A 53,476-nucleotide genomic window follows, 5' to 3' on the forward strand; every position below is an offset into this window, starting at 1 on the left:
GCTGCGGGTCGCGGAGCCGAAGCGGGACAAGCAGGAGATCTTCAACGAGGCGCTGGCCGAGGCCCACGGCTCGCTGAAGACCGAGGCCGTCACCGCCAAGAAGTCGGCCAAGAAGGCCGAGAAGAAGGACGACGCCGCGGACGCCAAGTCCGACGCGAAGGCCGACACCAAGGCTGACGCGAAGGCTGACGCGAAGGCTGACGCGAAGGCTGACGCGAAGGCTGACGCGAAGGCTGACGACGCCCCCAAGGCCGACGCCCCCAAGGCTGACGCCCCCAAGGCTGAGGCTCCGAAGGCTGACGAGGCCAAGGCCGACGAGGCTGCGGCCGAGACCACCGAGGCCTGACGATGATGGAGACCGAGGCGCTCGAGCACCTGGTCCGAGGCATCGTGGACAACCCTGACGACGTCAGCGTCCGCTCCCGGAACCTGCGGCGTGGCCGCACCCTCGAGGTGCACGTCCACGCCGACGACATCGGCAAGGTGATCGGCCGCAACGGCCGGACCGCCACCGCCATCCGGACCGTCGTCGGCGCCCTCAGCTCCGAGTCCTCGCTGCGCATCGACTTCGTCGACGAGTTCAACAAGCGCCCCCGGCGCTGACCTGACTCACCCGAAGGCCGCGTTCCCCGCAAGGGAACGCGGCCTTCGCGCTTTCTGGGGACCGTCAGATGGTCCACCGGCGAGCTACTTTCGGCCCCATGCCAACGATTCGGGTCGCCACCGCCGCCGATGTGGACCAACTGGTCGAGTCGGTCACCAACCTCTTCCGGGACGATGCAGGCCGGCACGACCGGTTCACCGACATCACCTGGCCACAGCGCGAAGGCGTCGCGAGATACGGCGCGCTGGTCGGCGATCCCGCCTGGCTGCAACTCGTGGCGTACGACGACGAGGACCGGGGCGTCGGCCATCTGGTCGGCCGGCTGAGTGAACCCACCCCGACTCGCGCCAGTCTCGCCGCCGTGCTCGAGAGCATTTACGTCTTCGAGGACGTCCGTGGTCAGGGCATCGGTGGACTCCTCACCGAGCAGTTCCTGACGTGGGCCCGTGGGCAGCGGGCGGCCTTCGTCACGGTCAGCGCGTACGCGGCGAACGAGGCCGCGCAAAGGTTCTACCGCCGCCATGGCTTCGTCCCTCAGAGCATCACCCTGCAAACAGCGCTCTAGACTGTGCCGTTGTTGTCGGGGCTTTTGGAGAGGAACTGCGGTGCTGGTGAATGTCGGCCAGATCGGCCGGGCGCATGGGATCAAGGGCGAGATCGGGATGATAGTCCGTACTGACGACCCTGATCTGCGCTTCGCGGACGGTGCGAAGCTCGTCACGACGACCAACCCGCCGCGGACCCTCACCGTGCAATCCACCCGCTGGCACAGTGGCCGGCTGCTGGTGAAGTTCGCCGAGGCGCCGGACCGGACCGCCGCGGAGCAGTTGCGCAACCTGGTCGTCCAGTCCGAGGTCGATGCCGACGAGCGTCCCGAGGACCCGGAGGAGTACTACGACCGTGAGCTGATCGGTCTCGCGGTCCGCACCACCGACGGCGCCGATGTCGGCGAGGTGATCGACGTGGTCCACCTCCCGTCCCAGGACCTCCTCGAGATCCGCCGTACTGCGGGCAACGCCGTACTCGTCCCATTGGTCGAGGAGCTCGTCCCGGAGATCAACGTCGACAAGCAGTACGTCGTCGTGGCCGACCGCCCCGGCCTGCTCGACCCCGACGGCGCCGACGTGGTGGAGACCTCGGAAGCCGACGGATGAGACTCGACGTCGTCACGATCTTCCCTGAGTACCTGGCCGCACTCGACGTATCCCTCGTCGGCAAGGCGGCCAAGAGCGGCCTCCTGGACGTCCACCTACACGATCTGCGCGATTGGACCCACGACCGGCACCGGACCGTCGACGACACCCCGTACGGCGGCGGAGCGGGCATGGTGATGAAGCCGGAGCCGTGGGGCCAGGCGCTGGACGCGCTCGCGCCTCCGGACGGTCCCGCGCAGCCCCGGCTGATCGTCCCGACGCCGGCTGGGCGCCCGTTCACCCAGTCGCTGGCGTACGAGCTGGCCAACGAGCCGTGGCTGGCCTTCGCCTGCGGCCGGTACGAGGGCATCGACGCGCGTGTGGCGGCGTACGCGTCCGAGCGGATGCGCGTCGACGAGGTGTCCATCGGCGACTACGTACTGAACGGCGGTGAGGTCGCCGTACTCGTGATGGTCGAGGCCGTGGCGCGCCTGCTGCCTGGTGTGATCGGCAACCCGGAGTCCCTCGCGGAGGAGTCCCACTCCGGCGACGGCCTGCTCGAGTACCCGGTGTACACGAAGCCGCCGTCCTGGCGCGGGCACGACGTACCCGAGGTCCTGCTGTCCGGGAACCACGGCCTGATCGCCGACTGGCACCATGACGAGTCAGTACGTCGTACGGCTGAACGCCGGCCCGACCTGCTGGCGGCCTGGGGAGACGTACTCGCGGGGAAGAGCGAGTCGACCGAGGGCGTCCGCATCCTCCCGGCCACGGCGGCTGACGCCGGGGAGATCCACGTGCTGCAGCTCGCCGCGTTCCTGTCCGAGGCGCGGCTGTACGACGACTACACGATCCCGCCGCTGACGGACGACCCTGCGGCCACGGCGGCCCGCCTGGAGCGTGGAAACGTCCTGAAGGCCGTCGCAGGTACCCGCATCGTCGGCTCGGTCCAGCTGGTCGTGGACGACGGGGTGGGGCATGTCGAGCGGCTGATCGTCGCCCCGGACTGGCAGGGCCGTGGGCTCGGTATCAGGCTGCTGCGCGCCGCTGAGCAGCTCGCGCCGGCCGACGTCGCGTCGTACGCCCTGGACACCGGTGCGCTGAGCGACCGGAACTTGGCGCTGTACCGGAAGGCGGGCTACCGGGAGATCAGCCGGGAGGCACAGACGCCGAAGGTCGACCTGGTCCACCTGGCGAAGCGCCGTCGCCGTAAGTAGTCCAACACGGCTGATTTCGTCACCGTGTGGGGCGTATGGCAAGATTGCCTGTTGCTGCCCTTCGGTGCTCCTGCCACAGGGGGTGACCACCGACCGGCAGCCTTCTGATGACTTCATCACCACCGAGATTCGTGGGTGACCTGTGGCACGCGCGAGGAAGAGACACCTGAAGATGAGCAACATCCTGAACGAGCTCGACAACGCGAGCAAGCGCGACGACCTCCCGGCCTTCCGCGCCGGTGACACCGTGAACGTGCACGTGAAGGTCGTCGAAGGCAACCGGTCCCGCGTCCAGGTGTTCAAGGGTGTCGTGATCCGGCGCCAGGGTGGTGGCCTGCAGGAGACCTTCACGGTCCGCAAGGTCAGCTTCGGCGTCGGTGTCGAGCGGACCTTCCCGCTGCACACCCCGATCGTCGAGAAGGTCGAGGTCGTCACCCGCGGCGACGTCCGCCGCGCCAAGCTGTACTACCTGCGCGAGCTGCGCGGCAAGGCGGCGAAGATCAAGGAGAAGCGCGAAGTTCCGGCCTCCTGACGCCGCGTAACGACGACGGTCACCGATGGCGCCGAGCACCGCGACTCGCGCTCGCCCGCGCCCGGTTTCCAAAAGGGCGGGTCGTAGCAAGGGACGTCACCGCAGGCTGAAGCAGCGGAATCCGCTGCTCAGCCTGCTGGTCGAGATGAGCACCGTCACGGTGCTCGCGCTCGTCATCACGGTCGTCCTGCGGCTGCTGGTCGCGGAGGCGTTCTACGTCCCGTCGGAGTCGATGTACGACACCCTGACCAAGGACGACCGGATCCTCGCCGAGAAGGTCAGCTACATGCACCGCGACGTCGATCGCGGCGACATCGTCGTCTTCAGGGATCCGGCCAACTGGCTGCAGGAGGCCGAGCCGCAGCCCGGCACGCTGCGCCGGATCGGCGAGTTCGTCGGCATCCTGCCGCGCAGCGGCGAGGGTCACCTGGTGAAGCGGGTGATCGGCATCGGCGGCGACCGGGTGATCTGCTGCGACAAGCAGGGCCAGATCACAGTGAACGGCATCCCGCTCGACGAGCGGGAGTACCTGCTCAAGGACGCCAAACCCTCCGAGGTGCCCTTCAACGTGCTGGTCCCGGCCGGCCATCTGTGGGTGATGGGCGACAACCGGGCCGAGTCGGCCGATTCGCGCGCCCATATGGGCGGGCCCGGCGGCGGCTTCGTCCCGGTCGAGAACGTGGTGGGCCGGGCCTGTTGCATAATCTGGCCGTCTGACCGGATGACGATGCTGCGTCCTCCGGATACCTTCAAGAAGCCGGGGCTGAAGAAGTGACAGATACACCGACCAAGACGGACGCCAAACCCGCCCACCGCTCAGGGTTCGCCGCAGCAGCTCGCGAGTTCGTCCTGATCGTGGTCGGCGCCCTGATCGTTTCGTCGATCCTGCGGGCGTTCGTCGGGCAGATGTTCATCATCCCGAGCGAGTCGATGGAGAACACGCTGCTGGTCGGTGACCGGGTCGTGGTCGAGAAGCTCACCGACGTCAAGCGCGGTGACGTGGTCGTCTTCGAGGATCCGGGCGGCTGGCTCGGCCAGGAGGAGAGCGGCCAGAAGCGCGGCTCGGTCGGCCGGTTCTTCGAGATCGTCGGCCTGCTGCCGGACTCCAGCCACGGCCACCTGATCAAGCGCCTGATCGGCATGCCGGGCGACAAGGTCGCGTGCTGCGACTCCAAGGGCCGCCTGCTGGTGAACGGTCAGCCCCTCGACGAGACCAGCTACCTGTATCCGGGCGACGCCCCGTCCCAGATGGACTTCCAGGTCACCGTCCCGGCCGGCCGGATCTTCGTGATGGGCGACCACCGCTCCGCGTCCGGCGACTCTCGCGTCCATCTGCAGGACCTCGACGCGAACGGCGGCAACCAGGGCGACGCGGCCTTCGTGCCGCTGGACAAGGTCACCGGACGGGCAATCGCCATCGTCTGGCCGGCGGGCCGCTGGAGCAAACTCGGCGTCCCCGACACGTTCAAGGGCGTCCCGGCCGCGGGCCCGGCGCCCGACAAACCCTCGATCTCTCTCACTCCACCACCCAAGACCTCAGGCTGAACTTGTCGCCGGTCGTGTCTAGTGTGAGTGGTGTGATGCGGAGGGCTGGATGAGCGCGCTGCCGCGCGGGAGCACGGTACGGCGAGACGCCGGGTTGTACGGGTACGAGCGGGCCCTGCGACGGGTCGGCCTGGATCCGATCGCCGGCGTCGACGAGGCCGGCCGCGGGCCGTGCGCGGGTCCGCTCGTCGCCGCCGCGGTGATCCTGCCGGACGGCAAGCGCGGTCAGGTCCCCGGGCTGGCGGACTCGAAGCTGCTCACCGCCAAGGCACGGGAGCGCTGCTACGAGGAGGTCCGCAACCGCGCCCTGGCTTGGTCCGTGGTCTCGATCGAGGCGGCCGAGTGTGACCGCCTCGGCATGCATGTCGCGAACGTGGAGGCGCTCCGCCGGGCCTTGTTCCGGCTCGACGTCCGCCCGTCGTACGTACTCACCGACGGGTTCGGCGTCGACGGTCTGGACGTACCGGGGCTGGCGATCTGGAAGGGTGACCGCGTGGCGGCTTGCATCGCGGCGGCATCCGTGATTGCCAAGGTGACCCGTGATCGCGTGATGGAGCACTGGGACAAGGAGTACCCGCAGTACGGGTTCGGGATCCACAAGGGTTACTGCACCCCGGAACACCAGGCGGCACTGGACGAATACGGCCCGTGCCCACAACATCGACGGCGGTTCGAGAATGTCCGCCGCAGTCTGCGGCCTGTTATGGGACAGAATGTCACCAGTCCCACCGGAGTGGAGAACCTGTGAGCGAGCGTAGCGAGGTGGAGGTATGAGCGAGCGTAGCGAGCGAACAAAGAGCAGAGCCGCCCTCAGCGCTCATACCGGAACTGAGCGTAGCGAGGTGGAGGTATGAGCGCCGACGACCTTGAGAAGTACGAGACCGATATGGAGCTGCAGCTCTATCGGGAGTACAAGGACGTCGTCGGGATCTTCAAGTACGTCGTCGAGACCGAGCGGCGCTTCTACCTGTGCAACGCGGTCGACCTGAAGGTCCGCACCGAGGGCGGTGACGTGTACTTCGAGGTGACGATGGCCGATGCCTGGGTCTGGGACGTCTACCGTTCCGCCCGCTTCGTGAAGAACGCGAAGGTCGTCACCTTCCGCGACGTCAACATCGAAGAACTGGCGAAGTCCGACCTCGAGGTCCCCAAAGACTCCGACTTCGGCCGCTGACCGCTCAAGCGGAACCGAGCCCGGTCTGGGGCACGGACTGAGTGACGGGGGTGGCTAGCCGCCAGCCGGTTCCGTCGTACTCGACCATGGCGAGCTCGGCGAGGGCCTCCAGACAGTCCTGGGTCGTCTGGAGGTCCAGCCCCGCCTCGCTGGCGACGCGGCTCGCGGGACGGGCGGACCGGACAGGTACGGCATCCAGCGTGCGGCGGATGTCGTGGTCCAGCTGATCGAACGGTTTGCTCGGCCCCGTGGGACGTGCCGCCAGGTGCGTACCGATCGGGGAGATTGCTTCGAGGACCTCCGCAACGCTCGTGACGAGGACTGCGCCGCGCTCCCGCACCAGAAGGTGACTGCCTTCAGACATCCGGGACGTGATGGGCCCAGGGACGGCGAGAACCGCGCGACCGCACTGCTCGGCCCAGCCGGCACTGTTCAGCGCGCCACTGCGGGTGGCAGCCTCGACGACCACGACGCCGAGCGTCGACGCGGCGATCAGCCGGTTGCGCGCCAGGAAGCGGAGCCGGGTCGGAGTGCAACCCGGCGGCAGCTCGCTGACCAGCATGCCCTGCTCGGCGATGCGGCTGAGCAGCGCTGAATTCTGCCGCGGGTAGAACTTGTCCACACCGCACGCCAGCACGGCAATCGTCGCTCCGGAGGCGGCGAGAACGGCACGATGAGCTGCCGCGTCGATCCCGAAGGCTCCACCGGACACGACCGTGAGGCCCTTGTCCGCGATCCCGGATGAAAGCTCCGCCGCGACATACTCCCCGTACGACGAGCTTGCCCGAGAGCCGACGACTGCGACGGACTGCTCGAGTGCGGCGCGCAGCTTCAGCGGGCCTCTGACCCAGAGCCCGAACGGCACGCCCGCCCGGCGCCCGAGCTGCCCGGCCTCGGCCAGCACCTCGATCTGCTCCGGCCACTCCTCGTCGCCGGGGATCACGAACCGCGCTCCGATCTCGGTTGCCCGCTCCAGATCGCGCTCCGGCTCGGCCTCCGCCAGGCGCGACGACCAGCGCTCGGTTCCTGGGGTCTTGCGGCGCAACAGCTCCCAGATCTCCGATGCTTCCATCCCGTCGAACGACTCCAGCGCTTTCACATCCCCCGGCTCAACCACCCGAGACAACCCCGCCCGCGCCAATCGCTCCTTGTCATCACCCCCGGCCCCACCATTCGCAGCTCTCACCCCGTCCCCAGACCCCCCACACCCCACAGGCCCACCATCCATACGCGCGGAGTCGGCCGAGCTGGCAGGACTGACGGAGGAGCGGGGCGAGGAGCTGCTGAGGGTGAGGGTGGGCGCGGAACTGATGACAGCGAGGGTGGGAGGGAGAGTGACGAGGGAGAGGGCGGGAGCTCGATTGCGTACGGCCGGGACGGAGACGAGGTTGGGGGAGGGGATGGTCATCGGGTGAGTCCTTTGAGGGGGCGTTGGTCGGCGAGGTCTGTGAGGGGTTCGCCGGTGCGGAGTTGGAAGGCTTGGTGGGTGTGCTCGACGGTCGGTTGGTCTGTGTCTTCGAGGTCGGCCAGCGTCCAGGCGAGTCGGACGACTCGATCGAGGCCGCGCGCGGTGATCCGGCCGGCGGAGTACAGCTCCTCGAGCAGCTTCTGGCCGGCGGAGTCGAGCGGATGCTCGCGGCGCAGAACCGGACCGGGGACCTCGCTGTTGAGGACCCAGCTCGTCTCTCGGTACCGGAATGCCTGCCGGTCACGGGCACTCGTCACGCGGGCGGCGACGACAGCGGTCGACTCGGACGTCGAGCTGTCGCCGAGCGTGCGAGCCGCTGGAAGGATCTGCCGCTGGATGTCCAGCCGGTCCTTGATCGGGCCGCTGATGCGTTGCCGATAGCGCATCAGCGACTGCGGCGTGCAGGTGCAGGACGTCCCTTGATCCGTCCCGGACAACCCACACGGGCACGGATTCGCCGCCATCACGAGCATGAACCTCGCCGGGAACTTGGCGACCGCGGCAGCCCGGTGCAGCTCGATGTATCCCGACTCGAGCGGCTGCCGCAGCGTGTCGATGGTCAGCGGGTGCATCTCGGCTGCCTCGTCGATGAAGAGGACGCCGCGATGGGCACAGCTGATCGCTCCAGGCCGAGGCACTCCTGACCCACCACCGACAAGGCTCGCGAGCGACGCGGTGTGATGTGGAGCGATGAAGGGCGGGCGGGTGACCAGCTCGGCATCGCTGGTGAGCATGCCGGCCAGCGAGTGCACGGCTGAGACCTCCAGCGAATCCTCCATCGACAGGTCCGGCAGCAGCCCACCGAGTCGCTCGGCGAGCATCGTCTTCCCGGACCCGGGTGGGCCGTGCAGGAAGAGGTTGTGGCCACCGGCCGCGGCGACCTCGATCGCGCGCCGCCCGTCGCGGTGGCCGATGATGTCGTCGAGGTCGACGTCGGGCACCCGCGCGAGTGACTCGGACAGCAACCGTGGCTCGGCGCGGGACGGCGCCTCGTCAGGGACCTCGGTGCCGCGCAGCAGCGCAAGCACCTGCCGGAGCGAGCGAACGCCGTACACCTCGATGCCCGGAACCAGGCGAGCCTCGTTGGCGTTCAGGTCTGGGACGACGATGCGCTCGAAGCTGGCTCGGGATGCCGCGAGCGTCATCGCCAGCGCGCCACGAACCTCCCGGACCCGCCCGTCGAGGCCGAGCTCGCCGATCACCGCCGTCTGCCGGAGCGCGCTGCGGTCGACGACACCGGCCGCGGTGAGAAGGCTGAGCGCGATCGCGACGTCGTAATGCGAGCCGGTCTTGGGCAGGGTCGCCGGTGAGAGACCGATGGTGATCTTGCGATCGGGGAACCGCTCGCCACTGTTCACGACAGCGGCGCGGACGCGATCCCGAGCCTCGGTCAGAGAGGCGTCCGGCAGGCCGATGAGAGTCGTCTTCGGCAGGCCCTGGGAGATGTCGGTCTCGACCTCGACCAGGTGCCCTTCCAACCCGACCAGCGCGACGGACCAGGTGTGGGCCAGCGCCATCAGGCCGCGCCCCGGAGGTGATCCACCTGGGGCGAAGTGGTGTTGTCGAAGACGATCGCGACGACGTCGATCCGGATCGATGCCGCCCGGACCTGATGCGTCTGCAGCCAGCGCCCGGCCAGCCTGCGGAGGGTGGTCAGCTTCTTGTAGGTGATCGCCTCCAGCGGGGTGCCGTAGTTCAGCCCGCGGCGGGTCTTCACCTCGCAGATGACCAGCGTGTCGCCCTCGCGCGCCACGATGTCGATCTCGCCCAGTTCGCAACGCCAGTTGCGCTCCAGCACGGCGAAGCCGTTGCTGGTGAGATACCTCGCGGCGAGATCTTCGCCGTACTGCCCGACTGCGGTCTTGGTGTGCATTGATGACCACCTCCGGCAGAGAAGATGCCGGTTTCGGGCCAGAATTCACCCGCCATTTTTCAGCTGTGGACAACCGTCGCTGCCGACAGCGAAATGACGCACCCTAGTTGCGCATGTGTTTGCCGCGGGTGGATTTCGAGGGTTGCTGGTCGGGTGGCGTGCGAATCGCGCGCAGCTCGTTGGGGCGTTCGTGGTCGTGGCGGATCGCCTGCAGGCCGCCCGTGCCGGGATCGGTGTCCCCGAGGTCGAAGTCCCAGCTGTCCTCGTTGGCGAGGCGGCTGTGCCAGCGGCCGTAGAGGCCGTAGATCGCGATCCCGATCAGCATCCAGACGAAGAACTTGATCCAGGTGCCGGTCTTCAGGTTGAGCATCAGCCACACGGTCGCGGCCAGCGACAGCAGCGGGATCAGCGGCACCAGCGGGACCCGGAAACCACGCTCCAGGTTCGGCTCTGTACGCCGCAGCCTCAGCACACCGACAGCGCAGAACGCGAAGCAGAAGAGCGCACCGATGACCAGAAGCTCCTCGAGCTCCAGCACCTTCGGATAGAGGGTCAGCACGAGCGCGGCGACACCTGCGGCGGCTGCGGCGCGGGCCGGCGACGAGTACACGCGGCTGACGCGGCCGAGGCTCTTCGGCAGGAGGCCGTCACGGCCCATGTTGAACAGCACTCGGCTCTGCGCAATCAGGACAACCATGATCACCGTCATCAGCGCGAGCAGAGCCCCGACATTGACGACCTTCGCCGCCCAGCCGACGCCGACCGCGGACAGTGCCTCGGAGACCGGTGCGGACCCGCCGAGCTTCGCGTACGGCCGCATGCCGATCAGGACGACCGCCATCGCGATGTAGAGGATCGTCACCGCGCCGACGCCGAGCAGCATGCCCTGCGGCACGGTCTTGCGCGGGCTCCGGGCGTCCTCGGACGCGGTCGCGATCAGGTCGAAGCCGATGTAGGCGAACACGATCGTGCTCGCGGCCGTGAAGATGCCCATCGTCCCGAACGTCCCGAACGCGGAGTCCAGCACCCAGCCGAGCACCGTGGGGTCGGCCGTCGCTGGCGCGGCCCGGGACGGCGGCACGAACGGGTGGTAGTTCGCCATCTTGATGTGGGTCGCGCCGACAATCACCACGAGCAGGATCACCGCGACCTTGGCGATCACGACGATGGTCAGCACGCGGGAGGAGAGCTTGGTGCCGGTGACGATCAGCGCGGTCAGGATCAGCAGCAGCAGCGGGGCGACGAGGTTCACCTTCGCCTCGGGGCCGAAGAACTGCGCGATCCCGCTCGGGAGCGTGACGCCGAACCCGTCCAGGGTGGCGATGAAGTACGCCGACCAGACACGCGAGACGATCGCGGCGGCAGTGACGAGCTCGAGCACGAGTGCCCAGCCGACCAGCCAGGCCCACATCTCGCCGAAGGTCACATAACTGAAGGTGTACGCGCTACCTGACACCGGGATCGTGGACGACAGTTCGGCGTAACAGGCCGCGGCCAGCAGACAGACGATCGCGGCAATCACGAACGACAAAATCACGGCCGGTCCGGCGACATTTGCCGCCTGGACACCGCTGATGCTGAAAATGCCTGAGCCGATCATCACGCCCAGGCCGAGTACAACCAGGTCGCGACGACCGAACAAACGCGGCAGACGGTGCCGCGCGTCCTCGACTCGAGTGAACGCCGACTCGACCGGCAGACGCCGGCCTACGGTCTGTCCGTTCGCTGAGGGGGCCATGGTCAGGGGTGCCTCCGTTGCTACTAGGGCAATCGGGCCGAACAGTAGTCGACCGTCGGGCTATCGACCAGTCCTCCTCTTCCTCGGCTCCGCGCGGCTGCTTGCAGTGCCGGGCCGCCTCACGCATCGTCGAGGTATGACGCCCGACGAAGTCAGCGGAAACCATTCCAGGCCGGAAGGTTTCACTGTGTTACTGGCTGACTACGAAAGGCATCTAACGGCGGAAAGAGACCTCAGCACTCACTCCGTGAGAGCCTACATCGGAGACGTCGCGGATTTACTCGAACATTTGATTCGGCTTGGTCACGATGATCTCGGGAGCCTCGATATCCGGGGGCTGCGGTCCTGGCTGGCCAAGCAGCAAAGTCTGGGGAAATCCCGCAGCACGATGGCCCGCCGGGCGGCGGCCGCAAGGGTTTTCACGGCCTGGGCCCAGCGAACCGGACGGATCGGTACGGATCCCGGAGCGTTGCTCGCCAGTCCGAAGGCGCACAAGACGCTGCCGGGTGTGCTCGGCCAGGCCGACACCCGCACCGTGCTCGACGCAGCGGCCGTTGCCGCGGACGACGGCAGCCCGGTCGGCCTCCGCGACCTCGCGATCATGGAACTGCTCTATGCGACGGGCATCCGGGTCGGCGAGTTGTGCGCCCTCGACGTCGACGACATCGACATGTCGCGCCGGGTCGTCCGGGTGTTCGGCAAGGGACGGAAGGAGCGGTCGGTGCCGTACGGCGTGCCGGCCGGGCGGGCGATCGATCGCTGGCTGGCCGAGTCGCGTCCGAAGTTGGCACGCGAAGGCAGTGGTCCGGCGGCGTTCCTCGGGGCGCGCGGTGGCCGGATCGATCAGCGCACGGTCCGGCGGCTGGTGCATGAGCGGATCGCTGTCGTCGACGCGGACATGGCTCCCCACGGCCTCCGCCACACGGCGGCCACGCATCTGCTCGAAGGCGGCGCGGATCTGCGCAGCGTGCAGGAGTTGCTCGGTCACGCATCGCTGGCGACCACGCAGGTCTACACGCACGTCTCCACCGAGAGGCTGCGGCAGGCCTATCAGCAGGCGCATCCCCGCGCCTGACCGCCATCGCGGCGCGGTCTGCGACAGGCCCGTACAGACCTGCGCCCGGACGGCACGGAACGCGGCAATGGCCGGGTTGTGCCTGGGGAATGCGGCGGCCGAGGACCGGAATACGGCAGACTGCGGGACATGCGGGTTTCGGCGAAGTCTGACTATGCGTTGCGAGCTCTGATCGAGATCACCCAGCGATGGGTGGCCAACGACCATTCGGTGGTGTCGGCCGAGGAGTTGAGCCGGGCGCAGGGCATTCCGCACGGATTCCTGCAGGGGATCCTCGCCGACCTGCGACGCGCCGGCGTCCTGTCGAGCCAGCGTGGGCAGTCCGGCGGGTGGCGACTGGCCGTCGACCCCAACGAGATCTCCGTCGCCGATGTGATGCGTGCTGTCGACGGGCCGATCGTGAGCATCTCGGGAGTCCGGCCGGAGAGCGTCTCGTACAACGAGCACGCCGTCGTCCTGCAGCGGGTCTGGATCGCTGCGCGCGCCAGCCTGCGCGACGTACTGGAGAACACCACGCTGACCGATCTCGCCAGAAACAAGCTCCCGGCCGGCGTCGAGCGCCGCTCGCGGGACGAGGATGCCTGGCAGGCGCGGGTGCCGGGGAGCTGAGCTGGTGCTACGGTCGTCACTTATATAAGCGACGACTTTAGGAGATGGATGATGGCCGAACAGCAGATCAAGACGTTCCTGATGTTCGAGGGCGGCGCGGAGCAGGCGATGAACTTCTACCTGTCGCTGTTCGAGGACGCGGAGATCGTGTCGATGGTCAAGCACGGGGCCGAAGGGCCGGGGCCCGAGGGTTCGGTGATGGTCGCCGTGTTCCGGCTGGCCGGGCAGCAGTTCATGTGCAGTGACAGCTACCAGCATCATGGATTCACCTTCACGCCTTCGATGTCGTTCTTCGTGGACTGTGCGGACGAGGCGGAGCTCGAGCGCCTGTACAACGCGCTGGTCGACGGTGGCGGCGCGCTGATGCCACTGGGGGACTACGGGTTCAGCAAGAAGTTCGGCTGGGTGAACGACCGGTTCGGGGTCTCGTGGCAGCTCAACCTCCCGCACGCCTGAGCACTCACCGGGGCAGGGCTGTTCGGGAACGGGACGGCCTGCTCACGGGCGCCTGAGCAGTAGGCCGGCGGTCAGGCTGAGGGCGGCCGCGGCGGCAATCACGAGCTTCGCCGCGCGGCGGTTGCGGTAGGCCGAGTCGCCGGGCGGGGCGGTGTGCGCGTTGTGGGGTGAGGCGGCGTGCTGGTCAGTAGGTGGGGCTGATCGTGGGTGCGCGGCTGGGAGGCGGAGGTCTTTCGCGCGGAGGTCTGTGAGGGGGAGAAGGCGGACCGGGCGCTTGGGGAGCAGGCTCAGAGGGTTGAGGTATTGCTTGGCCTGGAGGAGGCCCCAGTGGAGGCACGTGCTGGGGACGCAGTGGGAGCCGGCTGCGGACAGGCGGCCGATGACGGTGCCGGTCTGCACTGCCGCTCCGACCTTGACGTCGGGGACGACCGGTTCGTACGTCGTGCGGCGCGCACCGTACGTGATCGTGATGACGCCGCGGCCGGCCAGCGGTCCGGCGTACGTGATCGTGCCTGGAGTGGCGGCGAGGACGGGCTGGCCGGGGCGGCCGGCGAGGTCGACGCCGCGATGGCCGGGAAGCCACGGTTTCGCTGGCAGTTCGAACCCGTGCACGACCTCGGGCCGCGGCTGCAGCGGCCAGCCGGCGGCAGGCGGCGCGGCCGAGCGGGAGGGTGCGGCAGCGGGGATCGTGGGTGGGAGGGTCAGCGTGGTGAGGGTCAGAAGGGTTGTCGTCATGCCGGAGAAGATGCCGTTTTCGGCGCGATTTCCGGCCGGCCGTTTCGGGGCTGTGGACAACCAGGCCCGGTTCGCGTTGCAGGCTGCCGGTCACGTACACTTCCGGTGGCGCCCTGTGTGAACGGGGCGACTACGCATGCCCGCACAAGTGCGTCGTTTCCTTCGGTCCCGGAGTATTCCGGGTGGATCTGCGCGACGGGCATCAGGCGCTGCGGACCATCCGGTCCGGGGCGAGACAACCGAGAAGTGGCCCGGGAGACCCGGGTCCGTAGGAGGAACACCTCATGGCCGTCGTGACCATGAAGCAGCTGCTCGAGAGCGGCGTGCACTTCGGGCACCAGACCCGGCGCTGGAACCCGAAGATGAAGCGCTACATCCTGACCGAGCGCAACGGCATCTACATCATCGACCTGCAGCAGTCGCTGTCCTACATCGACCGTGCGTACGAGTTCGTTCGCAGCACGGTGGCGTCGGGCGGGGCGATCCTGTTCGTCGGTACCAAGAAGCAGGCCCAGGAAGCGATCGCCGAGCAGGCGACCCGCGTCGGGATGCCGTACGTGAACCAGCGCTGGCTGGGCGGCATGCTGACCAACTTCCAGACCGTGAACAAGCGGCTCCAGCGTCTGAAGGAGCTCGAGCTCATCGACTTCGACGACGTCGCCGCCTCCGGTGTCACCAAGAAGGAGCTGCTGCAGAAGCGTCGCGAGCACGACAAGCTGCTCAAGACCCTCGGCGGTATCCGCGACATGGCCCGGGTTCCGGCCGCCGTGTGGATCGTGGACACCAAGAAGGAGCACCTCGCGGTCGACGAGGCGCGCAAGCTGAAGCTGCCGATCATCGGCATCCTGGACACCAACTGCGACCCGGACGAGGTCGACTACCCGATTCCGGGGAACGACGACGCGATCCGCTCGGTCGGCCTGCTCACGCGGGTCGTCGCCGACGCCGTCGCGGACGGCCTGATGGGCCGCTCCGGCCAGGGCTCCACCGCCGCGGGCGAGGAGTTGGGTGCCGAGGAGCCGCTGGCTGCCTGGGAGCGCGAGCTGCTGGAGAGCCAGAACGGCAAGGCCGGCGACGCGAAGGCTGCCGACGCCAAGACCGCCGAGGCGCCGGCCGCTGAGGCTCCGGTTGCTGAAGCGACCACCGAGGCTGCTGAGGCCGCTCCGGCCGCTGAGGCCACCCCGGCCCCGGCTGCCGAGGCGACCACCGAGGCCGCTCCGGCTGCTGAGGCCACCCCGGCCCCGGCCGCCGAGGAGACCCCGGCCGCCGAGGCCCCGAAGGCCGACGAGGCCTGACAGCCGCGGGTGCCGCCCGGTTCATCGCCGGGCGGCACCACCGCTGCGGATGCCGTGCCGCGCCCGGTGACCGGCCGTCACAGGCCAGAACCGGGCCGCACGGCCCGCGGGAACCTGACAGCCCCGCCCATCCAGCCGCATCGACAAGACGAGAGAACGAGGAATGGCGAACTACACCGCCGCTGACGTGAAGAAGCTCCGCGACGCCACCGGCGCGGGCATGATGGACGCGAAGAAGGCGCTCGAGACCACCGACGGCGACTTCGAGAAGGCGATCGAGGAGCTGCGCATCCACGGCGCGGCCAAGGCCGCCAAGCGTGGCGCCGAGCGATCCGCCACCAACGGCCTGGTGGCCGCGGCGGAGAACGCGCTGGTCCAGCTGAACTGCGAGACCGACTTCGTCGCGAAGAACGAGCAGTTCCAGCAGTTGGCCGCCGACATCGTCGCGCACGCCTCGGCGAGCAAGGTCGGCGACGTCGAGGGCCTGCTCAACGAGAAGCTGACCGACGGCAAGTCGGTCGCCGAGAACATCGAGGCGCTGGCCGCGGTCATCGGCGAGAAGCTGGAGCTCGGCAAGGTTGCCGTCTTCGACGGCCAGGTCACGGCGTACATGCACAAGCGTGCCGCGGACCTGCCGGCCCAGGTCGGCGTACTGGTCGAGTTCGAGGGCGACGACGTCGAGGCCGCTCGTGGTGCCGCCATGCAGGCCGCCGCGATGCGCCCGCTGTACACCACCCGCGACGAGGTCCCGGCCGAGACGGTCGAGAACGAGAAGCGGATCGCCGAGGCGACCGCCCGCGAGGAGGGCAAGCCGGAAGGCGCCCTGCCGAAGATCGTCGAAGGCCGGGTGAACGGCTTCTTCAAGGACGTCGTGCTGCTCGAGCAGCCGTCGGTCACGGAGAACAAGAAGACTGTGAAGGCTGTGCTCGACGCGGCCGGTGTCACCGTGAAGCGGTTCGCCCGCTTCGAGGTCGGCGCCTGATCCGCGCCGGATCCGAGCGCACACGCAGCTAACGAGGAGGCCGGAATCGTGACGGAAACCATGGGGACCGAGACGAGTCCGGCCTCTTCGCCTGCCTATCACCGGGTGCTGCTGAAGCTGTCGGGTGAGGTGTTCGGCGGCGGCAAGCTCGGCGTCGACCCGGACGTGGTGAACTCGATCGCCAAGCAGATCGCCGATGTGGCCCGGGCCGGTGTCCAGGTCGCCGTGGTGGTCGGTGGCGGCAACTTCTTCCGCGGTGCCGAGCTCCAGCAGCGCGGCATGGAGCGGAACCGGGCCGACTACATGGGCATGCTCGGCACCGTGATGAACTGCCTGGCCCTGCAGGACTTCCTGGAGAAGCTCGGCATCGAGACCCGGGTGCAGACCGCGATCACCATGGGTCAGGTCGCCGAGCCGTACATTCCGCGCAAGGCCGAGCGGCACCTGGAGAAGGGCCGCGTCGTGATCTTCGGCGCCGGCTCCGGCATGCCGTACTTCTCCACCGACACCGTCGCCGCCCAGCGCGCCCTCGAGGTCGGCGCCGAGGCGCTGCTGATGGGCAAGCAGGGAGTGGACGGCGTCTACGACTCCGATCCGAAGAAGAACCCGGACGCGGTCAAGTTCGACCAGCTGTCCTACGACGACTTCCTGGCCCGCGGCCTGCGGGTCGCCGACGCCACGGCGATCAGCCTGGCCCGCGACAACGCGCTGCCGATCGTGATCTTCGGTCTCGAAGAGGGCAACATCGAGCGGGTCATCCACGGCGAGAAGATCGGAACGGTCGTCTCCCGGGGGCAGTAACCGGTTGTAGGCCCCGTACGACTAGGATCGGGAAGCACACGTGGCTGCGCCGAGGCGGCCCAGAGGAAGCGAGGAATGTCGTGATCGACGAAGCTCTCCGCGACGCCGACCAGAAGATGGCGAAGGCCGTGGAGGTTGCGAAGGACGACTTCGCCGCGATCCGCACCGGCCGCGCCCACCCGCAGATGTTCGCGGGCATCCTGGCGGACTACTACGGCAGTCCCACGCCGCTGCAGCAGCTGGCCGGGTTCCAGGTTCCGGAGCCCCGCACGGTGCTGATCTCGCCGTACGACAAGGGCGCGATGGCGGCCATCGAGAAGGCGATCCGCGACTCCGACCTCGGGGTGAACCCGGGCAACGACGGCGCGATCATCCGGGTCGTGCTGCCGGCCCTGACCGAGGAGCGCCGCAAGGAGTACATCAAGGTCGCGAAGACCAAGGCCGAGGACGCCAAGGTCTCGGTCCGCAACATCCGCCGGCACGCCATGGACCAGGTGCACAAGACGGTCAAGGACGGCGACGCCGGCGAGGACGAGGGCAAGAGTGCTGAGAAGCGGCTCGACGGGTTGACGAAGAAACACGTCGACTCCATCGACGACCTGCTCAAGCACAAGGAAGCCGAACTGCTCGAGGTGTGATGGGCGTCGAGAGTACGCCCGCGCCGAGTCCCAGCCCGAGTCGCGCCGGCCGCAACCTGCCTGCCGCGATCGCGGTGGGCGTCGGGCTCATCGCGCTGATCCTCGGCTCGCTGTACTGGCAGAAGGTCCTGTTCGTCGTTCTCGTGCTGGTGGTCGTGCTGGTCGCGGTCGACGAGATGATGAAGGCGCTGCGGACCGGCGGTGCGGTGATCCCGAGGGTCCCGCTGTTCGTCGGTACGGCAGCGATGCTGCTCGCGGCGTACTTCGGCGGCCCGATGGCGCTGCTCGTGGCGCTCGGCGTCACCGTTCTCGGGACGATCTTCTGGAGGATGCCGGGCGGTTCGGTCGGGTTCGTGCGCGACGTGAGCGCCGGCGTGTTCCTGATCGGGTACGTCCCGCTGCTGGCCGGCTTCGCGATCCTTCTCGTGCAGCCGGACGCGGACGGCCCGGGCCGGGTGGTGACGTTCTTCGCGGTCACGGTGGCCAGTGACGTCGGCGGCTACGTGGCCGGTGTCCTGTTCGGCAAGCACCCGATGGCGCCGACGATCAGCCCGAAGAAGTCCTGGGAGGGCTTCACCGGCTCGGCGCTGGTGTGCATCGGCGCCGGGATCGCCGCTGTCGTCTTCCTGCTGGACGGCGACTGGTGGGTCGGCGCGATCATCGGCGCGGTCGCGGTCCTGACCGCGACGGTCGGTGACCTCGGCGAATCGATGATCAAACGCGACCTGGGCATCAAGGACATGTCGAACCTGCTGCCCGGTCACGGCGGCGTGATGGACCGCCTCGACTCGCTGCTCGCCACCGCCCCGATCGTCTGGCTCCTCCTACATCTGCTGGTGAAATGATGACCGTTGTTCCGGATGGCCGCCCGCTCGTCGGCGACGTCGTGCGCCTCGATCGGCTGCAGGCATCGGATATCGACGAGCTCTACGCCGCGATCGGCAACGAGCAGGTGTATGCCGGCGGCTTCGGCGGCGGCCCTGCCGCGATGCCGGCGAGCGCGGAGGATATGCGCGCGAAGTGGATCCCGGCCGCGGCGCACCGGTTCGCGTACGCCGTCCGCCTGGTTGCCGACGGCACCGTTGTCGGTACGTCGAGCCTCGCCGACGTCGACGTACGCAACGAGCGGATCCACCTCGGCTACACCGGTTACACACCGGCCGTGTGGGGGACCGCGGTAAACCCGGCCGCCAAGCTCCTACTGCTCGAGCACGCCTTCGAGACGTGTGGATTCGGCCGCGTGAAAATCCAGACCGGCCTGAAGAACACTCGTTCGCAGGCCGCCATCGCGAAGCTCGGCGCGACCCGTGAGGGTGTCCTGCGTCGGCACATGGTGCAGGCGGACGGTTCGTTCCGCGACACCGTGGTGTTCTCGATCCTGGCCGACGAGTGGCCGGACGTGCGGAAGCGGCTCGAGGACCGGATCAGCCGGTGAGCTTCGCCAGCGCGGCGTAGTTCGCCAGCAGGGCCGCCCGGTCGAAGGTGTTCGTCGTGATGAGCAGTTCGTCGGCAGCGGTACGGCGGACCAGGTCGCTGAGCGTCTCATCGACCTCGGCGGGCGTTCCGTAGATCTGTCCGCGCAAGGCGTTCTCGAAGTACTCCCGTTCGCGGTCGGTCAGCTCAGTCGGCACGTCGGCCTGTAGCGGAGGGAACACGCCACGGGTCCGTGAGTACGCACTCGCCCACGCCTCGGGCAGCAACAGTTCCCGCGCACTCTCGGTCGAGTCGGCTACCCCGGCAGTGACCGCGAGAATGACGTACGGCTCCGATGCCCAGGCAGACGGGCGGAACGTAGTCCGATAATCCTCAAGCAACGAGACCGAGTCAGGACGCGCGGCCAGCACGACAGGCAGCCCGAGTGTCGCAGCGATCGTGGCGCCTTCGCCGACGGCGAGGACGAACGGCGGGATGTGCAGTCCTTCGCCTGGTCGGGCGTGGACGCTGTCGGGTGCCGTACCGGCGAGAAAGCCGAGCAGTTCCTGGACCTGAGTCGTGAAGTCGTCCGCCGCATCCTTGTCGACGCCGAGCGCCCGCCGGACGCCGTTCGTAAAGCCGACCGAGCGCCCGAGGCCCATGTCGATGCGGCCCGGGAACAGCGATTCGAGGACGCCGAACTGCTCCGCCACGACCAGCGGCCTGTGGTTCGGCAGCATCACACCGCCGGTGCCGACGCGGATCCGATCGGTCTGCGCGGCAACGGCCGCAGCAAGAACCGTCGGCGCCGAGCCGACCACACCAGGCACGCTGTGGTGCTCAGACACCCAGAAACGCTTGTAGCCAAGCTCTTCCACCTGCTGTGCCACCTGCACGGTCGCACGGAGTGTCTCCGCCTCCGTCTCGCCTACACGCGTCCGAGAGCGGTCCAGTACTGACAGCGGAACCGAGAGCATGCAAAGTCCAACCTGCCTGCCGGAGCCCTCATTCCCCGAGCAGCAGCCGGAGGTCCTCACGGAAACGGGCAGGGGAGTCCAGTGGAGCCAGGAACGATTCCTCGACATCCAGCCGGATCCGCTCGGCGGTCTCGAAGGTCGACTCGCCCAGCTCCGTCAGTACGACGACGTTCCGGCGCCGGTCCTCCGGACTACGCCGGCGTTCGACGAAGCCTCGTTCCTCGAGCCCGTCCAGCAGGTCGCCGATCGAGGTCCGGTCCACCCGCAGCCGGGCCGCGACCTCCAGTTGGGAGAGCGGCTCGCCGGAGACGATCGCGGACAGCACGGCCAGGTCGCGGCCGTTCAGGCCGTGCGGCGCGAGCGCCTTCGTCTGCGCCTCGGTGAGCTGCGCGAGGACGTGTTTGAGCAGGTACCCCAGCCGGTCGGACGCCATACCGCAAATCTACCGGGCAACTGATCGTCAGGAGTGCTGATCATCAGTTATCCTGATGATTATGCAACCCACCTTCGGTCTGAAGACCACCCCGATGCATGTTCCGTACGCCGACATCCAGCGCGTCTGGCTCGAGGCCGACGAGGTGCCCCAGATCCGGGACGCTTGGCTCTGGGACCACTTCCTTCCGCTGGCGGGCCCGAAGAACGGCGACGTCCTGGAGGGCTGGACGCTGCTGACCGCGCTCGCCGCCCAGACCACGCGGCTCCGCCTCGGCCTGCTCGTCACCAGCAACCGGATCCGCCCGCCGGCTGTCCTCGGCAAGATCGCCAGCACGCTCGACGTGATCTCCGGCGGCCGGCTGATCATGGGGCTCGGCGCCGGCGGCACGCATCAGCCGGCTGGGCTGAGCGGCATCCCGGGGCCGAATCCGGCGATCGAGGAGTACGCCGCGTACGGACTGACGCTCGTTCCGCCGGGGGAGGGGGTCGACCGGCTCCGCGAGACGATCGAGATCCTGCGCCGGATGTGGACCGAAGAGGAGTTCGACTTCCGCGGCCGCTACTACACGCTCGAAGGCAACCGGAACTCGCCCAAGCCCGTTCAGCCGGGCGGACCGCCGCTGCTGATCGGCGGCTGGGGCAATCGCATGCTGCGACTGGTCGCGCAGTACGCGGACCAGTGGAATATCGGCGGCCCGCCGCACACCGACTTCGACACCCTCGTAGACCGGATGCACAGGCTGGACGCCGAGTGCGAGCGGATCGGGCGCGACCCGTCGACGATCAGCCGCTCGTTGCAGCAGATCGTCTCCTACGACGACCCGGCCGGGACGCGGGCGATCGTGGCGAAGGCGGTCGGGCTCGGCTTCGACCACATCGTGCTGTCGCTCCCGCGGCCGTACCCGGAGCGGGCCGTGCGCTGGCTCGTGCGGGAGATCATCGACCCTTCCACCCAGATCGAATAGGTCGGTGATTTTTTCACCGCAGAGCAGCCCTATGTGTCAGGATCAAACACAGGACGATCCGCCCCGGTCGTCCCAGTGAGGAGCTGACATGATTCCCACGACGAAGTTCAAGGCCGCCCTAGGCGGTCTGGCCCTGATCGCCGCCGCGGTGCTTCCGGCGAATGCTGCCACCGCCGTACCTGACAGCGTGCCGGTCGCGACCTCCAAGCCGGTGCCGAAGCTTGGCTACTCGACGCAGAGCGTCAAGACGCTGAACATCGACTTCCAGTACCAGCAGACCGGGTACTGGTGCGGCCCGGCCGCGACGCGGATCGCGCTCTCCGCGCGGATCTCGCCGCCGAGTCAGCAGCAACTGGCCAACGAGCTACCGACCACGACCAACGGCACCGACTGGATCGGCCAGGTCACTCGCGTACTCAACAACCATCTCGGCACCGGCTGGTACGAGACCAAGGAGATGCCGAACGACCCGCCCACCCAGGCGCAGCGAGACCTGCTCTGGCGGGACGTCGTCCTGGACATCGACAACAACTACCCGATCGTCGCCAACATCGTCGCCCCGGCCAGCAACCACCCGCCGGGCTACCCGAACTACACGATCTACCACTACTTCACCGTGATCGGGTACGACTCCAGCGACCAGACCGTACTGATCGCCGACCCAGCCGGCTTCGCCCCGACCGCGACGTACTGGCTGACCTTCAACCAACTAGCCACCCTCATCCCCCCGAAGGGCTACGCGGCCTAACCACCCGCCCTCGCGCACTTTGTGCACCAGGTCCGTACGCGAACCGCCTCGAAGCGCGGATCTGGTGCACAAAGTCGGCCTGGGGATCCGGTGTGACCGGCGGCATGGGATGTGAATTTGTGAAGCGTGGCGCGGGCGGGGGAGAATGGGGCAGTTATGTCTACCTCCCTGCCTCTTGTTTTCGATGAGCCGCGCCGCGCCAAGAAGCCGCCGCGGCACCTTGCCGATCTCTCCGGGGAGGAACGCAGCGCGGCGGTGACGGCGCTGGGCGAGCCCGCGTTCCGTGCCAAGCAGCTGTCCAACCACTACTTCTCCCGGCTGGTGTCCGACCCGGCCGAGATGACCGACCTGCCGGCCGCGAGCCGGGACAAGCTGGTGGCCGACCTGATGCCGCCGCTGCTGACCCGGGTCCGCGACCTGGAGTGCGACAACGGGGAGACCCGCAAGACCCTGTGGAAGCTGCTCGACGGATCGCTCGTCGAGTCGGTCCTGATGCGGTACCCGGGGCGCGTGACGATGTGCGTGTCCTCGCAGGCCGGGTGCGGGATGGCATGCCCGTTCTGCGCGACCGGCCAAGGCGGCCTGACGCGGAACATGACGACCGCCGAGATCGTCGAGCAGGTCGTCGACGGCGCGCGGGCGCTGGCGCGCGGCGAGGTTGCCGGCGGACCGGGTCGCGTCTCGAACATCGTGTTCATGGGCATGGGCGAGCCGATGGCCAACTACAAGGCCGTGATCGGCGCCGTCCGGCGGTTCACGGACCCGTCGCCGGAAGGGCTCGGGATCTCCGCGCGCGGCGTGACCGTTTCGACGGTCGGCCTGGTGCCGCGGATCAACCAGCTCGCGACCGAGGGGATCCCGGTCACGCTGGCGCTGTCGCTGCACGCGCCGGACGACGAACTGCGCGACGAGCTGGTGCCGATCAACAACCGCTGGAAGGTCGACGAGGTCCTCGACGCCGCCTGGGAGTACGCGCGCCAGACCAAGCGCCGGGTCTCGATCGAGTACGCGATGATCCGCGACATCAACGACCACGCCTGGCGCGCCGACCTGCTCGCCGAGAAGCTCAACGCCCGCGGCGACTGGGGCTGGGTGCACGTCAACCTGATCCCGCTGAACCCGACCCCGGGCTCGAAGTGGACCGCCTCCGACCCGGCCGACGAGCGCGAGTTCGTCCGTCGCCTGGAGGCAGGCGGCATCCCGGTGACGGTGCGCGACACCCGCGGCCAGGAGATCGACGGCGCCTGCGGGCAGCTGGCGGCGGCGAGCAAATGATCGGGCCTGCGGAGTTCAGCCGGGTCCGCTGGCGCGAGGGGTACGCGCCGGAGGAGGTCGACGCGTTCGTCGAGCGGTTGGCCGCGACGCTCAACGGGCAGCCGATCGGGCCGCCGATGACGCCCGAGGACGTCCGCAACGTCTCCTTCACCCCGGTGCGGCTCCGCGAGGGCTACTCCGTCGACGAGGTCGACCAGTTCCTCGACCTGGCCGAGGCCAAGCTCAGCGAGCAGCAGCGCTGAGCAGCTGAGCAAGCGCCTCGGGCTGGGACAGCATCGGCCAGTGACCGGTCTGCAGCTCGACCAGCTCCCAGTGCGGTGACTCCAGCTTCTCCCGTACGTCGGGCGCGGGTGTATCGCCTGCCATCAGGCATTTGACGTACGTCGTCGGCAGCTCACCGATCGGCCGGGCCAACTGCGCCGGTTGCGTCAACGTGAGGCCCGGGTGCGGCGTACTGCGCAGCACCAGCTGGCGGACCGCTTCGTCGGACAGGTCCTGGTCGACGAAGTGCTCCGCCTCGGCCGGCAGCCAAGTGCCGTCGCCCTCGACGAGCTGCTCCTCGAGCCACGCCCGGTCGTCCTCGTCCCACCCGTCTACGAACGACTGGCCCTCGGCCGGAATGCTCGAGTCGACGTACACCACCCGCTGGAGACGGTCACCGATCCGCCCGGCAGCCTGCCCGACAGGGATCCCCGAGTAGCTGTGTCCGACCAGTACCACGTCGTACAGCTCGTTGCCCTCGATCACCGAGACGATGTCGTCGACGTGCTGTTGCTGCCCGACCCGGTCTGCATCCGGATCACGGCGCTCCGCCAGGCCGCTCAGGGTCACGGCGTACACCGCATGCCCGGCACCGCGCAGGCTCCCCGCGACGGCGTCCCATGCCCAAGCGCCCAGCCGAGCTCCCGGTACCAGTACGAACTCACCCATGGGCGCACAGTAGACCCGTGTGGCCGGGTCGTGGGGGAATGGGATGATCGGTTGGTGAAGATCCTCTCTATCCAGTCAGCGGTTGCGTACGGACACGTGGGCAACTCGGCAGCTGTGTTTCCGCTCCAGCGCATCGGCGTGGAGGTGCTGCCGGTGTACACGGTGAACTTCTCGAGCACGGGCTCACCGCGATCACCCTCGACACCGGTGCAGCTAATGCCAACGCCCGCGCGTTCTACAAGCGCCTGGGGTTCGCCGAGGAGGACCTCAAGCTGACGAAGGTGCTCAGCTGATGAGGGTGGTGGCTTCGGTGATGGTGTTTACGAGGTGGGTGGTTCGGGCCATGGGGCGGGTGCCGGCGAGGGACTGGAGGAGGGGCCAGACTGGGAGTTTGTTGGTCCAGTGGTCGATGTCGACGAGGATCAGGGGGATCTGGGTGGCGGGGTCGCCGTAGTAGTTCGGGGTGACGGCCTGGAAGATTTCCTGGACGGTGCCGGCGGCGCCGGGGAGGTAGATGATGCCGCCGCGGGCACGGCTGAGCAGGACGTCTTCGCGTTGCGCGTTCGAGAAGTACTTCGCGATCGCAGACGCGAACACGTTCGGCGGCTCGTGCCCGTAGAACCAGGTCGGGATCGACACCCCACCGTCGCCCGGGAACTCCCGCCGTACGTCCAGACCGGCCGTCGCCCAGGCAGCGATTGACGGACGGAACGACGGTACGGCGGCCAGCGTGGTCAGCACTCGCTCCACGGCGGCGTCGTCGTACTCCGCCAGCGAGGCACCCAGGTTGGCGGCCTCCATCGCGCCCGGACCGCCTCCGGTCACAACCAGGTGGCCCTGGCGAGCCAGCGTGCGTCCGAGAAGTACGGCGGCGCGGTAGTTGGGGTCGCCGCGCAGTACGCCGTGACCGCCCATCACACCGACCCACGGCTTGCCGTCGGGCAGCTCCGTGAGGGCGTCCGCGATCGCGTGGTCGTGCAGGGCCGCGGCGAGCGTACGGCTGGTGTCGCCCTTCTCGTCGTGCTGTCGGGACCAGGCGTAGATCCGCGCGTCCGGCGTGGCCTCGTACCCGTACTCCAGGCCGGCGTAGAGCTCGTCCGCGTCGTACAGCCGCCCGCGGTAGGCGTCGAACGGCAGCTCCGGGATCGCCGGGAACACCAGCCCACCGCCGTCCCGGACCCACGCATCGGCCTGCTCCGCCAGCACGCAGCCGAGGAACACCGACCCGGTCGGCTTCAGTGCGAGCAGTTCTGCCGTACGCCGGGTGAGATCGACTGACTGCAGCCGCCAGCCGGCCATCGCGGTCGCCCCCGCCGCCAGCAGCCGGTCGAACTGGTCCAAGGACTCGATATCCACATGCGGAATGCTCGGCAACGTCACGCAGAGCACCCTAGCTGGCTAGGTGTGCACGATGAGGTGTAAAGGTTGGACATGACACATGCGGAGCTCTGGGAGCGTCACAAGGCCGTCATGCCGGCATGGCTCGCGTTGTACTACGAGGAGCCGATCGAGATTGTGCAGGGGTCCGGCCGTCGGGTCACCGATGCCGAGGGCGCGACGTACCTCGACTTCTTCGCCGGCATCCTGACCAATGCGATCGGCTACGACATCGCGGAGATCTCCGATGCGGTCCGCGAACAGCTCAGTACCGGGATCGCGCACACGTCGACCGTGTACCTGATCCGTAAGCAGATCGAGCTGGCCGAGCAGATCGCCGAGCTGTCCGGCATCCCGGACGCGAAAGTCTTCTTCGCGAACTCCGGTACCGAGGCAAACGAGACGGCGCTCCTGCTCGCCACCCAAGCGCGCCGCTCGAACCAGGTCCTGGCGATGCGCAACTCGTATCACGGCCGCGCGTTCGGCACCGTGGCGATCACCGGCAACCGCGGCTGGTCCGCGAGCAGCCTGTCGCCCGTGAACGTGCAGTACCTGCAGGGTGCGTACCGGTACCGCAGCCCGTTCCGCGAGCTGCCCGACGCGGACTACATCAAGGTCTGCGTCGACGATCTGCGCAACGTCATCGAGACCACGACAGCGGGCGACGTCGCGTGCCTGATCGCCGAGCCGATCCAGGGCGTTGGCGGGTTCTCCTCGCCGCCGGACGGCCTGTACGCCGCGTTCAAGGAGGTGCTGGACGAGTACGGGATCCTGTTCATCTCCGACGAGGTGCAGACCGGATGGGGGCGCACCGGCGACCACTTCTGGGGCATCCAGGCGCACAACGTCGTACCGGATGCGATGACGTTCGCGAAGGGGCTCGGCAACGGGTTCGCGATCGGCGGTGTGGTGGCGCGCGGCGACCTGATGGACAGCATCAAGGCGAACTCGCTGTCCACGTTCGGCGGCAACCCGATCTCGACGGCCGCGGCGAAGGCGACCATCGACTACCTGCTCGACAAGGACCTGCAGGCGAACGCGGCCAAGCGCGGCGCCCAGCTCGTCGACGGCCTGCGCGGCATCTCCGACGAGTTCCCCGAGCTCGGCGACGTCCGCGGCAAGGGCCTGATGCTCGGCGCCGAGATCGTCAAACCCGACGACAACACCCCCGATCCGGCCGCCACCGCCAAACTCCAGCAGGAAACCAAGAACCGCGGCCTCCTGGTCGGCAAGGGCGGCCTCTACGGCAACGTCCTCCGAATGGCCCCACCCATGACCCTCACCGAACAAGAAGCCACCGAAGCCCTAGAAATCATCCGCGACTCCTTCAACACCCTCCGCTGACAACGAATAGGCCCCCGGGCGACCGGGGGCCTATTCGTTCAGTCGGTACAGGTCTTGCAGGGAAACCAGCCGAGCTCTTCCCGGTAGACGTTCACCCAGGTGCCAAGCTTGTAGGTCACCTTGGCCCAGACGAAGTTGCCCCGCTTGTCGTTCGGTTTCGGCATCCGGGGAACGTCGACCCCGATCCAGCGCTCGCCGATCCCCGGGATCTTCCCACCGGTGCTGTACGCCCACCACTCGCCGTTGACGTAGACGTCGACCCGCCAGGACTCCGAGTTGGCCTCACAGTGCGCGCGCACGTTGGCCCGCCCACGTGTGCCGCCGTCGGCCGGTGCGAAGTTCGCATCGGCGTCCCAGCAGAAGTCCTGGCTCTGGCCGGTCGGTCGTAGCTCAGCGGTCGCCGTCGCGGGCAGGCCGGCCAGGAGCGCCGTACCGGCGATGGTTGTGAGGAGTACCCGGGTTCGCTTCATCGTCGTCTCCTCGTCAGGCCGGCGAGGCGGTAGGGAAGCAGTCGTAGGTGCGCTCGCTGTGCAGCGGATCCTCGTTCGGCCCGTAGATCGCCGCCGACGCGTCCACGCACGCGGACTCCTTCGCGCTCGGCGGCGTGGAGGGAACCGTGACCAGTTTGTGGTAGGTGCCCTCCAGGGTGGGCTTGGTCTCGAAGAAGTACGGCTCGCCCGTACGCCGGTTGTACACCGAGAGCACGAACTCCTTCGTGTACTTGTGGTCGCAGTGCATATCGACCGTGATGGCCCACCAGCCGCCGGTCTGGTCGTGGTCGAACACCTTGCTGACACTGGGTACGGCGCACTTCGGGCGCGCCGCGGCCGCGTGCGCGGGTGCGGCCGTTGCCGTCAGCGCCAGCACGGCGGTCACCGCGGCCGTCAAAACCTGCGGAACTCGCATGATCGATCCTCCCTGTCGAAGATGTTGAGTAACCGAACGTCAGCATAGCGCCACGGAAAGTCATCAGTTGCCTGGAGCAAAGAAAAGGTCCCGGGACGGAGCGTCCCGGGACCTTGTAGGTGAGAGATGTTCAGGTGCCGCTGTTGTCTGGCGGGGTGCCGAGGTTGGTGCTGCCGGCGAGGGCGCCGGTTTGGTCGACGGGGTCCGCCGTGAGTGGGCCGCCCGCGGAGCGGCCGCGGCGCCGCATGAGGCCCTCGACACGCTGGGCCACGACGGTCAGCAGGTAGTTGATCAGGACGAAGATCGCGCCGATCACGATGAACGCCGCCAGCAGGTTCGACTTGTAGTTGCCGATCTGCTCGGCCTTACGCAGCAGTTCCTCGTACGTGATGATGTAGCCGAGCGCGGTGTCCTTCAGGATCACGACCAGTTGGCCGACGATCGCGGGCAGCATCGCGGTGATTGCCTGCGGCAACAGGATGAGCCGCATCGACTTGCCGTTGGTCAGCCCGATCGCCATCGCGGCCTCACCCTGCCCCTTCGGCAGCGCGTAGACGCCGGACCGTACGAGTTCCGCGACGACCGAGCCGTTGTACAGCGTGAGCCCGGTGATGACCGCCGCCAGCGCGTACCGCTCCGGCGGGAAGATCTCGTACTTGGCGTACAGCGCGAACATGAACAGCATCATCAGCAGCACCGGTACGGCGCGGAAGAACTCGACGATCACGCTGCAAGGCCAACGCACCCACGCGTGCAACGACAGTCGCCCGACGCCGAGCAGCACCCCGACCACCATCGCGAACACCACGGAGATGGCCGCCGCGATCAGCGTCCCGCCGAGGCCCGGCAAGATGTACTGGGTCCAGATCTCGCCGGTCAGGAACGGCTTCCACTTGTCCGCGGCCAACTGGCCCTTCGCCTGGAACTTGTCCAGCACGAACCAGAGCGCGAGCAGGATGACGAGAATCGACGCGACGCTGACGCCGAGGTAGATCCGCTTCGACCGCGGGCCGGGTGCGTCGAACAGAACGCTGCCGCTCATCGCTTCACCGCCAGCCGCTTCGACATCGATGTGAACAGCACGCCGACCGGGAGCGTCAGGATCACGAACCCGACCGCGAAGATGCCGAACACCACGAAGAGCTTGTCGGGCCGGTTCTCCATCATCACCTTCATCACCGAGGACGCCTCGGTGACACCGATCACCGAGGCGACCGTGGAGTTCTTGGTCAGCGCGATCAGTACGTTACCGAGCGGTGCGATCGCGCCGCGGAACGCCTGCGGCAGGACGACGTACCGCAGCGTCTTCAAGAACGGCAGACCGATCGCACGAGCTGCCTCGGCCTGGCCGAGCGGAACGGTGTTCACACCGCTGCGGATGGCCTCGGCCACGAACGACGCGTGGTAGACCGACAGACCGAGCACGGCGAGCCGGAAGTTGTTGTCGTTGATGAAGGTGTGCGAGTCCTTGTTCGCCAGCGCGAGACCGAGTTGCAGGAACAACCCGAGGTTGCAGAACACAATGACCAGCGTCAGCGGCGTGTTCCGGACGATGTTCACGTAGCCGGCGCCGATGATCTGCAGCACCCGGATCGGCGACACCCGCATGATCGCGACCACCGTGCCGATGACCAGCGCGAACAGGGCCGAGAGCAGCGTCAGGTAGATCGTCGTCCGGAAGGCTTGCAGACCGTCGTACTCGGAGAAGAACTCCGATATCACGTCCATGTTTCTCCTGCAGGGGAACGAGGTGGAGATCAGCACGCCGGGGAGGAACCGCGGACGGTTCCTCCCCGGCGGGTCGGATCAGGCGCAGGCGTCGAAGGTCTTCGGCGGGTTGGTCGCCGGGTCGAGCTTCAGCCCCGAGTCCCCGAGGTTCTTGTCGAAGGCCTTCTGCCACTCGCCGGAGTCGACCATCTTCTTCAGCGCGTCGTTGACCTTCTTGCAGGTGTCGGTGTCACCCTTCTTCAGGCCGACGCCGTAGCGCTCGGTGGAGAAGGTCTTGCCGACCACCTTGAACTTGCCCTTGTTGGCAGCCTGCGACGCGTAGCCGGCCAGGATCGTGTTGTCCGTGGTCAGCGCGTCGATGGCACCGGCGCCGAGCGCCTCGACACACTTGGAGTACGTGTCGTAGTTCTGCAGTTGCACCGTGTCGGCGAACTTGTCCTTGACCTTCTGCGCCGACGTCGAGCCGGTCACCGAGCACAGCTTCTTGCCGTTCAGTGCGTCCGGACCGGTGATGTCGGTGTTGTCGGCCTTGACCAGCAGGTCCTGGCCGGCGACCAGGTACGGGCCGGCGAACGAGACCTTCTCCTTGCGGGCGTCGGTGATCGAGTACGACGCGAGAATCATCTTGACCTGACCGTTCTGCAGCAGCGTCTCGCGCTGTGCCGACGGGGCCTCCTTGAAGGTGATGTTCTTCTCGTCGAAGCCGAGCTCCTTGGCGACGTACTTGGCGACATCGACGTCCATGCCGGTGTAGTTCGCGCCTTCCTTCAGGCCGATACCGGGCTGGTCGAACTTGATGCCGATGGTGACCTTGTCGCCACTGCCGCCCGATCCGGACCCCGAGTCGTTGCCGCATGCGGCGAGGCCGGCCGCGGCCAGACCCGCGATGCCGAGGGCAGCGATGATCCGCTGTCGCATTCTTTTCCTCCGTTGGTTCAGTACTGGGCTGGGCACGGATGTGGGCGGTTCATCAGTGATTCAGTGCGTCAGGATCTTCGACAAGAAGTCCTGGGCGCGCTTGCTCTGCGGGTCGGTGAAGAACTTCTCCGGCTCCGCTTCCTCGACGATCTGCCCGTCGGCCATGAACACGACCCGGTTCGCCGCCCGGCGCGCGAAGCCCATCTCATGGGTGACCACGACCATCGTCATGCTCTGACCGGCGAGGTCGACCATGACGTCCAGGACCTCCTTGATCATCTCCGGGTCCAGGGCCGAGGTCGGCTCGTCGAACAGCATCACCTTGGGGTCCATGGCCAGTGCGCGGGCGATCGCCACCCGCTGCTGCTGGCCGCCGGACAGTTGGGCCGGGTACTTCGCCGCCTGGGCGCCGACGCCGACCCGGTCCAGGAGCGCCTTGGCCCGCTCTTCGGCGTCGGCCTTGGACTGGCCGCGGACCTTGAGGGGGCCGAGGGTGACGTTCTGCAGGATCGTCTTGTGCGCGAACAGGTTGAACGACTGGAAGACCATGCCGACGTCCGCGCGCAGCTTGGCCAGGGCCTTGCCCTCGCTGGGCAGCGGCTGGCCGTCGAGCATGATGGTGCCGGAGTCGATCGGCTCCAGCCGGTTGATCGCGCGGCAGAGCGTCGACTTGCCGGACCCGGACGGGCCGATCACGACGACGACCTCGCCCTGGTCGATGGACAGGTTGATGTCCTTCAGGACGTGCAGGTCGCCGAAATGCTTGTTGACGCCGGTCAGCGCTACCAGACCGTTCTTCGTCAGCGTGTCGGAATCGCTCATGGCCAGAACCTAGCCGAGCCGAGGGGGCGGTCGCAGGCCCGGGTGGTTCCACGGTGGTAACGATCTGCAATAAAGCCGGTCGGCCTGTGATCGAACGATCACAGCCCGCGCCGGTCTGCACTTGAGTGCTCGGTTGCCCCGCCTCCGCAACAGCCGCCCGCAGCGATCGACGCGGCGGTCGGCGGCTCCTTGACCGCGGCCTCCACGCCTGCGAGCAGCTGCTGACGTGCTGCGGGGGAGATGATCCGGCCCCGGGTGATCACCGTGTTGATGCGTCGGCTGTTGCGGATGTCGGTCAATGGATCGGCGTCCAATACAACCAGGTCCGCGATCTTGCCCGCCTCGACGGATCCCAGATCGGCCTGCATTCCGAGGAACTTGGCCGGCTCGACGGTGGCCGCGTACAGGGCCTGACGCGGCGTCGCGCCGGCGCCGACCAGGTGCTCCAGTTCGTCGTGCAGCGCGAAGCCCGGAACCGAGTAGGGCGTGCCGGTGTCGGTGCCGGCCAGGATCGGTACGTCGTGCGCGAACAGTTCCCGTACGAACCGCTGCCGCCACGCCCACATCTCGTGCTGGTGGGAGATCTCCTCCGCGGTGCGATTCGCGGCGTACAGGTTCTGGATGACGTAGTCGTAGGTACCGATCGAGTCCTCGCTCAGGTACTTCGCCAGCGCCGGATCGAGGCTGGTGTAGTCGATCTGGTCGAGCACGTTGTGCATGGTCAGGGTCGGTGTGACGCGAGTCCGGTTGCGGCGCAGCGTTCCGAACACGTCGGCGGCGCGGGCCGGGCTGTACGTGTTCGCGGCGATCCACTCGATCGGGTGCAGTTGGCGGAACCAGCTGTTGTAGTCGCCGGTGCCGACCTTGATGTTCAGCAGCATCCGTCGTACTTCGGCCTCGCGCGTCGACACGGCAAGGCCGAGCGAGTGGATGTGCTCGATGCTGCGCTGGCCCGCGGTACTGACCTCCTTCGAGCTGACCTCGTCCGGGCCGTGGCCGTGCACGGTCAGCCCGACCTTGCGGGCCTCGTCGATGATCGCGAGCCACGACTCCCGACTGACCCGCGAGTACACCTTGACGAAGTCCGCGCCTTCGGACTTCACCCGGCGTACGGCGGCCCGTGCGTCGGCGGCGTTGTCCACCACGATCACCTTGATCAGGTTCGGGTCCCACAGGGTCGGGTCGCCGTCGATGATGTTGCTGGCGACCACCATCCGCGGGCCGAGCAGGCTGCCGGCGGCGATCCGGTCGCGCCAGTCGTACAGGGCCGGGTTGGCGCCGGACATCTCACGGACGGTGGTGAGGCCGTTCGCGAGGTAGAGCGGCGGCGAGACGCGCTCGTCACCGAGGCTGTGGACGTGCATGTCGGCGAGACCGGGGATGACGTACTTCCCGGACAGGTTGATCTCCACGGCGCCGCGCGGCACCGGGATCCGGCCGACGCCGATGATCCGGTCGTCGTTGAGCAGGACTGTCTGATGCGGCTTCTTGCGACCGCTGACGACGTCGACGACGGTGACATCGGTGAGTGCGGTGATCCGGGAAGGCCTCGCGACGGCCGTGGCGGTGGCGGAGGCGGTGAACGTGCCACCGGCGAGAACTGCGGCGCCGGCGGCGGTACGGGCGAGGAACTGACGGCGGGAACTGTTCATGCCCATCACTATTGTTTGCTCCAGCCCCCTGCGCAGGGGTCGCAGGGGCCCGGTCCGGGTAGGGAAATGTCTACCCCGGCACGTACTCTTGGTGGCTGTCATGCGTACTTATGAGGTCCGCACCTACGGGTGCCAGATGAATGTCCACGACTCCGAGCGGCTGCGCGGGCTGCTGGAGGATGCGGGCTATGTCCGCGCGCCCGAGGGGGACGAGGCGGATGTCGTCGTCTTCAATACCTGCGCGGTCCGCGAGAACGCCGACAACAAGCTGTACGGCAACCTCGGCCACCTGGCGCCGGTGAAGGCGCGCAAACCCGGCATGCAGATCGCCGTCGGCGGGTGCCTGGCGCAGAAGGACAAGGCGTCGATCACCAAGAAGGCGCCCTGGGTCGACGTCGTGTTCGGCACCCACAACATCGGCGCGCTGCCGGTGCTGCTGGAGCGGGCCCGGGTCGAGCAGGAGTCGCAAGTCGAGATCCTCGAGTCGCTGGACGTGTTCCCGTCGACGCTGCCGACCCGGCGGGAGTCGCCGTACAGCGCCTGGGTCTCGGTGAGCGTGGGCTGCAACAACACCTGTACGTTCTGCATCGTGCCGGCGCTGCGCGGCCGCGAGAAGGACCGCCGGCCGGGCGACGTGCTCGCCGAGGTCGAGGCGCTGGTCGCCGAAGGCGTGCTCGAGGTGACCCTGCTCGGCCAGAATGTGAACTCCTACGGCGTGGAGTTCGGCGATCGGTACGCCTTCTCGAAGCTGCTCCGCGCGTGCGGCTCGATCGAGGGCCTGGAGCGGGTCCGCTTCACGTCGCCGCATCCGCGGGACTTCACCGCGGACGTGATCGAGGCGATGGCCGAGACACCGAATGTGATGCCTTCGCTGCACATGCCGCTGCAGTCCGGGTCCGACACAGTACTGAAGGCGATGCGCCGGTCGTACCGCCGCGATCGGTACCTCCGCATCATCGAAGACGTCCGGGCTGCGATGCCCGACGCCGCGATCACCACCGACATCATCGTCGGGTTCCCGGGGGAGACCGAGGAGGACTTCCAGGGCACGCTCGACGTGGTGCGGCAGGCGCGGTTCGCGGGAGCGTTCACCTTCCAGTACTCGAAGCGTCCGGGGACGCCGGCCGAGTCGATGGCGGACCAGGTCCCGCGCGAGGTCGTCCAGGAGCGGTACGAGCGACTCGTCGCGCTGCAGGACGACATGGCCTGGGAGGAGAACAAGTCGCTCGTCGGGCGTTCGGTCGAGGTGCTCGTGGCGGAGGGGGAGGGGCGCAAGGACGCCGCCACCCACCGGCTCAGCGGCCGTGGCGCGGACAATCGGCTCGTCCACTTCGCCGTACCGGAAGGTGTCGAGGCACCGCGGCCGGGTGACATGGCAACGGTCGAGGTCACGTATGCGGCTCCGCATCACCTGGTCGCGGACGTGTTCGGGGCCGTACGCCGGACGCGCGCCGGCGATGCGTGGCAGCGAGCCCAGGACGCGCCGCCGGAGGCATCAGGCGTGATGCTCGGGATGCCCACCCTCGGCGCCAAGCCCCTCGAGCCGGCAACGAACGGCTGCCAGATCGGATGACGCAGAGCAGTCTGTCCGCTCTCCTTCCGCCAGGCGCCGAGCCGTTCGCGTTCGGGCGCGATGCTGACCTGTACGCCGTTGATGACAGGTGGGTTCTGCGCCGCTACCGCAATGGTCACCCGGTGCGCGACGAGGCGAAGTACATGCGGCACGTCGCGGAACACGGCTACCCAGTGCCCGAGGTGCGTGAGGTCGACGGCCCGGACATGGTGCTCCAGCGGCTGGCCGGTCCGACCCTCGCCGACTCGGCGATCGCGGGGAACCTCACGGGCAAGGAGCTCGGTGAGATCCACGCCGACCTGCACCGTCGGCTGCAAGCGATCCCGGCACCGAGCGGTACTCCCGGTCGCGTCGTAGTGCACGGCGACCTGCACCCGCTGAACGTGATCGCGACCGCGGACGGCCCGGTCGTCATCGACTGGTGCAACGCCCACGAGGGTTCACCCGCGTTCGACGTGGCGACCACCGCGATCATCTGTGCGCAGGTCGCCGTCGACCCGTCCTACGAGGAGCTCGCCCCGATCATCCGGGAAGCCCTCGCGGCGTACCTCGCCAACTCGATCGACCCGACCCCGGAGCTCTCCGCCGCCTTCGCGTCGCGCGCCCGCGACGCCAACGTCTCCGACGAGGAGCGCGGCCGCCTGCCCGCACAGGAAGCCCTCATCCGTTCCCTGCTCTGACTGTTAACGACAGGAGGTAGTCGCCGCCAGGGTGCGACGACCACCGTGAGCAAGCGGGCGAAGGGTCGCCCGCAAGCACTACGTCCTGTCGTTAGGCGTTCAGGAACTGTGATGGCTTGAGGGGGCGGGTGACGACGCGGAGTTCGCCGAGGTGGCCGGCGAAGGCCTGGTCGACGGTGTTCGCGTAGTGGCCGGCGGCAACCAGCCATGGCTTGCCGGCCGTCGCGAGACCGTTCGACGGCGTGGCCGGGTTGCGCAGGAGTTCCGACGAGTCGACGTACACGACGCTGTGCCGCCCGTCGTTCACGATCGCCAGGTGGAACCACTCGCCGGCCCGCTGCTCGTGACCCCAGTTGGTGAAGGTGTCGTTCTTGTCCGCCGGGTACACCGCCCACTGCACCTGCAGGCCGCCGGAGAACCCGAGCTTGGCCGCCGGCTCGTCCGGATCGCTGCCGGTCTTGCCCGCGTCCCGCCCGGTGCCGAGCCGGGTGAACAGACCCTCCCACGAATGGTCCTGCCCGTCGTCGGCCAGCTTCACGAACGCCTCGATCGTGTACCCCTTCGGGAACGTCATCGCATTCAGCGGCGCGTTGTCCGCGGTCTTCAGGTACCCGCCACGGGCCGGGTTCTTGCCGCCGGGGAACTGCCAGCTCGCATGCCCAGGCTGGTCCGGGTGGTACTCCGCCGAAGCAGTCGGCAGGTCGTTGCTGAGCTGCACCCGGGTCAGGTCGTTGCCCTCCCCGGACTGGTCGATCACCTGGTCCGTGACCGGACCGTCGAATCGCCAATACGCAGCCGTACCAGGAATCAGGAGCTGCCTGGCCGGACGCGCCGGGCGGACCGGCTCCGGCGCGAACTTGGCGAACCGCTGCGTGAAGTCGATCGGGATGCCGAACCGGTTCGTGTCGTCACTCAGCTCGATCTCCGCCGCGGCCAGCTCGCTGCGCCGCGCGGGGTCCTGCGCCATGATCCACGGCGAGATGGTCTCCACGTCGATCGTGTTCCGCGCGAGGTCGAAGTGGTAGAGCCGCACCATGCCGGAGCCGCCGTAGTACCGGTCCTGGTAGTTGGTGATGTGCAGGTGCACGTCGTTGCCCGCGGCATTCTTCCGGGTGACCCGGCCGGGCGGCCAGTAATGCCCGTTGAGCGTCAGGAAGATCTGGTCGCTGTCATCCACGAGCTGCTCCCAGACACGGTTGCCGTGGTCGCTGAAGTACGCGACGGGGTTGCCGTGGTCGGCGTTCACCAGCTCGTGGATGGTGAGGATGACGGGCAGCTTCGGGTGTGCCTTGATGACGGCGCGGGCCCACGCGAAGCTCGCGTCCGACGGCCGCCAGTCCATTGCCAGCAGCAACCACTGCCGGCCGGCGGCGCGGAACACGTGGTACGAGTTGTACCCGTTCGCGGTCGATCCGCCGTACGTCGGCATCCAGCGGAACCGGCGCGGATTGAACGTGTCCAGGTACGGCGACGGGCCGCGCGTGTCGTCCTTCGAGCCGTCGATGTCGTGGTTGCCGGCGAGCACCGAGTACGGGAACTTGGCGCGCTCGAGGATCTTGAAGACCGGGTCGGCCAGCGCGAACTCGCTGGCCAGCGCATTTTCCACGACGTCGCCGAGGTGGGCGACGAACACGATGTTCTGCTCGGCGCGCTGGTCGATCAGGTACTTGAACGTGGCGCTGAGCGGCGCCGCGTCACCACGGTCCTGGTCGAACTGGTACTGCGTGTCCGGCACGACCGCGAGCGTGAACTGCGGATGCTCGGTGTCGATCCCGCTCCCTCGCCTGGCCGACCCGGCCTGGTCCGCGGCGGTCTGCCCTGCTCCGGTCTGTCCTGCTCCGGTCTGGGTTTGGCCGGTCGCCTGGGTCGGCGTCGCGGCTGCGGATCCGGTGCCGAGCGTGCCGGAGGCGATTACTGCTCCGGCCCCGATCGCCCCCAGCAGTCCACGGCGGCTCGTCTCGTACTGCTCGTCCATCGCCCCACGCTCCCAAGGTCGTTGACAACGTCGGCACAGTAGAGCGTGGCGCACGGCCCGCCGGTGAACTCAGGCGAAACCCTGGACGATCACCGCGGGAAGCGCTTCGGATGTCAGCGAGGCCAGCACGCGCGCCTCGTGCGGCACCAGCGGCTCCGGAAGCTTGTCGAGCGGGTACCAATCAAGCCCGGCCGCCTTCTCCGGCTCCATGATGCTCGGCTCACCGGTCCACCGCGACGTGGTGAAGAAGAAGTCCACCCGTTCGTCGATCGGATCGCCGTTCCCACCCGTCCGATGCATCGCGGTCACCGGCACGAGATCCGCCGGCTCGACCTCCAGCCCGACCTCCTCCTTCAACTCCCGCAACGCCGCCGCAACCGCCGACTCCCCACTCTCCACATGCCCCGCCGGTACCGCCCAGAACCCATCCATGTACCCGGTGTTGGCCCGCAGCAACAACAACACCTCATCCCCACGCCGAACAATCACATAAGCCGCCGGCACCACCCGAAACCGATCCATCCCACGACCCTAACCACCCCAGCCCCAAACCCTCGCGCCTGCCCTGCCCCGACGCCCCGGTTTCGCCGAGTCGTGGATCTTGGCTCAGAAACCTGCTCCAAACCCAGCCAACATCCACGACTCGACGAACCGGCCCAGAACCATCCGCCACGACTCGGCGGACGATCGTCTGATGTTGGAGGGGTCCGTCGAGGGGCGTGCTGAACGACCCTCGTGATGTCTCGGCTGACTGAGGTATCAGAAACGGTTGGTCGTTGCTCCGTTGGGTGGGTGCTGCGTGGCTCCGTCTTCATCAGGCAGCCCGGCGGCCATTGGGTCTTTTGGGGGTTGGATGTTCTACGTTCGTAGCTCTGTCAAAGCTGGACCGTTCAGGTTCTCCCTGGGCACGTCTGGACTCGGCGTCAGCGCGGGTGTGCCCGGCTTCCGAGTAGGAGCTGGGCCGCGCGGCAACTTTGTGCGCGTCGGCGGCGCGGGTGTGACTTACCGCGCGACGCTGACGCCGCCGACGAAGACTCGTGGTGGTGTGCCGCCGGTCTCGCCGCCCGCTCGAGTAGAGATGGACGACGTTACCGGCGTCACCTCCATGGCGCTCGAGCCGACCGGCGGCGGAGACATCGTTCAGCAGTTGAACGCAGCTGCCGTACGCCGTGGCTGGGGCTGGCCGACGGCGATCGCTGCTGGGGTTCTGGGGTTGTTCATGATGCCGTTCGGGCTTGTGATCTGGATACTTGCGGTCCCGGTGTGCTGGTGGCTCTTCCTTCGCGACAGAGCGCGGCGCACCGTCATCCTGTTTTATGACGTCGATGGCAGCCCCGCCGCCTGGTTCGATTCCCTCGTCGGCGTGTGGCCGTGGCTCACGCAGTCGAAGCAGCTGTGGCGAGAAGTTCAGAACGGCCGCGTTCAGACCACCTACCAGCACAAGACGAATGCCGGTGCGAGCAATCTCGTCAACCGCTTGTCGGCGAACGCAGGTCTGAAGGGACCGCGCCACCTCGCGACCAACATCGCGGTTCCGTCAGTGACATCCGGCAAGTCCAGTCTGTACTTTCTCCCGGACCGCGTCCTGATCTGTGACCAGAAGCGGTACAGCGACGTGAGCTACCGTCACCTCCGCGCGAACGGGTACCGGCAGCGATTCATCGAGTCGCCCGCACGAGTGCCGCGGGATGCTCAACAGGTCGATCAAACCTGGCAGTACGTCAACGTCAAGGGCGGCCCCGACCGGCGGTACTCGAACAATCCCGTCCTGCCGATCATGCTGTACGGCAGCGTCGATTTCACCAGTCCCGAGGGCTTGGATTGGCGCCTGCAGATCTCGCGGGCCGAGGCCGCGCCCGCCATCGCACAAGCGCTCGCCGCAGTGCCTAGCCTCGGCGAGTGAGCTCGAGCGGTTCGGCTAGACAGTTTTTGTCATGACGCAGTGGTTTTTGCCTTTGGGGCGTTGGTGGGTGAAGCCGGCTTGTTCGAAGAGGGAGCGGGTGCCGTTGTAGAGGAAAGAGGCGGTGATCTTCTTGCCGGCGGTGTCTTGGGGGTACGCCTCGACCAGGCCGCCGCCCGATTGGGCGATCAGGTCGAGGGCGCCGCGGAGGGCTACCGCGGAGACGCCCTGGCGGCGGTAGTTGCGGTCGGTGAAGAAGCAGGTCATGCGGTAGTCGGGGAGACGATCCAGGCCGGCCTCGTACTCCTTGCGGTGGTTGATGTTCGGCAGTTCGGTCGGTGTGCCGTACTCGAGCCACCCGACCGCGAGTTCCCCGTCGAACACCAGCGCGGCATGGGCGCGCCCCTCCTGGACGAGGCGGTGTTTGAGGTCCCGATTGCTCGTGGCCTCGAACGTCTTCTCGTCGTGCATCGTCTGGAAGAAGGTGCACCAGCACCCGCCCCACACGCCGTTGTGCCGCTCCGCGAGCGCAGCGAACGCATCCCAGGTCTCGGGCGTCAACGCCCGTACCGTCAACTGTTCGACCGTCACCTTCGTCTTGGCCATGAGCCGAGCGTACGACGGCTTCCGGACGATCCCCGTCCGGAACGTCAGATGAGGTACGTCGTACCGGGGGAGGCGTACTCGGTCGGCCCGGAGAAACGTTCAGCGGCCCGCGCCGCTGCCTGTGATGGGGTGAGCGACCGGCCGACATGGGTCACGATCAGGCGGCTCGCCGCCGCTGACCGTGCGGTGTCGCCGGCTTGTTCGGGCGTGTGGTGCGCGGGGTCCTCGGTTTGGGAGTCGGCCTCGCAGAGCAGTACGTCGCAGTCGGCCGCCAGTGTGGTCAGGTTGTCGCACGGCGTGGTGTCGCCGGAATATGCGAGCGAACGGTCGCCGGCCTCGATGCGTACCGCATACGCGGGCATCCCGTGCTCGACGGCGCGGGTGGTGAGCCGGACCGCGCCGACGGCTGTCGCATGTCCGTCGCACAGCTCGATGATCTCGAACGCCGACTCGATCGGACTGCGAGTCGGACCGTTGGTGAGAAAGCCCGCGAGCCGGTCCGCGATACCCGGTGGGCCGTAGAGCGGAATCGGTGCGCGCAACGAGATGTCGGCGTACAGCGCGCCGTAGTACGCGGTCAGCAGATCGGCGCAATGATCCGCGTGCAGATGCGAGATCCAGATCGCGTCGAGCTCGTCCAGCCCCACGTGCCGTTGCAGCGAACCGAGGGTCCCGCTCCCAGCATCCATCCAGATCCGCGTACCGCCCGCCGCCACGAGGTAACCGGAGCACGGGTTGTCAAGAGCCGGGTACGGCGTCGCGCACCCAAGCACCGTGAGCTGAAGAGATCCGTCACGCATCCCTGGATCTTAGAACCGACGTACACGTCAGGCTCCGGTGCAGGTGATCAGCGCGGTCTGGAAATCCGCGGACGAGGACCGCGCGATCGAGGCACGCGAGCCCGGGCAGGCCGAAGGGCCGCAAGCGCGATGCTTGCGGCCCTTCGGTGGGTACTTCAGGCGGACTGGTTCGGGTTGTTGTCCGGGATGTCGTCGTTCTGGCCGTCCAGGTTGTCCAACCCGTCCTTGGCCTTCTCGACACCGCCGTCGATCTTGTCGCCGTACTTGCCGCCCGTCTTCTCGTCGACGAAGTCACCGGCCTTGTCCAGACCTTCACCGACCTTGTCGCCGTGACCGTCGACCAGGTCCGCGGCCTTGTCCTTCAGGTCCTCGGCCTTGCCCTTGAACTTGTCGAAGATGCCCATTTCGGGGCTCCCATTCCTGCGTAGTTGAGTGCTTACAGACAGCTAGCGGCGATCTTCGCACCTGCAACGCCTCAACTGTGGGATCTCCGCGAGCGCCGTACCCAAATCGATGCCGGACGCGTCTTACTCTACGTCGCCACCGCTGTCGGTCGTGGCGCCGCCGGATTCGACGTCCCCACCGGACTCCACGTCGCCACCGGAGTCGGTGCCGTCGCCCGGCTCGACGTCGTCCGCGCTGAACTCGACGTCGCCGCCGCTCTTGCGGGACTCGACGTCACCACCACTGCGTGCCTCGACGTCGCCGCCGCTGCGCTTGGCTGCGGTCAGGTCTTCGGCAGCTTCCCCCGCGGCGTCCTTCGCCGACTCTTCATCGAACGGATTCGTCACTTCGTTTCCTCCCGTAGAAATGTTCCGAACTCCCCAGGAGTACTACCGAACATTCCGGGTCATCCACAAGGCCGGTCAGTACCTCTTGGCAAACTCTTCAGGGCGCACTGCCAGACTGGAGCGATGCCTGCTCCACTCGTCGTCGCGGTCGTCGGTCCCACCGCGGCCGGGAAGTCCGATCTCGCCGTCGCCCTGTCCGAGCACCTGGACGGCGAGGTGGTGAACGCGGACGCCATGCAGGTGTATCGCGGCATGGACGTCGGTACGGCGAAGATCACCGCGGCGGAGCAGCACGGCGTACCGCACCATCTGCTCGACATCCTGGACGTCACCGAGACCGCGACGGTCGCCGAGTTCCAGACCCTGGCCCGGGCCGCGATCGACGACTGCCTGAAAAGGCAGAAGGTCCCGGTCCTGGCCGGCGGTTCCGCGCTGTACGTCCGCGCGATCCTCGACGACTTCGTCTTCCCCGGCACCGACCCGGAGGTCCGCGCACGGCTGGAGACCGAGCTCGAGGCAAAAGGCTCCGGGACCTTGCACGAGGAGCTGGCGGCGAAGGACCCGAAGGCCGCCGAACAGATCCTGCCCAGCAACGGCCGGCGGATCGTCCGGGCGCTCGAGGTCATCGAGATCACCGGCGGCCCGTACGTCGCGACGCTGCCGGAGCACCACTACGTGTACGAGGGCGCGATCCAGCTCGGTCTCGACGTCCCGCGGCCGGTTCTCGACGAGCGGATCGACCGCCGGGTGGACCGGATGTTCGACGCGGGATTCGTCGCCGAGGTGCGAGGACTGCTGAACAAGGGTTTGATTGAGGGGAGAACTGCCAACAGGGCACTCGGGTACTCGCAGGTGATCGCGTTGCTGAACGGTGAGCTCGACGAAGCGCAGGCCCGGGAGCGGACCGCCCAGGCCACGCGCCGGTTCGCGCGTCGGCAGGACTCCTGGTTCCGCAAGGACCCGCGTATCACCTGGCTCCCGTACAACGCCCCCGATCTGCAGGAGTTGGCACTCGACGTGCTCGAAACCGTGATGGCCGAAGGCAACCGCGCGGGCGCCCCCGGCGTAGTTGAGGTGACAACAGGCCGAGGGGCCGATGATGCGAGGGGGTGACCGTGAGGCCGAGTTCCGTGAGTACCTGCTCGCGGACCGCACGCGGCTGATGCGTACGGCGTTGCTGCTCACCGCGGGGGATGTGCACACCGCCGAGGATCTGGTCCAGACCGCCTGCACGCGCGTCTACGTGCACTGGCACCGGATCAAGCACGAAGGCGCCGGGCCGTATGCGCACCGCATCCTGGTCAACGCCTTCCTCGACGAACGCCGCCGTGCGGGTCGGCACCCGGAGGTGGTGACCGCCGACGCGGTCGAGCCGCGGCTGACCGACGTACCGGACCAGGCCGACACGCTGGCGATCCGGGACGCGTTGCTGGACCTCGCGCCGCGGCAGCGGGCGGTGCTGGTGCTGCGGTACTTCCAGGACCTCGACGTCGCGACCTGCGCACGGATCATGGAGTGCACCGAGGGCACGGTGAAGAGCCAGACGGCCAAGGCGCTCAAGCGCCTCAAGGAACTGATGACGGAAGAGACGGGGAGTAGCTGAGACCGCCGATGGACGAGGTCAAGAGGTTGTTGGAGGGGTTCGCGGACCAGGCCGCCGTTGGGCTGCCGGACGCGGACATCGACGCGGACGTCACCCGCGGCCGCCGCGCGCTGCGCAGGGTCAAGCGCCGGCGCCGGGTCACCGGGGTGCTGTGCGTCGCGGCCGCGTCGGCTCTGGTGCTCGCGATCGGCAACCAGGTGAAGTGGTGGGGGAGCGGCAGCGAGGTGGCCGGTGGCTCCGTCGAGCCGGGGACCGCGGCCTCTGCCTCGGCGGCGGCTCCGTCGTCGGCACCGCCGGCGAAACCGACCTCCAAGCAGACGATCTCGATGTTCGGCGCCCCGGTCGTGGAGCTGGTCGCCAACAAGCAGCCGTGGAGCACGATCAGCTGCGGCCTCGCGCCGAAGGGCTGGTCGGCGGAGGCGCCGATCGCGGCCGATCACGTCGTGCTGTCCAAGGTGGAGATGCGGACCGCGGACTCCGCCGCGAAGGTGGTGCTGCAGGCGACCCCGAAGGCGCGCACCCTGACGCACCCGCGCGTCACTGCGGCGAACGGCAAGACCTTCCACATCGGTACGGTCAGCGGCCGGCTGACCGGTCAGGTGAAGGTCGCCGACCAGTGGCTGCTCGTGGAGCTCCCGACCGGCACGGTGGAGTGGCCGGACGACGTACTGCGCCGCTTCATGGGTTCTTGCACTGTCAGTTAGGACTGGCGTACGAACCGCACTTGAGATAGGCAAGGGCTTGTCCCTGTCCCGCCGAGCTCGTGTGGGGGAATTCGTGAAGAAGCTGATCGCCTCCCTGTCCGCAGGAACCCTCGTCCTCACCGCATTCACCGCAACCGCAACAGCCACCGCGAAACAGACGCAAGCACCTACCCGGCAGCCCACCGCGATCGGGTACGGCGGCGCGGTGTCGTCCGTCGACCCGGACGCCACGAACATCGGTCTCGACGTCCTGCGCCGCGGTGGTAACGCCGTCGACGCCGCAGTCGCCACGGCCGCAGCGCTCGGTGTCACAGAGCCGTACTCGGCCGGCCTCGGCGGTGGTGGGTACTTCGTGTACTACAACGCCAAGCACCACAAGGTGTTGACGATCGACGGCCGCGAGACCGCACCGGCGACGATGCCGTCCGACGCGTTCATGGATCCGGCGACCAACCAGCCGTACCCGTTCGCGCAGCTGGTGACGTCCGGTGTGTCCATCGGTGTACCGGGAACGCTTGCCACCTGGGACAGCGCCCTGAAGCAGTGGGGATCGCTGTCGCTCGGCAAGGCACTGAAGCCGGCTGCCGACCTGGCCGAGCACGGTTTCGTGGTCGACCCGACGTTCCACCTGCAGACCCTGGAGAACAAGGACCGTTTCTCGCAGGTCGTACCGACCGCGAAGCTGTTCCTCCCGAACGGTGACGCGCCGCAGGTCGGCGCCCTGTTCAAGAACCCCGAGCTGGCCGCGACGTACAAGCTGATCGGCAAGCAGGGTTCGTCGGTGTTCTACCGCGGACTGCTCGCGGGCGAGATGGCCGCCGTCGCGAAGAACCCGCCGAAGACCCCGGGCGCGACGCTGCCGTTCTTCCCCGGCTACCTGCGGACGGGCGATCTGGCGTCGTACAAGGCGATCGACCGCACGCCGACCAAGGTCCGGTACGACGGGCTCGACGTGTACGGGATGCCGCCGTCGTCGTCCGGCGGCAGCACGGTCGGAGAGGCGCTGAACATCGTGCAACCGCAGCACCTGCGGCAGCAGTCGACCACGCAGGCCCTGCACACCTACCTCGAGGCGTCCGCGTTGGCGTTCGCCGATCGCGGTGCGTACGTCGGCGACACGGCGTACGTCGACGTACCGCTGAAGGAACTGCTGTCGAGGGGATTCGGGGCGGAACGCTCCTGCCTGATCGATCCGCAGCACGCGGCGACCAAGCCGGTCCCGGCGGGCTCGCCGGACGGCAGGTACTCACGGTGCGGCAAGGGGAGTGCTGTCGAGCAGCGCCCGGACACCGAGGGCCTGTCGACGACGCACCTCGTTGCGGCGGACAAGTGGGGCAACGTGGTGTCGTACACGCTGACCATCGAGCAGACCGGCGGCAGCGGCATCACCGTGCCGGGACGCGGCTTCCTGCTGAACAACGAGCTGACCGACTTCTCCGCCGTCCCGGATCCGAAGGACCCGAACATCGTCGAGGCCGGGAAGCGGCCGCGGTCGTCGATGTCGCCGACGATCGTGCTGCGCGGCGGCAAGCCGTACATGGCGATCGGTTCGCCGGGTGGTTCGACGATCATCACGACAGTCCTGCAGACGCTGACGAACCGGCTGGACCGGCGGATGACGCTGCCGCAGGCGATCGCGGCGCCACGGGCGTCGCAGCGCAACACCGCGTCGGTGACGGCCGAGCAGTCGTTCATCGATCGGTACGGCGCGGCACTCGCACCGTACGGGCACACGTTCACGCCGGCCGGTGCGCCGGGGACCTCTGCCGCGGAGATCGGTGCGGTCGCGGCGCTCGAGTTCCTGCCAGGTGGTGCGATCCTTGCCGCCGCCGAGCCGCAGCGACGTGGTGGGGGAGCGGCGGGAGTCGTCAGAGGGAAGTGATGATGGCGGCGACCAGGTCCGCGCGTTCGGTCAGGGTCGCCGCGATCACCTGCTCATGGACGGCATGGGCGCCCTTGCCCACCGGCCCCAGGCCGTCCAGCGTTGGGATGCCCAACCATCCGGTGAGGTTGGTGTCGGCCGCGCCGGATGCGGCCGCGCCACCGACCTGCTGACCCACGGAACGCCCGGCCGCGGCGACCTTCGCCAGCAGTGCCTCGGTCGCCGCCGATGGCTGCCAGGCCGGCCGGTTCGACAACACCTGCACACTCAATCGGGCGTCCCGCACTGGCTGCAGTGCCTTCACGGCAGCAAGCACGGACTCTTCGGTCGCAGGGTCCACGAACCGGAACCCGATGTCGGCGGCCGCCGATCCCGGTACGACGTTGGTGCGCCCGCCGCCCGTGACCGTGCCGACGTTGCACAGCACATTGTCGTGTTCAGCGACGATCTTCCGTACGGCGATCAGCTGGTCGACGAGCTCGTCGATCGCCGAGACGCCGCTGTCCGGATCGAGAGCGGCATGCGCCTCGCGGCCGGTGACCTCGACGCGGACCCGCGTACTGCCCCAGCGGGAGGTCTTGAGGTCGCCGTTCGGATGCGGCGGCTCGAACCCGAAGGCGGCGTACACGCCCTTTGCCTCGGCGGTCACCAGGTCGCGCGCCGAGGGCGATCCGACCTCCTCGTCCGCGACCACGATGATGCGGAGCGGCCGGTGATCGCGGCCCGCGACCTGCTCGAGAGCGGTCTCCAGGACGACCAGGCCGCCTTTCATGTCGAAGACACCCGGACCGTGGATGATCCCGTCCGCTGCACGCCAAGGCATCGCGCCGTCGAGCTGCCCGATCGGCCAGACCGTGTCGTGATGCGCGAGGAAGAGCAGTGGGGCCTCCGCGCGGCCCGGGAAGTCCGCGACCAGATGGTCGCCGGTCGGCATCGGCACCCGGCGGACGCTCGCGCCCAGCTCGGTGTAGCGGGCTGCCAAACGGTCGGCGAAGGCATTCAGTGCCGCCGCGTCGCCGGTCGGGGTCTCCGCGCCGACGTACTCCCGGAGTCGCTCGATCATCATAGATAGTCAACGTATCATCATCCGGCCCACGGTTGACCGAGTTCTGCTGAGCGGGGATACGATCAGGATATGAATCGTATCTCTGAGGTGAGCTTCCGGGCGGTCTCGCTCACCACGGCGTCGAGGTTCGCCGAGGCGTCGGCGCTGTACCGCGAGGTGTTCGGCTACCTCGACCCGGCCTACGGGCTGAACCCGCGGCTGCTCGGGGCGCTGGCGAGCAACGGTGGCTCGGTGGTCGGCATTCTCGACGAGAGCGATCGGCTGGTCGCGTTCGCCTACGGCTTCTGCGGGACCGACCGGCGCGGCTTCTACCACTACTCGCAGTCCGCCGTCGTGGCCGCCGACCAGCAGGGCCGCGGCCTCGGCCGGATGCTCAAGCACGCCCAGAAGGAAGTTGCCCTCAGCCACGGTATGTCGCGGATGCGCTGGACGTACGATCCGGCGCAGATCCGCAACGCGCACTTCAACCTGGACGTCCTCGGCGCCCGCGGCCGCTGGTTCGCGCCGGATCTGTACGGTCCCGGCACCGACCGCGTCGTGGTCGAGTGGGACCTGACCCGCGAACATCCGGTGCCTGCGGCTCCGGTGGCTGAGTTGGCCGTACCAACGACCGACCTTCGCCGTTCGTTCGAGGAGCTGCTGGGCAAGGGGCTCGTTGCCGTCTCCTGCCGCCGGCTTCCGGACGGGGCCGGCCTCTACCTGTTCGGGTCGGCCGACGATGCGTGACAACCGCGAGCTCACCAGCCCTCAGGAGCGGTACGACGCCAGGCTGCAACGCCGCTCGTCGACGCTGCTGCAGCGCCGCGTCGTCGAGCAGGAACGGGCCTCGATCGACGAGGCCCTGGACCAGATCCTCACCGACGAGTCGATCGCGCAGGCCGCCGCACGGATCGTCGCGGCCCGCCGGCGCTTCATCATCGGCTCGGCGAAGTCGTACTCGTACGCATCCCTGCTGGCGTTCGATCTCGGCGTCGGCCTGTCGCAGGTGACGCTCGTCGACGGCACCGTGGTGCGCGGCGTCGACGTCCTCGCCGACGTCCGGTCGAACGATCTGATGGTGGCGTTCTCGTTCCGGCGGTACCGGCGCGACACCGTCGACATCGCGCAGCGCTTCGTCGACGCCGGAGGTGAACTCGTCGCGATCACCGACTTCGAGGACGCGCCGCTGGCGAAGATCGCCGATCAGGCCATCTACGTGGCGACCGGGAGCGCGTCGTACGTCGACTCGCCGACCGTTGTCGCGTCGGTGCTGCACGTCCTCGCGACGCTGACCACCGCGAGCGCGAAGGGCGCCCGCCGGCGGCTGGTCGAGCGGGACCGGCTGAACACGGAGCTGGGGCTGTATGTCAACTGAGCTCAAGGTGGTCGCGGCGCGGCTGCACCGGGTGCGGATGCCACTCGTGCACGCATTCCAGACCAGCTCGCACCGCAAGGCGTTCCTCGACCACATCCTGGTCGAGTTGGAGGACGCCTCGGGTGCGGTCGGCTGGGGCGAGATCGCCTCGTCCTCGGATCCGTACTACGCGCCGGAGACCGTGGAGACCTGCTGGCACATCGCGTCCAAGTACCTCCTGCCCGCCGTACTCGACCAGCCGTGGACGCATCCGGATCAGCTCGCGGCTCGGTGGTCGAAGGTTCGTGGCAACAACTTCGCCAAGGCGGGCGCGGACACTGCCGCCTGGGTTCTCTGGGCCGAGATTCAACAGCTGCCCCTGGCAACAGTTCTGGGCGGCACGCGGACCGAGGTGGTCGCGGGCGTCTCGCTGGGCATCGAGCCGACAATCGACGACCTTTTGGTGCAGGTGCAGCATCAGGTCGACGCCGGATACCCGAGGGTGAAGCTGAAGATCGCTTCGGGCTGGGACGTTGAGCCGGTGCGGGCGGTGCGTACCGCGTACCCGGAACTGGATCTGCACGTGGATGCGAACGGGATCTACACGTCCGACGACCTGACGCACCTGCAGAGGCTCGACGAGTACGGTCTGACGATGATCGAGCAGCCGTTCGCGCCGCGGGATCTGCTCACGCATGCCGAGTTGCAGCGCCGGATCAGCACCGCGGTCTGCCTCGACGAGAGCATCGAGACTGTCGCCGATCTGGAGACTGCACTGCGGCTAGAAGCGCTGCAGATCCTCAACATCAAGGTGTCACGGATGGGTGGCCTGACCGCGGCCCGGGCGGCACACGATCGAGCGCGGGACGCCGGTGTCGCGGTCTGGTGCGGCGGGATGCACGAGTTCGGCATCGGACGGCTCGCGAACGTCGCCCTCTCCAGCCTCCCCGGCTTCACCCTCCCATCGGATGTGTCCGCCTCGGAGAAGTACTACGCCCGGGACGTCGTCGAACCCGCCGTGACCGCCGTCCAGGGCGTCGTCCAGGTCCCACAGGCCGCCGGGCTCGGGCATGCCGTGAACCGGGAGCTGATCGCCGCGAACACCGTCGCCGAGCTCACCCTCGGTCCAGAACAGGAGTGATTCCGTGCGCATCGTCCTGACCGGAGGACTGGTCGTCGACGGCACCGGCACCGGCAGCGAACCGCGGCCAGGGACCGTCCTGGTCGACGGCGACCGCATCAGTGCGGTGCTGCCGCCGGCCCATCCGGTGCCGGAGGGCGAGGTAATCGATGCCACAGGCAACATTGTGGCACCGGGATTCGTCGATCTGCACTCACATGCGGATTTCAGTCTCGGCTCGAGTCCGGCGGCCGAGTCGCAGCTCGCGCAGGGTGTCACGACGCTGGTCGCGGGGAACTGCGGGTGGTCACCGTTCCCGGTCGGCGATCTCGAGACCCTACGGGCCGGTACGGCGTTCCTCGACCCGAAGCACGACTGGTCCTGGACCGAGCTGGCCGGTTTCGCTGCAACGTTGGAACCGGCGGTGAACCTGGCGCTGCAGGTCGGCCACTGCACGCTCCGGATCGCCGCAATGGGTAGCGCCCAGCGACCTCCGTCGCCCACGGAGCTGCGCACGATGCAGGACCTGCTCTGCCAGGCCGCAGATCAGGGCGCGGTCGGCTTCTCCACCGGGTTGATCTACGCACCTGGTGCCTACGCGTCGCCCGAGGAGGTCGCCGCTCTTGTTGCGACCGCCGCGGAGTGCGGTCTGCTCTACTCGACCCACATCCGCAACGAAGGCGCCGGGCTCCTCGCCGCGCTGGACGAGGCGATCGCCGCAGCGCGAGCCGGTGGCGCCCGGCTCGAGATCTCGCACCTGAAAGCCGTTGGCACCTCCAACTACGGACTCGTCCACCGTGCCCTCGAACACCTCGACGCAGTGCACGACGTCGACCTCGGCTGGGACGCCTACCCCTACACCGCCACCAGCACCACCCTCACCACCCGCCTCCCCACCTGGGCCCTCGCAGGCGGGGTGCTACTGGAGCGGCTTGCTGACTCGGCGGAGCGGGGGCGGATTGCGGATGCGCTACGTGCTGACGGACTGCTCTCACCTGAGACGGTTGTGATCGCCTCGCTGCCACCCGGCCGGTACGAGGACTGTCGCGGGCTCAGCCTCGCGGAGATCGCCCGCCGCGACGGGGTGGACGCCGCCGAGATCGTGCTCCGCATCCTCGAGTCCCACCAGGCGGCGGTCAGCGTCGTCAACCACGCCATGAGCGAGGAGGACGTCACCACAGTCCTCGAACATCCGCGGACGGCGATCGCCAGCGACGGCTGGATCATGGACGCCACCGGCCCGGGCCACCCACACCCGCGCAACTTCGGAACGTTCCCGCGGGTACTCGGCCACTACGCCCGCGACCGCGGCGTCATGACCCTCAGCGAAGCGATCCGCCGGATGACAGCCCTGCCAGCATCCCGCCTCGGCCTCACCGACCGCGGCGTCCTCCGCCCCGGTGCGATCGCGGACCTCGTCGTCCTGGATCCAGCACGAGTCGCGGACAAGTCGACGTACGACGATCCCTGGCAACTCTCCATCGGCGTCGAGCACGTCCTGGTCGCCGGCGAACCGGCCCTGACCAACGGCACCCCCACCGGCCGCCGGCCCGGCCGCATCATCGCTTGAAACGCCGCGGCTCACTAGGCAACGCCGGCGGATCCGCAATCGCCGCCCCGGTCGCACCGGCCTCGCCTGCGCCGTCGTCGACCTCCAGCCACCCGTCGTACTCGTCCAGCAACTCGTCGAGCGCGCCGCGATCCACCTCGGTCAGCGTGACGACCCACGGATGATCCTCGTCGTCGTCCTCCCCGTGGAACCGCCCGCGCCGCACCACCCCACCCAGTCGCTCGGCGACCGCAGCAGCATCCTCCCGCTCCCAGAAGCACGCGATCATGCCCAAACCGTACGTCCCCGAACCTGCAACACTCACCAACCCCGCCGGCCGCGTGCTGCCGGTCGACGGCCGAGCGTGCAACTGCCCCGCGGCCGCCGGTTGCCGAGTGGTGGAGGTCCGCCTCGTACCCTTGGCTGCATGAGTAGGTTTCCCTGGTTGAAGGGGCATGGCACGGAGAACGATTTCGTGGTGCTGCCCGACCCGGACGGTTCCGTGCACGGCGAGCTGGATGCGGCGCTGGTGCGGTTCCTCTGCGACCGGCACGCGGGGCTCGGCGCCGACGGTGTGCTGCGGGTGATCCAGGGCGACAAGCAGACGTACGTCGAGGACGGCGGCGACTGGTTCATGGACTACCGGAACGCGGACGGCTCGATCGCCGAGATGTGCGGGAACGGTGTCCGCGTGTTCGTGAAGTACCTCGCCGAGGCGGGACTGATCGACGGCAAGCCGGTCCGGATCGGCACCCGCGCCGGCATCAAGGAGGTCGCGCAGAACGACGACGGCACGCTCACCGTCGACATGGGTGCGCCGCGGCTTCCCGATGCGGCCGGGATCGTGGTCGAGGCCAACGGTCACCAGTGGCCGGCGGTGCAAGTCGACATGGGCAACCCGCATGCGGTCGCGTTCGTCGACAGCCTCGACGAGCCGGGCAACCTGTGCGACCAGCCGTCCTGGACGCCGACGGCCGCCTTCCCGCAGGGCGTCAACATCGAGTTCGTCGTACGGCGGGACGCGCACGACGTCCAGATGCGGGTGCACGAGCGCGGATCGGGGGAGACCCGGTCCTGTGGGACGGGGACCTGCGCCGTCACGGTCGCGGCCGCGCGGGCGGCCCGCGACGAGTTGCCGGTGACGTACCGCGTCGGCGTACCGGGCGGTGAAGTGAGCGTCACGTGGCGTGCGGACAACCACCTGGAGCTCACCGGTCCGGCCGTGCTGCACGCGCGCGGTGAGTTCGACCGTGCGTGGCTGGGAATCTGAATCCTGCGTGGGGCGTTGACTCCTGGTAAACGGGTCGCTTGTATTTGAGGCCCGTGCCACCATGGAAGGCATATGACGACCCATTCACAGTCTTACGACGAGACCACCGACGTCGAACTTGACCTCCTTGAGGGCGAGGACTCAGGCGATTCGTTGACGGGTCACGACGAACACGATCACGAGCTGAGCACCGAGGGCCTCGAGCTCGAGGAACGCCAGGCTCTGCGCCGCGTCGTCGGCATGTCGACCGAGCTGACCGACATCAGCGAGGTCGAGTACCGCAAGCTGCTGCTCGAGCGGGTGCTGCTGGTCGGCGTCTGGACCGAGGGCAGCGCCGAGGACGCGGACAACTCGCTGGCCGAGCTGAAGCTGCTCGCCGAGACCGCCGGCTCCGAGGTTCTGGACGGCGTGATCCAGCGGCGCAAGAAGCCGGACCCGGCGACCTTCATCGGTTCCGGCAAGGTGGCCGACCTGCGCAACCTGGTCGCGGCCCTGGGCGCGGACACGGTGATCGCCGACGGCGAGCTGGCCCCTGCGCAGCTGCGCAACCTGGAGGACAAGCTCAAGGTCAAGGTCGTCGACCGGACCGCGCTGATCCTGGACATCTTCGCGCAGCACGCGAAGAGCAAGGAAGGCAAGGCTCAGGTCGAGCTCGCCCAGCTGCAGTACATGAAGCAGCGACTGCGTGGTTGGGGTGGCAACCTGTCCCGCCAGGCCGGTGGCCGGGTCGGTGCGGCCGGTGGCGGTATCGGTGGCCGTGGTCCCGGTGAGACGAAGATCGAGACCGACCGGCGCCGGATCAACACCAAGATCGCGAAGCTCCGCCGGACGCTCAAGGACATGAAGAGCACCCGCTCGACGATGCGTCAGGAGCGTCGCCGGCACCTGGTCCCGTCGGTCGCGATCGCCGGATACACCAACGCCGGCAAGTCCTCCCTGCTGAACCAGATCACCGGCGCCGGCGTGCTCGTCGAGGACGCCCTGTTCGCGACCCTGGATCCGACCACGCGTCGTACGACGTCGTCCGACGGCCGGGTCTTCACGCTGACCGACACCGTCGGGTTCGTCCGGCACCTGCCGCACGACATCGTCGAGGCGTTCCGGTCGACGCTGGAGGAGGTCGCGGACGCGGACCTGCTGCTGCACGTGGTGGACGGTTCACACCCGGACCCGATCGCGCAGATCCAGGCCGTTCGGGAGGTGCTGGCCGAGATCGACGCGACCGACGTACCGGAGATCGTGGTGATCAACAAGGCCGA

61 protein-coding genes and 4 pseudogenes (2 of these 65 only partly in view) are annotated in these 53,476 nt (G+C 68.1%); 40 read left to right on the forward strand and 25 right to left on the reverse strand.

Annotated elements, in window-relative coordinates:
* Positions 1–175: pseudogene (gene rpsP / locus ACGFI6_RS27760) on the forward strand (30S ribosomal protein S16) (its annotated part extends 272 nt beyond the left edge of the window); the annotation flags it as partial.
* Here rpsP and ACGFI6_RS27765 read toward each other — a convergent pair.
* Entirely contained in the window at positions 90–389 is a 300-nt protein-coding gene (locus ACGFI6_RS27765) for a PT domain-containing protein (RefSeq protein WP_393123702.1), read from the reverse strand. The pseudogene rpsP and the gene ACGFI6_RS27765 overlap by 86 nt on opposite strands.
* Between ACGFI6_RS27765 and ACGFI6_RS27770 the strand changes: the two genes are divergently transcribed.
* From ACGFI6_RS27770 to ACGFI6_RS27810, 9 genes are all read left to right on the forward strand, one after another.
* Complete coding sequence (locus ACGFI6_RS27770; protein ID WP_393123704.1) at positions 352–603, forward strand: RNA-binding protein; 252 nt, start codon at positions 352–354, stop codon at positions 601–603. The two genes, ACGFI6_RS27765 and ACGFI6_RS27770, sit on opposite strands and share 38 nt — an antisense overlap.
* A 98-nt stretch (positions 604–701) precedes the next feature.
* Positions 702–1,169 carry a GNAT family N-acetyltransferase gene (locus ACGFI6_RS27775; RefSeq protein WP_393123516.1) on the forward strand — a complete coding sequence of 156 codons (468 nt, stop codon included), beginning with the start codon at positions 702–704 and terminating at the stop codon, positions 1,167–1,169.
* Positions 1,170–1,209: 40 nt separating this feature from the next.
* Complete coding sequence (gene rimM / locus ACGFI6_RS27780; RefSeq protein WP_393123518.1) at positions 1,210–1,758, forward strand: ribosome maturation factor RimM; 549 nt, start codon at positions 1,210–1,212, stop codon at positions 1,756–1,758.
* Positions 1,755–2,954, forward strand: a complete 1,200-nt coding sequence (trmD, locus tag ACGFI6_RS27785; RefSeq protein WP_393123520.1) for a tRNA (guanosine(37)-N1)-methyltransferase TrmD — start codon at positions 1,755–1,757, stop codon at positions 2,952–2,954. Before rimM ends, trmD begins: the two co-directional genes overlap by 4 nt.
* A gap of 172 nt (positions 2,955–3,126) precedes the next feature.
* Entirely contained in the window at positions 3,127–3,486 is a 360-nt protein-coding gene (rplS, locus tag ACGFI6_RS27790; RefSeq protein WP_393123522.1) for a 50S ribosomal protein L19, read from the forward strand.
* A gap of 145 nt (positions 3,487–3,631) precedes the next feature.
* On the forward strand, positions 3,632–4,261 hold the full coding sequence (gene lepB, locus ACGFI6_RS27795) for a signal peptidase I (RefSeq protein WP_393123524.1): 630 nt from the start codon (positions 3,632–3,634) through the stop codon (positions 4,259–4,261).
* On the forward strand, positions 4,258–5,031 hold the full coding sequence (gene lepB / locus ACGFI6_RS27800) for a signal peptidase I (RefSeq protein WP_393123526.1): 774 nt from the start codon (positions 4,258–4,260) through the stop codon (positions 5,029–5,031). Before lepB (ACGFI6_RS27795) ends, lepB (ACGFI6_RS27800) begins: the two co-directional genes overlap by 4 nt.
* A gap of 49 nt (positions 5,032–5,080) precedes the next feature.
* The gene (locus ACGFI6_RS27805) at positions 5,081–5,779 is read left to right on the forward strand and encodes a ribonuclease HII (RefSeq protein WP_393123528.1); all 699 of its coding nucleotides are present in this window, start codon (positions 5,081–5,083) and stop codon (positions 5,777–5,779) included.
* Between the two features lie 102 nt (positions 5,780–5,881).
* Positions 5,882–6,205: a DUF2469 domain-containing protein gene (locus ACGFI6_RS27810; RefSeq protein ID WP_012922325.1), complete on the forward strand. Its 324-nt coding sequence runs from the start codon at positions 5,882–5,884 to the stop codon at positions 6,203–6,205.
* Positions 6,206–6,209: 4 nt separating this feature from the next.
* On the opposite strand, the gene dprA is transcribed toward ACGFI6_RS27810, so the two are convergent.
* The 4 genes from dprA to ACGFI6_RS27830 form a co-directional block, all read right to left on the reverse strand.
* Positions 6,210–7,322, reverse strand: coding sequence for a DNA-processing protein DprA (dprA, locus tag ACGFI6_RS27815; RefSeq protein ID WP_393123531.1), 1,113 nt, complete (start codon positions 7,320–7,322; stop codon positions 6,210–6,212).
* Positions 7,323–7,609: 287 nt separating this feature from the next.
* Entirely contained in the window at positions 7,610–9,190 is a 1,581-nt protein-coding gene (locus tag ACGFI6_RS27820; RefSeq protein ID WP_393123533.1) for a YifB family Mg chelatase-like AAA ATPase, read from the reverse strand.
* Positions 9,190–9,546: a YraN family protein gene (locus ACGFI6_RS27825; RefSeq protein WP_393123535.1), complete on the reverse strand. Its 357-nt coding sequence runs from the start codon at positions 9,544–9,546 to the stop codon at positions 9,190–9,192. The genes ACGFI6_RS27820 and ACGFI6_RS27825 overlap by 1 nt, the downstream gene beginning before the upstream one ends.
* Positions 9,547–9,649: 103 nt before the next feature.
* Complete coding sequence (locus ACGFI6_RS27830; protein ID WP_393123537.1) at positions 9,650–11,284, reverse strand: APC family permease; 1,635 nt, start codon at positions 11,282–11,284, stop codon at positions 9,650–9,652.
* Positions 11,285–11,420: 136 nt separating this feature from the next.
* Here ACGFI6_RS27830 and ACGFI6_RS27835 point away from each other — a divergent pair, with 136 nt between their 5' ends.
* The 3 genes from ACGFI6_RS27835 (at position 11,421) to ACGFI6_RS27845 (ending at position 13,424) form a co-directional block, all read left to right on the forward strand.
* Complete coding sequence (locus ACGFI6_RS27835; protein ID WP_393123539.1) at positions 11,421–12,359, forward strand: tyrosine recombinase XerC; 939 nt, start codon at positions 11,421–11,423, stop codon at positions 12,357–12,359.
* 129 nt (positions 12,360–12,488) lie between these two features.
* A complete protein-coding gene (locus ACGFI6_RS27840; protein ID WP_393123541.1) occupies positions 12,489–12,968 on the forward strand; it encodes an RrF2 family transcriptional regulator in 480 nt (159 codons plus the stop codon).
* A gap of 51 nt (positions 12,969–13,019) precedes the next feature.
* Entirely contained in the window at positions 13,020–13,424 is a 405-nt protein-coding gene (locus ACGFI6_RS27845) for a VOC family protein (protein WP_393123543.1), read from the forward strand.
* A 42-nt stretch (positions 13,425–13,466) separates the two neighbouring features.
* Here the strand turns inward: ACGFI6_RS27845 and ACGFI6_RS27850 are convergent, their stop codons facing one another.
* Complete coding sequence (locus ACGFI6_RS27850) at positions 13,467–14,159, reverse strand: murein hydrolase activator EnvC family protein (protein WP_393123545.1); 693 nt, start codon at positions 14,157–14,159, stop codon at positions 13,467–13,469.
* Between the two features lie 284 nt (positions 14,160–14,443).
* Between ACGFI6_RS27850 and rpsB the strand changes: the two genes are divergently transcribed.
* The 6 genes from rpsB (at position 14,444) to ACGFI6_RS27880 (ending at position 19,310) form a co-directional block, all read left to right on the forward strand.
* Positions 14,444–15,454 carry a 30S ribosomal protein S2 gene (rpsB, locus tag ACGFI6_RS27855; RefSeq protein ID WP_393123547.1) on the forward strand — a complete coding sequence of 337 codons (1,011 nt, stop codon included), beginning with the start codon at positions 14,444–14,446 and terminating at the stop codon, positions 15,452–15,454.
* Between the two features lie 163 nt (positions 15,455–15,617).
* Positions 15,618–16,436 (forward strand): translation elongation factor Ts, encoded by an 819-nt coding sequence (gene tsf / locus ACGFI6_RS27860; protein ID WP_393123549.1) that lies wholly within the window; start codon positions 15,618–15,620, stop codon positions 16,434–16,436.
* Positions 16,437–16,496: 60 nt separating this feature from the next.
* Positions 16,497–17,237, forward strand: a complete 741-nt coding sequence (gene pyrH, locus ACGFI6_RS27865) for a UMP kinase (RefSeq protein ID WP_393123706.1) — start codon at positions 16,497–16,499, stop codon at positions 17,235–17,237.
* Positions 17,238–17,317: 80 nt separating this feature from the next.
* Positions 17,318–17,875, forward strand: coding sequence for a ribosome recycling factor (gene frr, locus ACGFI6_RS27870; RefSeq protein WP_393123551.1), 558 nt, complete (start codon positions 17,318–17,320; stop codon positions 17,873–17,875).
* Positions 17,875–18,720: a phosphatidate cytidylyltransferase gene (locus ACGFI6_RS27875; protein WP_393123553.1), complete on the forward strand. Its 846-nt coding sequence runs from the start codon at positions 17,875–17,877 to the stop codon at positions 18,718–18,720. The genes frr and ACGFI6_RS27875 overlap by 1 nt, the downstream gene beginning before the upstream one ends.
* The gene (locus ACGFI6_RS27880; RefSeq protein WP_393123555.1) at positions 18,717–19,310 is read left to right on the forward strand and encodes a GNAT family N-acetyltransferase; all 594 of its coding nucleotides are present in this window, start codon (positions 18,717–18,719) and stop codon (positions 19,308–19,310) included. The genes ACGFI6_RS27875 and ACGFI6_RS27880 overlap by 4 nt, the downstream gene beginning before the upstream one ends.
* Here ACGFI6_RS27880 and ACGFI6_RS27885 read toward each other — a convergent pair.
* Together ACGFI6_RS27885 and ACGFI6_RS27890 are read right to left on the reverse strand one after the other, a co-directional pair.
* A complete protein-coding gene (locus ACGFI6_RS27885; RefSeq protein ID WP_393123557.1) occupies positions 19,300–20,265 on the reverse strand; it encodes an LLM class flavin-dependent oxidoreductase in 966 nt (321 codons plus the stop codon). The two genes, ACGFI6_RS27880 and ACGFI6_RS27885, sit on opposite strands and share 11 nt — an antisense overlap.
* Positions 20,266–20,293: 28 nt before the next feature.
* Positions 20,294–20,698: a MarR family winged helix-turn-helix transcriptional regulator gene (locus ACGFI6_RS27890; protein WP_393123559.1), complete on the reverse strand. Its 405-nt coding sequence runs from the start codon at positions 20,696–20,698 to the stop codon at positions 20,294–20,296.
* A 61-nt stretch (positions 20,699–20,759) separates the two neighbouring features.
* On the opposite strand from ACGFI6_RS27890, the gene ACGFI6_RS27895 reads away from it, so the two are divergent.
* The 4 genes from ACGFI6_RS27895 to ACGFI6_RS27910 all read left to right on the forward strand — a co-directional run bounded on the left by ACGFI6_RS27895 (position 20,760) and on the right by ACGFI6_RS27910 (position 23,930).
* Positions 20,760–21,665, forward strand: a complete 906-nt coding sequence (locus tag ACGFI6_RS27895; RefSeq protein ID WP_393123561.1) for an LLM class flavin-dependent oxidoreductase — start codon at positions 20,760–20,762, stop codon at positions 21,663–21,665.
* An 88-nt stretch (positions 21,666–21,753) separates the two neighbouring features.
* A complete protein-coding gene (locus tag ACGFI6_RS27900; protein ID WP_393123563.1) occupies positions 21,754–22,413 on the forward strand; it encodes a C39 family peptidase in 660 nt (219 codons plus the stop codon).
* 156 nt (positions 22,414–22,569) lie between these two features.
* Positions 22,570–23,688, forward strand: a complete 1,119-nt coding sequence (rlmN, locus tag ACGFI6_RS27905; RefSeq protein ID WP_393123565.1) for a 23S rRNA (adenine(2503)-C(2))-methyltransferase RlmN — start codon at positions 22,570–22,572, stop codon at positions 23,686–23,688.
* Positions 23,685–23,930: a DivIVA domain-containing protein gene (locus ACGFI6_RS27910; RefSeq protein ID WP_393123567.1), complete on the forward strand. Its 246-nt coding sequence runs from the start codon at positions 23,685–23,687 to the stop codon at positions 23,928–23,930. Before rlmN ends, ACGFI6_RS27910 begins: the two co-directional genes overlap by 4 nt.
* Here the strand turns inward: ACGFI6_RS27910 and ACGFI6_RS27915 are convergent.
* A complete protein-coding gene (locus tag ACGFI6_RS27915) occupies positions 23,911–24,618 on the reverse strand; it encodes an alpha/beta fold hydrolase (RefSeq protein WP_393123569.1) in 708 nt (235 codons plus the stop codon). The two genes, ACGFI6_RS27910 and ACGFI6_RS27915, sit on opposite strands and share 20 nt — an antisense overlap.
* A 54-nt stretch (positions 24,619–24,672) precedes the next feature.
* On the opposite strand from ACGFI6_RS27915, the pseudogene ACGFI6_RS27920 reads away from it, so the two are divergent.
* Together ACGFI6_RS27920 and ACGFI6_RS27925 are read left to right on the forward strand one after the other, a co-directional pair.
* Positions 24,673–24,795 (forward strand): annotated as a pseudogene (locus ACGFI6_RS27920) (pyridoxal kinase); the annotation flags it as partial.
* Positions 24,774–24,911: pseudogene (locus ACGFI6_RS27925) on the forward strand (GNAT family N-acetyltransferase); the annotation flags it as partial. The pseudogenes ACGFI6_RS27920 and ACGFI6_RS27925, both read left to right, overlap by 22 nt.
* Here ACGFI6_RS27925 and ACGFI6_RS27930 read toward each other — a convergent pair.
* Positions 24,904–25,998 carry an LOG family protein gene (locus ACGFI6_RS27930; RefSeq protein ID WP_393123571.1) on the reverse strand — a complete coding sequence of 365 codons (1,095 nt, stop codon included), beginning with the start codon at positions 25,996–25,998 and terminating at the stop codon, positions 24,904–24,906. The pseudogene ACGFI6_RS27925 and the gene ACGFI6_RS27930 overlap by 8 nt on opposite strands.
* Before the next feature lie 51 nt (positions 25,999–26,049).
* Between ACGFI6_RS27930 and ACGFI6_RS27935 the strand changes: the two genes are divergently transcribed.
* Entirely contained in the window at positions 26,050–27,339 is a 1,290-nt protein-coding gene (locus tag ACGFI6_RS27935; protein WP_393123573.1) for an aspartate aminotransferase family protein, read from the forward strand.
* 38 nt (positions 27,340–27,377) lie between these two features.
* On the opposite strand, the gene ACGFI6_RS27940 is transcribed toward ACGFI6_RS27935, so the two are convergent.
* From ACGFI6_RS27940 to ACGFI6_RS27970, 7 genes are all read right to left on the reverse strand, one after another.
* On the reverse strand, positions 27,378–27,809 hold the full coding sequence (locus ACGFI6_RS27940) for a hypothetical protein (RefSeq protein ID WP_393123575.1): 432 nt from the start codon (positions 27,807–27,809) through the stop codon (positions 27,378–27,380).
* A 13-nt stretch (positions 27,810–27,822) separates the two neighbouring features.
* Positions 27,823–28,245 carry a hypothetical protein gene (locus ACGFI6_RS27945; protein WP_393123577.1) on the reverse strand — a complete coding sequence of 141 codons (423 nt, stop codon included), beginning with the start codon at positions 28,243–28,245 and terminating at the stop codon, positions 27,823–27,825.
* Between the two features lie 130 nt (positions 28,246–28,375).
* The gene (locus tag ACGFI6_RS27950) at positions 28,376–29,287 is read right to left on the reverse strand and encodes an amino acid ABC transporter permease (protein WP_393123579.1); all 912 of its coding nucleotides are present in this window, start codon (positions 29,285–29,287) and stop codon (positions 28,376–28,378) included.
* Positions 29,284–29,973, reverse strand: a complete 690-nt coding sequence (locus ACGFI6_RS27955) for an amino acid ABC transporter permease (protein ID WP_393123581.1) — start codon at positions 29,971–29,973, stop codon at positions 29,284–29,286. The genes ACGFI6_RS27950 and ACGFI6_RS27955 overlap by 4 nt, the downstream gene beginning before the upstream one ends.
* A 78-nt stretch (positions 29,974–30,051) precedes the next feature.
* Positions 30,052–30,891 (reverse strand): glutamate ABC transporter substrate-binding protein, encoded by an 840-nt coding sequence (locus tag ACGFI6_RS27960; RefSeq protein ID WP_393123583.1) that lies wholly within the window; start codon positions 30,889–30,891, stop codon positions 30,052–30,054.
* Between the two features lie 60 nt (positions 30,892–30,951).
* Positions 30,952–31,713, reverse strand: a complete 762-nt coding sequence (locus ACGFI6_RS27965) for an amino acid ABC transporter ATP-binding protein (RefSeq protein ID WP_393123585.1) — start codon at positions 31,711–31,713, stop codon at positions 30,952–30,954.
* 98 nt (positions 31,714–31,811) lie between these two features.
* Positions 31,812–33,365, reverse strand: a complete 1,554-nt coding sequence (locus ACGFI6_RS27970; RefSeq protein WP_393123587.1) for an amidohydrolase family protein — start codon at positions 33,363–33,365, stop codon at positions 31,812–31,814.
* 100 nt (positions 33,366–33,465) lie between these two features.
* Between ACGFI6_RS27970 and miaB the strand changes: the two genes are divergently transcribed.
* The gene (gene miaB, locus ACGFI6_RS27975; RefSeq protein ID WP_393123589.1) at positions 33,466–34,938 is read left to right on the forward strand and encodes a tRNA (N6-isopentenyl adenosine(37)-C2)-methylthiotransferase MiaB; all 1,473 of its coding nucleotides are present in this window, start codon (positions 33,466–33,468) and stop codon (positions 34,936–34,938) included.
* Positions 34,935–35,618 carry a phosphotransferase gene (locus ACGFI6_RS27980; RefSeq protein WP_393123591.1) on the forward strand — a complete coding sequence of 228 codons (684 nt, stop codon included), beginning with the start codon at positions 34,935–34,937 and terminating at the stop codon, positions 35,616–35,618. The genes miaB and ACGFI6_RS27980 overlap by 4 nt, the downstream gene beginning before the upstream one ends.
* Before the next feature lie 91 nt (positions 35,619–35,709).
* Here ACGFI6_RS27980 and ACGFI6_RS27985 read toward each other — a convergent pair whose 3' ends face one another.
* Positions 35,710–37,593 carry a LamG-like jellyroll fold domain-containing protein gene (locus ACGFI6_RS27985; RefSeq protein WP_393123593.1) on the reverse strand — a complete coding sequence of 628 codons (1,884 nt, stop codon included), beginning with the start codon at positions 37,591–37,593 and terminating at the stop codon, positions 35,710–35,712.
* Positions 37,594–37,662: 69 nt separating this feature from the next.
* A complete protein-coding gene (locus ACGFI6_RS27990; protein WP_393123595.1) occupies positions 37,663–38,115 on the reverse strand; it encodes an NUDIX domain-containing protein in 453 nt (150 codons plus the stop codon).
* A 331-nt stretch (positions 38,116–38,446) separates the two neighbouring features.
* On the opposite strand from ACGFI6_RS27990, the pseudogene ACGFI6_RS27995 reads away from it, so the two are divergent.
* A pseudogene (locus ACGFI6_RS27995) lies at positions 38,447–38,587 on the forward strand (DUF4236 domain-containing protein); the annotation flags it as partial.
* Between the two features lie 84 nt (positions 38,588–38,671).
* Positions 38,672–39,496 (forward strand): hypothetical protein, encoded by an 825-nt coding sequence (locus tag ACGFI6_RS28000; protein WP_393123712.1) that lies wholly within the window; start codon positions 38,672–38,674, stop codon positions 39,494–39,496.
* Positions 39,497–39,511: 15 nt separating this feature from the next.
* On the opposite strand, the gene ACGFI6_RS28005 is transcribed toward ACGFI6_RS28000, so the two are convergent.
* The 4 genes from ACGFI6_RS28005 to ACGFI6_RS28020 form a co-directional block, all read right to left on the reverse strand.
* Positions 39,512–40,099 (reverse strand): GNAT family N-acetyltransferase, encoded by a 588-nt coding sequence (locus tag ACGFI6_RS28005; RefSeq protein WP_393123597.1) that lies wholly within the window; start codon positions 40,097–40,099, stop codon positions 39,512–39,514.
* Between the two features lie 44 nt (positions 40,100–40,143).
* Positions 40,144–40,899, reverse strand: coding sequence for an MBL fold metallo-hydrolase (locus tag ACGFI6_RS28010; RefSeq protein WP_393123599.1), 756 nt, complete (start codon positions 40,897–40,899; stop codon positions 40,144–40,146).
* A gap of 155 nt (positions 40,900–41,054) precedes the next feature.
* Complete coding sequence (locus ACGFI6_RS28015; protein WP_393123601.1) at positions 41,055–41,303, reverse strand: antitoxin; 249 nt, start codon at positions 41,301–41,303, stop codon at positions 41,055–41,057.
* A 123-nt stretch (positions 41,304–41,426) separates the two neighbouring features.
* The gene (locus ACGFI6_RS28020; protein WP_393123603.1) at positions 41,427–41,690 is read right to left on the reverse strand and encodes a hypothetical protein; all 264 of its coding nucleotides are present in this window, start codon (positions 41,688–41,690) and stop codon (positions 41,427–41,429) included.
* Positions 41,691–41,813: 123 nt separating this feature from the next.
* On the opposite strand from ACGFI6_RS28020, the gene miaA reads away from it, so the two are divergent.
* The 4 genes from miaA to ggt all read left to right on the forward strand — a co-directional run bounded on the left by miaA (position 41,814) and on the right by ggt (position 45,879).
* Entirely contained in the window at positions 41,814–42,803 is a 990-nt protein-coding gene (miaA, locus tag ACGFI6_RS28025) for a tRNA (adenosine(37)-N6)-dimethylallyltransferase MiaA (protein WP_393123605.1), read from the forward strand.
* On the forward strand, positions 42,787–43,293 hold the full coding sequence (locus ACGFI6_RS28030) for a SigE family RNA polymerase sigma factor (protein ID WP_393123607.1): 507 nt from the start codon (positions 42,787–42,789) through the stop codon (positions 43,291–43,293). The genes miaA and ACGFI6_RS28030 overlap by 17 nt, the downstream gene beginning before the upstream one ends.
* An 8-nt stretch (positions 43,294–43,301) precedes the next feature.
* Positions 43,302–43,997, forward strand: a complete 696-nt coding sequence (locus ACGFI6_RS28035) for a hypothetical protein (RefSeq protein ID WP_393123609.1) — start codon at positions 43,302–43,304, stop codon at positions 43,995–43,997.
* A gap of 73 nt (positions 43,998–44,070) precedes the next feature.
* Positions 44,071–45,879: a gamma-glutamyltransferase gene (gene ggt / locus ACGFI6_RS28040; protein WP_393123611.1), complete on the forward strand. Its 1,809-nt coding sequence runs from the start codon at positions 44,071–44,073 to the stop codon at positions 45,877–45,879.
* On the opposite strand, the gene ACGFI6_RS28045 is transcribed toward ggt, so the two are convergent.
* A complete protein-coding gene (locus ACGFI6_RS28045; RefSeq protein ID WP_393123613.1) occupies positions 45,866–46,945 on the reverse strand; it encodes a M20/M25/M40 family metallo-hydrolase in 1,080 nt (359 codons plus the stop codon). The genes ggt and ACGFI6_RS28045 overlap by 14 nt on opposite strands.
* A 69-nt stretch (positions 46,946–47,014) precedes the next feature.
* Here ACGFI6_RS28045 and ACGFI6_RS28050 point away from each other — a divergent pair, with 69 nt between their 5' ends.
* From ACGFI6_RS28050 to ACGFI6_RS28065, 4 genes are read left to right on the forward strand one after another with little or no spacing between them, the layout of a single operon-like run.
* Positions 47,015–47,671: a GNAT family N-acetyltransferase gene (locus tag ACGFI6_RS28050; RefSeq protein WP_393123615.1), complete on the forward strand. Its 657-nt coding sequence runs from the start codon at positions 47,015–47,017 to the stop codon at positions 47,669–47,671.
* Positions 47,664–48,299, forward strand: a complete 636-nt coding sequence (locus ACGFI6_RS28055; protein ID WP_393123617.1) for a MurR/RpiR family transcriptional regulator — start codon at positions 47,664–47,666, stop codon at positions 48,297–48,299. The genes ACGFI6_RS28050 and ACGFI6_RS28055 overlap by 8 nt, the downstream gene beginning before the upstream one ends.
* Positions 48,289–49,419, forward strand: a complete 1,131-nt coding sequence (menC, locus tag ACGFI6_RS28060) for an o-succinylbenzoate synthase (protein WP_393123619.1) — start codon at positions 48,289–48,291, stop codon at positions 49,417–49,419. The genes ACGFI6_RS28055 and menC overlap by 11 nt, the downstream gene beginning before the upstream one ends.
* A 4-nt stretch (positions 49,420–49,423) precedes the next feature.
* A complete protein-coding gene (locus tag ACGFI6_RS28065; protein WP_393123621.1) occupies positions 49,424–50,968 on the forward strand; it encodes an amidohydrolase family protein in 1,545 nt (514 codons plus the stop codon).
* Here ACGFI6_RS28065 and ACGFI6_RS28070 read toward each other — a convergent pair.
* Positions 50,958–51,236, reverse strand: a complete 279-nt coding sequence (locus ACGFI6_RS28070) for a hypothetical protein (protein ID WP_393123623.1) — start codon at positions 51,234–51,236, stop codon at positions 50,958–50,960. The genes ACGFI6_RS28065 and ACGFI6_RS28070 overlap by 11 nt on opposite strands.
* Positions 51,237–51,374: 138 nt before the next feature.
* Between ACGFI6_RS28070 and dapF the strand changes: the two genes are divergently transcribed.
* Complete coding sequence (gene dapF, locus ACGFI6_RS28075; protein ID WP_393123625.1) at positions 51,375–52,217, forward strand: diaminopimelate epimerase; 843 nt, start codon at positions 51,375–51,377, stop codon at positions 52,215–52,217.
* Between the two features lie 72 nt (positions 52,218–52,289).
* Positions 52,290–53,476 carry the 5' portion of a GTPase HflX gene (gene hflX / locus ACGFI6_RS28080; protein WP_393123627.1) on the forward strand. It continues 295 nt past the right edge of the window, so only the first 1,187 of its 1,482 coding nucleotides appear in the window; the start codon lies at positions 52,290–52,292; its stop codon lies off the right edge, out of view.

This window comes from Kribbella sp. NPDC048928 (genome assembly GCF_043197975.1).
Taxonomy (GTDB): Bacteria; Actinomycetota; Actinomycetes; order Propionibacteriales; family Kribbellaceae; genus Kribbella.

Coding starts and splice junctions, on each gene's coding strand:
- ACGFI6_RS27770 (WP_393123704.1), top strand. CDS start 352: ATGGAGACCGAGGCGCTCGAGCACCTGGTCCGAGGCATCGTGGACAAC.
- ACGFI6_RS27765 (WP_393123702.1), bottom strand. CDS start 389: ATGCCTCGGACCAGGTGCTCGAGCGCCTCGGTCTCCATCATCGTCAGG.
- ACGFI6_RS27775 (WP_393123516.1), top strand. CDS start 702: ATGCCAACGATTCGGGTCGCCACCGCCGCCGATGTGGACCAACTGGTC.
- trmD (WP_393123520.1), top strand. CDS start 1,755: ATGAGACTCGACGTCGTCACGATCTTCCCTGAGTACCTGGCCGCACTC.
- rplS (WP_393123522.1), top strand. CDS start 3,127: ATGAGCAACATCCTGAACGAGCTCGACAACGCGAGCAAGCGCGACGAC.
- lepB (WP_393123524.1), top strand. CDS start 3,632: ATGAGCACCGTCACGGTGCTCGCGCTCGTCATCACGGTCGTCCTGCGG.
- ACGFI6_RS27805 (WP_393123528.1), top strand. CDS start 5,081: ATGAGCGCGCTGCCGCGCGGGAGCACGGTACGGCGAGACGCCGGGTTG.
- ACGFI6_RS27810 (WP_012922325.1), top strand. CDS start 5,882: ATGAGCGCCGACGACCTTGAGAAGTACGAGACCGATATGGAGCTGCAG.
- ACGFI6_RS27820 (WP_393123533.1), bottom strand. CDS start 9,190: ATGGCGCTGGCCCACACCTGGTCCGTCGCGCTGGTCGGGTTGGAAGGG.
- ACGFI6_RS27825 (WP_393123535.1), bottom strand. CDS start 9,546: ATGCACACCAAGACCGCAGTCGGGCAGTACGGCGAAGATCTCGCCGCG.
- ACGFI6_RS27830 (WP_393123537.1), bottom strand. CDS start 11,284: ATGGCCCCCTCAGCGAACGGACAGACCGTAGGCCGGCGTCTGCCGGTC.
- ACGFI6_RS27835 (WP_393123539.1), top strand. CDS start 11,421: ATGACGCCCGACGAAGTCAGCGGAAACCATTCCAGGCCGGAAGGTTTC.
- ACGFI6_RS27840 (WP_393123541.1), top strand. CDS start 12,489: ATGCGGGTTTCGGCGAAGTCTGACTATGCGTTGCGAGCTCTGATCGAG.
- ACGFI6_RS27845 (WP_393123543.1), top strand. CDS start 13,020: ATGGCCGAACAGCAGATCAAGACGTTCCTGATGTTCGAGGGCGGCGCG.
- ACGFI6_RS27850 (WP_393123545.1), bottom strand. CDS start 14,159: ATGACGACAACCCTTCTGACCCTCACCACGCTGACCCTCCCACCCACG.
- rpsB (WP_393123547.1), top strand. CDS start 14,444: ATGGCCGTCGTGACCATGAAGCAGCTGCTCGAGAGCGGCGTGCACTTC.
- tsf (WP_393123549.1), top strand. CDS start 15,618: ATGGCGAACTACACCGCCGCTGACGTGAAGAAGCTCCGCGACGCCACC.
- pyrH (WP_393123706.1), top strand. CDS start 16,497: ATGGGGACCGAGACGAGTCCGGCCTCTTCGCCTGCCTATCACCGGGTG.
- ACGFI6_RS27875 (WP_393123553.1), top strand. CDS start 17,875: ATGGGCGTCGAGAGTACGCCCGCGCCGAGTCCCAGCCCGAGTCGCGCC.
- ACGFI6_RS27880 (WP_393123555.1), top strand. CDS start 18,717: ATGATGACCGTTGTTCCGGATGGCCGCCCGCTCGTCGGCGACGTCGTG.
- ACGFI6_RS27885 (WP_393123557.1), bottom strand. CDS start 20,265: ATGCTCTCGGTTCCGCTGTCAGTACTGGACCGCTCTCGGACGCGTGTA.
- ACGFI6_RS27890 (WP_393123559.1), bottom strand. CDS start 20,698: ATGGCGTCCGACCGGCTGGGGTACCTGCTCAAACACGTCCTCGCGCAG.
- ACGFI6_RS27895 (WP_393123561.1), top strand. CDS start 20,760: ATGCAACCCACCTTCGGTCTGAAGACCACCCCGATGCATGTTCCGTAC.
- ACGFI6_RS27900 (WP_393123563.1), top strand. CDS start 21,754: ATGATTCCCACGACGAAGTTCAAGGCCGCCCTAGGCGGTCTGGCCCTG.
- rlmN (WP_393123565.1), top strand. CDS start 22,570: ATGTCTACCTCCCTGCCTCTTGTTTTCGATGAGCCGCGCCGCGCCAAG.
- ACGFI6_RS27910 (WP_393123567.1), top strand. CDS start 23,685: ATGATCGGGCCTGCGGAGTTCAGCCGGGTCCGCTGGCGCGAGGGGTAC.
- ACGFI6_RS27915 (WP_393123569.1), bottom strand. CDS start 24,618: ATGGGTGAGTTCGTACTGGTACCGGGAGCTCGGCTGGGCGCTTGGGCA.
- ACGFI6_RS27935 (WP_393123573.1), top strand. CDS start 26,050: ATGACACATGCGGAGCTCTGGGAGCGTCACAAGGCCGTCATGCCGGCA.
- ACGFI6_RS27940 (WP_393123575.1), bottom strand. CDS start 27,809: ATGAAGCGAACCCGGGTACTCCTCACAACCATCGCCGGTACGGCGCTC.
- ACGFI6_RS27945 (WP_393123577.1), bottom strand. CDS start 28,245: ATGCGAGTTCCGCAGGTTTTGACGGCCGCGGTGACCGCCGTGCTGGCG.
- ACGFI6_RS27950 (WP_393123579.1), bottom strand. CDS start 29,287: ATGAGCGGCAGCGTTCTGTTCGACGCACCCGGCCCGCGGTCGAAGCGG.
- ACGFI6_RS27955 (WP_393123581.1), bottom strand. CDS start 29,973: ATGGACGTGATATCGGAGTTCTTCTCCGAGTACGACGGTCTGCAAGCC.
- ACGFI6_RS27960 (WP_393123583.1), bottom strand. CDS start 30,891: ATGCGACAGCGGATCATCGCTGCCCTCGGCATCGCGGGTCTGGCCGCG.
- ACGFI6_RS27965 (WP_393123585.1), bottom strand. CDS start 31,713: ATGAGCGATTCCGACACGCTGACGAAGAACGGTCTGGTAGCGCTGACC.
- ACGFI6_RS27970 (WP_393123587.1), bottom strand. CDS start 33,365: ATGAACAGTTCCCGCCGTCAGTTCCTCGCCCGTACCGCCGCCGGCGCC.
- miaB (WP_393123589.1), top strand. CDS start 33,466: ATGCGTACTTATGAGGTCCGCACCTACGGGTGCCAGATGAATGTCCAC.
- ACGFI6_RS27980 (WP_393123591.1), top strand. CDS start 34,935: ATGACGCAGAGCAGTCTGTCCGCTCTCCTTCCGCCAGGCGCCGAGCCG.
- ACGFI6_RS27985 (WP_393123593.1), bottom strand. CDS start 37,593: ATGGACGAGCAGTACGAGACGAGCCGCCGTGGACTGCTGGGGGCGATC.
- ACGFI6_RS27990 (WP_393123595.1), bottom strand. CDS start 38,115: ATGGATCGGTTTCGGGTGGTGCCGGCGGCTTATGTGATTGTTCGGCGT.
- ACGFI6_RS28000 (WP_393123712.1), top strand. CDS start 38,672: ATGGACGACGTTACCGGCGTCACCTCCATGGCGCTCGAGCCGACCGGC.
- ACGFI6_RS28005 (WP_393123597.1), bottom strand. CDS start 40,099: ATGGCCAAGACGAAGGTGACGGTCGAACAGTTGACGGTACGGGCGTTG.
- ACGFI6_RS28010 (WP_393123599.1), bottom strand. CDS start 40,899: ATGCGTGACGGATCTCTTCAGCTCACGGTGCTTGGGTGCGCGACGCCG.
- ACGFI6_RS28015 (WP_393123601.1), bottom strand. CDS start 41,303: ATGGGCATCTTCGACAAGTTCAAGGGCAAGGCCGAGGACCTGAAGGAC.
- miaA (WP_393123605.1), top strand. CDS start 41,814: ATGCCTGCTCCACTCGTCGTCGCGGTCGTCGGTCCCACCGCGGCCGGG.
- ACGFI6_RS28030 (WP_393123607.1), top strand. CDS start 42,787: ATGATGCGAGGGGGTGACCGTGAGGCCGAGTTCCGTGAGTACCTGCTC.
- ACGFI6_RS28035 (WP_393123609.1), top strand. CDS start 43,302: ATGGACGAGGTCAAGAGGTTGTTGGAGGGGTTCGCGGACCAGGCCGCC.
- ACGFI6_RS28045 (WP_393123613.1), bottom strand. CDS start 46,945: ATGATGATCGAGCGACTCCGGGAGTACGTCGGCGCGGAGACCCCGACC.
- ACGFI6_RS28050 (WP_393123615.1), top strand. CDS start 47,015: ATGAATCGTATCTCTGAGGTGAGCTTCCGGGCGGTCTCGCTCACCACG.
- ACGFI6_RS28055 (WP_393123617.1), top strand. CDS start 47,664: ATGCGTGACAACCGCGAGCTCACCAGCCCTCAGGAGCGGTACGACGCC.
- menC (WP_393123619.1), top strand. CDS start 48,289: ATGTCAACTGAGCTCAAGGTGGTCGCGGCGCGGCTGCACCGGGTGCGG.
- ACGFI6_RS28070 (WP_393123623.1), bottom strand. CDS start 51,236: ATGATCGCGTGCTTCTGGGAGCGGGAGGATGCTGCTGCGGTCGCCGAG.
- dapF (WP_393123625.1), top strand. CDS start 51,375: ATGAGTAGGTTTCCCTGGTTGAAGGGGCATGGCACGGAGAACGATTTC.